This window comes from Micromonospora sp. L5 (assembly GCF_000177655.2).
Lineage (GTDB): Bacteria > Actinomycetota > Actinomycetes > Mycobacteriales > Micromonosporaceae > Micromonospora > Micromonospora aurantiaca.
This window is the reverse complement of record NC_014815.1, coordinates 5,183,383-5,238,953: the sequence shown is the minus strand read 5'-3', so window position 1 is coordinate 5,238,953 and position 55,571 is coordinate 5,183,383. Positions and strand designations below refer to the sequence as shown.

Sequence of the window (55,571 nt, the reverse complement as noted above, 5' to 3'; positions counted from 1 at the left end):
GCGCTGCTCACGGATGGTCATGGACTCCTCGATGACGAAGCCCACGCCGATCATGCGGGCCAACACAGCGTCCTTCTGGGCACGGAGCACATCGTCGACCTTCTCGTCGATCGTGGCGAGATAGTCGGTGATCTCCTTCATGCTCTGTTGCATCGCAAGCTGCGCCATGAGCCCCGCCGCACCGGCCAGCAACGCCGGGTTGCCTGCGACCGCCCCGGGCCCCTTCGAGATCTGAAGCCATTTCTGGATCGAGCCTGGATCTCCCACCATCGCGTGGCTGACCCCTGGGGTCTTGGTCGGCATCAGACCGAATTTGTGGACGAGCTGCGCTGACTCCTGGGTCAGCTGCACCCAACGACCGGAGTTGGCGGCGATCTCGGAACCAGCCTGAGTCGCTGCCGCCTCGACCTTGAGAACAGACCCGAGCCGAGGCAGCCCGAGGTTCTTCGACGGCAAGCCCTCGGAGACCAGGAAGCGTTCGACAGCCGTCGGATCTCCGATGACCGCCAGCCCGTCGCCGTCGCTGATCAGCTGAATCTCGTTACCCATTGTCGGCTCCTGACGGGTGGGAGGATGGAGAGCGACGCTGTCTACTCTGTTCGCTGTGTGGCCTTAAGAGGGCGCCATCAGATCAGCGGCTCGCACCTTCTTGACCGACTCGAGGGGCGCCTCCGGTCGATCACGCGAAGACTCTAGCCGTCCCGTCGACGGGACGGGTGTACCCGTAAGTACCGATCTCCGCGACAGGCCGCTACCGAAGGCTCCCGCTTTCAGGTTCCGGACGCCGGCTCATGCCGGCGCGTCGAGGAAGACGGCCACGGCCCGACGGAAGTCGTGTGGATTCTCGACCCACGGCAGGTGGCCGGATCCGGGGAGGCTGACCCGCTCACAATTGGGCAGCGCCTTCTCCAGCGAGTCGACGCCCCAGCGGGGACGGATGTCCTCGGGGCCGTCGATGATCAGCACGGGCAGGTCGAGCGTCCGGCACCGCGCCGCGATCCCGGAGGTACGGAGTTCCCGCTTGACCTCGGCGTTGACGGCCCGGTTGCAGTCGTGGTTGATGCCCAGCCACGGCGCGGCCATGTCCTCGGCGTGCGCCATGGCGGAGTCCGGATCGGCGAAGTCGGCCGACCACTGCAGAACCGCCCGTTCCCGTTCCTCCGCCGGGTTGAGCGCTCGTGCCCCAAGCGCCTCCCACCGGTGCAGATGGGGCCCGAGCCGCCGCCGGAGATTCCGTTCGTAATGCGGATGCCAGCCGCGTTCGGGGTCGATGCCGGTGCCGGAGACGTAGATCAGGTGACTGACCCGCTCCGGGTGTTCGATCGCGTACCGCAGCGCCAGGTGCGCGCCCCACGAGTGGCCCAGCAGTGCCGTCCGCGGTCCGGCCAGGTGTTCGCGGACCGCGTCGAGGTCGGCGACGAAACGGCCGATCGTGTACGGGCCGCGCCGCTCGGAGCGCCCGCAACCACGCTGGTCCCACCGGATGACACGGGCGTGCCCGTCGAGCAGCCGGGCGACCGGGCCGAGGTAGTCCCAGATGCCCGGACCGCCGTGACAGAGCACCAGCGGCGCCCCGGCGCCGACCTGGTCGGCCCACAGGCGACAACCGTCTTCGGTACGCACGTCCGCAGTCATCGCCGACAGTATGGCGAGTCGGACGACGACCGGTGGGCCTGCTGGACTGACGCCGGTTACGGCTCTCTCATCCAGGTCTTCGGATCGGTCACGAAGACACCCTTGCCCTGCTGCCGCCGGATCACCCGCAACGCTTCGAGACGCGCATACGCCATCTGCACGGTGCCGTGACTCACGCCGTAGCGATCGCGCAGCGCAGCGATCGAGGGCAGCTTGTCCCCGGGCTTCAGCTTCTTTCCTCTGACGTCGGCGATCACATCGTCGGCGATGCGCCAGTAATCCGGCACTTCTCGCATGGCACTCCTCGCGTGGCGACCCGATTCGATCACACCGCGACGCGCCTAACAAGCAGCGTTGACTCATCTGACATGTCTAGATAAGTTGATTCTGGGCCGATCCTCGCGTGGCAACGAGTTCGGCCCATCCCCCGGTCGGGGCGGGTGCGCGTACCCGTCCCGACCCTCCGGACTGCTCCGCCTCCGTACCGCCGATCCGGGCTGCGGTGGCGGAGCGGGCGGGTCGGCCGCGGCCGGCGTGCGGACGGCCCGCCCTTCCACCGCACCTGCCCCCTACTCCTGGAAGGACCGAAGTGACGCTGCATCGATCCGGCCGCCTCTACCTGAGCGGCCTGCCGGCCCGGCTGACCCCGCACGAGGTGCGCACGCACGCCTTCGACGCCCGCAGGCGCGGCGTCGACCCTGATCAGGTACGCGAGTTCCAGGCCCGGGTCGCCGACGAACTGGCCGAACTGCACCGCCGGGTACGCCTGCTCGCGCAGGAGAACGACAGGCTGAAGCGCGCCCTGCGGGACTGGCAGGCCATGCACGCCCGGGAGTGCCGCCCACCGAACGACGGCCACTGGTAGCGGTGCGCCCGCAACCCGGCGACCTGCTACGGGTCGACGGCCGCGCGTCGGTGCAGTTCGGCGGCGGTCGGGCGCTCACGTTCCGGGTCGTATCGGTCGGGCCCGAGGTGACGTACACCGGGTGGATCTGGCTGACCGGGTACGTGGTCACCAGTCGCGGCACCGCCACTGCGAAGCGGGAGATCTTCGTGCAGCTCGCCGGGCTGCGCCGAGCCGGCGAACCGTTGCCGCGCGATCAGTCCTGGGTGCCGGCGAACCGTTGCCGCGCGATCAGTCCTGGGTGCCGGCGAACCGTTGCCGCGCGATCAGTCCTGGGTGCCGGCGAACAGCGTCCAGGCGTCGATCTCGGTCGGCGCCAGCGGCCGCGCCGGCAGATAGGACGCCAGATCGCGGAAGTCCGCCACGGCGTTGTGGACGCACACCGCGAGCGAGAAGTGCAGCAGTTCCCGCACCGCCTGCGCGTCGGGGGCCGTGACGTCGTCGAGCAGCGGGCTGCGGACATCCAGCGCGAACACCACGTGGCAGGCGCTCTGGTCGGCCTTCACGACGCAGTAGTAGCGCCCGGCCTCGGCCAGCCGGTTGCGGATGTTCGCCCAGGCCATCGCCCCGGAGATGTCCGGCACGTCGGCGCCGGCCACGCAGGCCATCCGGAACACCCAGCGGGCCGGATCGTCCGGCGACACCGCGCCGTAGACCAGCACCAGGCCGCCGCGGTGGAACACGGCGAAGCCCTGCACGTCCGGGCTGAGGTGCAGGAAGTCCGGGGTCCAGACCCGGTCGTACTGCCGTTCGGCCAGGGAGCGCAGGAAATTCACGGTCTGGCCGGCGGCCTGACGAGCGTCTACGCCCATGCGTTCTGGTCCTCCCCGAAGGATCGCGGAGCCTCACGCTACGAAGCGCTTCGATCACGGATCAAGGCGCGCCGATCGACTCTGGATGGTCGGTCCCGTGAACGGGACCGAAACAGCCCGAGTCCCACGGATAGGACTACGGGACGACTCGTCCGATCGGTCAGCGCCCGCCCCTGGGCCGGGCGGAACCGCCGCGCGGCTGCGCGCGTACACCGGCCCGGGTTGTTAGCGTGGATCGCGGACCGCCACGGCGGTCCGGCCACCCCTCGCCCGACGGCCCGCGCGCGCCGGTGACGCCGCGGGACGCGGTGCTGCGATCCGGCATGGAGGGGGTGCGATGACCGCGGTGCCGGGAGGGCCCGAGCCGGGCGGCGGCCGGCCGATGCCCGGCGCGCCGGTGGACAGCAGGCGGCGGCGGTGGGCCGGACGGGCGCGGGCGCTGGGCGAGGCGGCGCGCGTGCGGACCCGGCGCTTCTGGGACGGCGCGCAGCCGACGCTGCGGCAGCTCTGGTGGACCGAGGAGCCGGTGACGCCGGTGACCACAGTCGACCGGCGCGTCCCGGAGCCGCTCGCGGTGCCGGCGCAGGGCCAGGTGTACGTGTTCCTGGTCCGCGCCACCTACACCTGGTCGTCGGAGACGGCCCGGCCGGAGCTGTTCGGCTGGTACGTGGACTACTTCCAGCAGCAGGCCACGCAGCGCCTGCACCGGCTCGCGGTCCGGCACGCGGTGGAGGTGCCGCCGCACCGCCCGCGCGACCTGCACGCCGCGTTGACCGCCGCGCTCGCCGACGACGACCCGCCGCCCTGGACGTACGCGCGCGGCGAGGTGACGTTCGCCTGCGAGCCGGACGTCACGGTGCACCTGGACGAGCGGGTGCGCAAGCTGCTCCAGCCGTACTGGGAGCAGCGCATCGCGCTGGAGTGCGAGCGCGACCTGGCCCGCCGCCGCGCCGAGTACGCGGAGGAACGCGACCGCCGTGAACAGCCGACGGCGGCGCGAGCCGGGAAGGACGGCGAGCCGGCCGCCACGGCACCGCCGGCCGACGGGACCGGACCGGCGGGCGCGGCACGGGACGCGCGAGGGATGCCCGGGCCGGGGCGGGCGCGGCGTGGATCGCGGCCGGACGGACCGGTGGAGTCGTTCACCCCGCTGGAGCCGCTGCTCCCCCCGCCCGCGCCGCGCCCGGCCCCGGGACAGCGGCCCCGCCCGGGCGAGCCGGAACCGCCCCAGGTCTGAGCCCGGACGGGCCCCAGGTCTGAGCCGGGACGGTCAGCCCGGGACGGCGGCCTTCTCGGGGGCGGGCGTTTCTGCCCGGGCGGCCTGCGCGGGCTGCTGCACGCCCAGCATCGCCCCGGCGACGACAGCGGTCGTGCGCAGCGCCGGCACGCGCCACCGGGCGGCGGTGGTCACTCTCCTACGCTCAGCCGACCAGGGCGGCGTAGCGGCCGCGCCGGTCCAGCAGCGCGTCGTGGGTGCCGGATTCGACGATCCGGCCGTGGTCGAGCACGGCGATACGGTCGGCGTCGCGAACAGTGGAGAGCCGGTGCGCGATGGTCACCACGGTGCGGCCCCTGGCCAGCTCGTCCAGCGCCCGCTGGACCGCGCGCTCGGTCTCGGTGTCCAGCGCGCTCGTCGCCTCGTCCAGCACCAGGATCCGCGGGTCGCGCAGCAGGGTCCGGGCGATCGCCAGGCGCTGCTGCTCGCCGCCGGAGAACCGGTGGCCGCGCGAGCCGACCATGGTGTCGTACCCGTCGGGCAGCGCGGTGACGAGGTCGTGGATGCGGGCGGCGCGGGCGGCGGCCTCGATCTCGGTGTCGGTGGCGTCCGGGCGGGCGTACCGGAGGTTGTCCCGCACGGTGCCGTGCAGCAGGTACGTCTCCTGGCTGACCACGCCCACGACGGCGGCCAGGTCGGCCGGGCGCAGGTCGCGCAGGTCGATCCCGTCGATCGTGATGCGGCCGGCGTCCGGGTCGTGCAGCCGGCTGATCAGCGCGGCGAGCGTGCTCTTGCCGGAGCCGGTCTCCCCCACCAGGGCGAGGCTGGTGCCGGCCGGGACGTCCAGGCTGACGCCGGCGAGGGCGGCGGTGTCGCTGCCCGGGTAGCTGAAGGTGACGTCCTCGACGCGCAGGTGGCCGCGGGCGGTGGCCGGATCGAGCGGGACCGGGCGGGCCGGCTCGGCGACCTCGACGGGCAGGTCGAGGTATTCGAAGATGCGGGCGAACAGCGCCAGCGACGCGGTGAGCGTGACGCCGACGTTGAGCAGGCCCATCAGCGGCCGGAACAGGTTGCCCTGGAGGGCGGTGAACGCGACGAGCGTGCCGATGGTGAGCGTGCCGGCGGTGCCGGGCAGGCCGGCGCTCAGGTAGATCACCGCGGGGATGGCGGCGAAGACGATGCTCATGGCGGCCATCCGCCAGCGGCCGGCCAGTTCCGAGCGCAGTTCCAGGTCGACCAGGCGGGCCGAGGAGGCGGTGAACCGGTCGACCAGGGCCGGGCCGGTGCCGAGCGTCTTGGCCAGCCGTACGCCGCTCACCGACAGGCCCTCCTCGATGGTCACTGTGAGGTCGGCCAGTTCGCGCTGGCGCTGGGCGGTGATCTCCCGGCGTAGCCGGGCGACCCGGCGGGTGAGCCAGAGCGCGGGCGGAAGCACGACCGCCGAGACGAGGGTGAGGCGCCAGCTCAGCGCCAGCATGGCGATGGTGGTGGCGACCACTGTGGTGAGGTTGGCGGCGATCGAGGTGGCGGTGGAGGTGACCACCGCCTGCATGCCGCCGATGTCGTTGGTGATGCGCGACTGGACCTCGCCGGTGCGGGTGCGCACGAAGAAGCCGATCGACTGGCGCTGGAGGTGGGCGAAGACGTCGGCGCGCAGCCGGTGCATGACCTCCTGGCCGACGCGGGTGGAGATCCAGGTCTGCGCGACGCCGAGCACCGCGGTGACCGCAGCGACCGCGACCATGCCCGCGACCAGCCAGGCCAGCAGGGTCAGGTCACGCTCGGGCAGGGCCCTGTCGATCACGGTACGCAGCAGGAACGGCGTGGCCATCGCGATGATCGAGGACGCCACGATGATCGCCACCACTGTGGCGAGCGGGCCGCGGTGGGCGGTGAACAGGCCGCCGATCCGGCGCAGGGACACCTCGCGGGCCTGGGCCTTCTCGGCGGGGGAAACGGTCCGGCCGTCACGGCGGCCGTCGGGGATGCGATCCAACTGTGCTCCTCGTGCAGGGGACAATGCTGAGGTTACCTCAACATGAGGGAACAACACGAAAGCCTGTTACCGTATTCCCCGTGAACGGCAGCGACGAGAGCCTGGCCGAGACGTTCTGGGCGGTGACCCGCCGCCTGCGGCACCAGACCAAGCGCGCGCTGGAGCCGTGGGAGATCAGCCCTGGGCAGGCGCGGGCGCTGGGCGTGCTCATGCGTCACGGCGCGCTGCGGCCCGGCGCGCTCGCCGAGCACCTGCGCATCGCGCCGCGCTCGGCCACCGAGGTGGTCGACGGGTTGCAGGAGCGGGGCCTGGTCGAGCGACGGCCCGACCCGGGCGACAGGCGGGCCACGCTGGTCGCCCCCACCGCCGAGGGCGAGCGGGTGGGCACCGCGATCCGGCAGGCGCGGGCCACCGAGGCGGAACGGTTCTTCGGCGCGCTCGCACCGGACGACCGGGCCGAACTGACCCGCATCCTGCGCCTGCTGCGCGAGGACTGAGCACCAGGCCGGGCACCTGGACCGGCGCGGAAGACGGCCGTCGGCGCCGAAGTCGGCCGGAAGACCGGCCGCCGGGAGCGTCAGCGCAGGCCGGCGGCGATCGCGTCGACCAGCAGCGCGCCGAGCGTACGGGCCATCACCGCGCGGGCCGCGTCGACGTCGAGCCCCATCGAGTCACGCATCATCGACCACGCCGACCAGGTGCCGGCCACGGTGAGCGCGTCGAGCAACTGCTCCCGGCCCGGCCCGGCGTGTGCCAGTTCCGCGCCGAACACCGACTCGATCTCCTGGCGTACCCGGGCGATGGCCGCCTCCCGGTTGCGCCGCAACTGCGGGGAGAACGGCTCCCGCAGCGCCGACGCACGGGCCGAGGGCGCCAGCACCTCCAGCAGCCGGGCGCGCTGGTCGCAGAACGCGGCGATCCGGGCGGTCAGCGGCAGTTCCGGCGACACGGGCTGCCAGAGCGTGGCCTGCCGCTCGCCGACCCGCCGTCCGGTCGCGGCGAACAGCGTCTCCATGTCCTTGAAGTTGGTCCAGAGCGTGCGCAGCGACACCCCGGCCCGCTCGGCGATCCGTTCCCCGGTGGGCCGCAGGTCACCGGAGTCGATCAGGGCCAGGTGCGCCTCCACGATCGCGGCCCGGGTCCGCTCGGCCCGCGCCGCCCGGCCGTCCACCCGCTCCGGCGGGTCGGTCTCCAGCTCGATCATGGGTACGGGCTCTCCTGTTGCTCGTCTGCCGGCGGCCACTCTACGTGCGTGCCGCCGGGCGACCGGCACCCGGCCGCCCGGCGGCAGCACGGCGGTCAGGACGTCGGAACGGCGTCCGCCGGCGGGTTCGTCGGCGGCTCGGTGAACTCGGTGACCGCGCCGTCGCCGTCGTCGGTGGTGTACGCGGGACCGAAGTACGCCTGCGCGCCGTTGCTCACCTTGGTCAGCCGGACACCGCCGTAGCCGGCGTGCACGCCCTCGGCGTACCGGAAGGGGGTCAGGCCCGGGCCGCGGAAGCCGCCCTTGCGCACGGCCTCGACCAGCTTCTCCCGGGTGGGGTCGGGCCCGGCGGCGAGCATCGCCTGGACGAACGTGTACGCCATCGAGTAGCCGTAGATGGCGTTGCCGTCGACCGGGTTGCCCGCATTGTACTTCTGGTGGATCTTGGTGAACTCCTGGATCCACGGGTTCGCGGTGTCACCCACCATCGGCAGGTAGTTGTCGGCGATCATGCCTTCGAGGATCACCTTCTTGTCGCCGAGCTGGGCCGACAGCGTGGTGTAGTCCGCGCCCACGTTGGAGACCACCCACTGCGCCTTGAAGCCCTGCCCGGCGGCCTGGCCCATGGCGAGCGCGGTGAAGCCGGGGATGGTCGCCGAGATGACCACCTGGCAGCCGGCCGCGCGCAGCGCCCCGATCGCCGGGCCGACCTGCTGGTTGGTGGTGGTGTACGTCTGCTTCGCCGCGACCGGGCCGAGGACCTGCTCGACCCCGGCCAGCGAGTCCCGCCCGAAGTCGTCGTTCTGCCCGAAGTGGCAGACCTTCGCGCCGGGGAACTCCCGCTTGACGTAGCTGGCCAGGATCTTGCCCTCGACCGTGTAGTCGGGCTGCCAGCCGAACGTCGTCGGGTACTTGTCCGGCTGGTTCCAGTTGCGGCTGCCGGAGGAGACGAACAGGTCCGGCACCTTCTGCGTCTTGACGAACTCCAGCACGTTCGTGTGCGTCGGCGTGCCGAGGCCGCCGAGCAGCGCGAAGACCTTGTCGTCGAGCACCAGCTTGCGGACCACGTTCTCGGTGTTGGCGGGGTTGTAGCCGTCGTCCATGACCTTGTAGACGATCTTCCGGCCGTGCACGCCGCCCTTGCTGTTGACGTGCTCGAAGTACGCCTTGGTGGCGGCGGAGATCTTCGAGTAGCCGGGCGCGGCCGGTCCGGTGAGCGGTTGGTGGGTGCCGATGACGACCTCGGAGTCGCTGACGCCGGGGACGTTCTCGGCGGCCTGCTTCTCGTCGTCGGCGCAGGCCGGCAACGCGGCCAGCAGGGCCAGGCCGGCGGCGGCCGCGAGAACGCGGCGGGTGGTGGGGCGCATGGTTCTCCATTCCGGTGCGACGGTGCGAACGGTGGGTGGAACCGGTGAGGTCAGCGGTCCGGCGACCGGCGGGTGGCGGGACGACGGCGGACGGCCCTGCGCAGGCGGGCGCCGACGGCACGCACCCCGCCCTGGAGGCCGCCCGGGGCGGCGAGCATGACGACGATGAGGATCAGGCCGAACACTGCGAGCGCGAGGTTCCCTTCCAGCCGCTGGGCCAGCCCGGCGGAGAGGTTGAGGTGTTCGGTGAGCAGGCCGGGCAGGTCCTGGAGCGCGACCAGCAGCACCGCTCCCCAGACCGCGCCGGCCAGGCTGCCCAGCCCGCCGATCACGATCGCCATGAGCAGGAACAGCGACAGGTCCAGCGGGAACTTGCCGGGTGCGACAGTGGCGGTGAGCATGGCGTACACGCCGCCGCCGAGGCCCGCGCAGGCGGCGCTCACCACGAACGCGAGCACCTGCGTGCGGGCCACCGGGATGCCGGCGAGCCGGGCCGCGACCTCGTCGTCGCGGACCGCCCGCAGCGACCGGCCGAAGCGGCTGCGTACCAGGTTGGCCAGCAGCAGCATGGTGAGCAGCGCGGCGCCCAGCGCGATCCAGGCGAGCCAGCGTTCCGGCTGGAAGTAGGCGCCGAGCGCCGCCGGTGGCGTCTGCGCCGGGAACCGCAGCCCCTGCTCGCCGTTGAACACGCCGGTGAAGATCGTGGTGACCGCCGGGACGAGCGTCGCCACCGCGAGCGTCACGCCGGCCAGGTAGGGGCCGCGCAGCCGGGCCGCCGCCAGCCCGACGACAAGCCCGCCGAGCGCTGTCACCGCGACGGCGACGAGCAGTGACGCGGGCAGCGTCCACCAGCCGCGTACGGCCCGCTCGTCCAGGGCCTGCTGGGTCAGCGCCACGGTGTACGCGCCGGTGGCCATCAGCGCGCCGTGCCCGAGCGAGAGCTGGCCGTTGAGTCCGACCAGGACGGTGTGCCCGGCGGTGACGCAGAGGAACGCGCAGACGCGCGCCACCTGGAGGTTCTGGTACGGCGCGAGCTGGTTGGTCACCAGCACGACGAGCGTGCCGGCGAACACGGCCACGGCCAGGTGGCGCAGCAGCGTGGAGCCGCGCGCCTCACGTCCGGCGGGGGCGCCGGGAAGCAGCCGCCGCAGCGGGGACGGCGCGGCGGGCGCGATCTCGGTGGGGGTGCTCGTCACACGTGCCTCGCTCTCGCCGCGGAGAAGAGCCCGCCGGGGCGGACCAGCAGGACGGACAGCAGCAGCACCAGGACGGCCAGCGGGGTGGTGTCCGGTCCCAGGTAGCCGGTGACGTAGGACAGGATCAGCCCGACCAGCAGGCCGCCCACCACCGCGCCCACAGGGCTGTCCAGGCCGCCGACCACGGCGGCGGTGAACGCGACCACGAAGACCAGGTCCATGGCGTGCGAGTGCAGGCCGAGTCCGGTGGGGACGACGAGCATCCCGGCGAGCGCGCCGACCCCGGCGGCGAGCGCCCAGCCCAGCGTGAGCATCCGGCCGACGCTGACGCCGAGCAGCCGGGACACCTCTGGCGCGAAGGCGGCGGCCCGCATCCGCAGGCCCACGGGGGTACGGGTGAACAGCAGCGCGAGCAGCGCCACCACAGTCAGCGCCGCGCCGAGCACCCACAGGTCGTACGGGGACAGCGCGGCCACCCCGCCGATGGTGAGCGCGTCGGTGTCGAACGGCGCCGGTGCGGGCCGGTAGTCGTTGCCGAAGACCATGCCGAGCACCGCCTGGATGACCAGCACCAGCCCGAGCGCGACGATCACCTGGTTGAGCGGGCCGCCGGGGCCGGCGAACCGCATCAGCACCCGCTCCACGAGCGCGCCCAGGGCTAGCCCGGACAGGATCGCGGCGGCCAGGCCCAGCCAGTACGAGCCGGTGGCGGAGACGACCGCGTACCCGACGTAGGCGGTGGCCACGGCCATCGCACCCTGGGCGAAGTTGACCACCCGGGCGGCCCGCCAGATGAGCACGAGCGCGAGCGCGAACGCCGCGTAGACCGCCCCGGCGGCGAGCCCGTCGAAGGTGAGGAACCAGAACCGCTCCATCCGCGACCCCTTCCTAGAATCCGAGGTACGCGTGCCGGAGCTGGTCGTCGTCGCGCAGCCGGGCGGCCGGCGCGGCCGTCACCACCCGCCCGAGCGACATGACGATGCCCTGGTCGGCGACTGACAGCGCGGTGCGCACGTTCTGCTCGACGAGCAGCACGGTGAGCCCCCGTTCGTCGCGCAGCCGCCGCAGCAGCGCCATGATCTGCGCGGCCACCTTGGGCGCCAGCCCGAGCGACGGCTCGTCGAGCAGCAGCAGCCGGGGCCGGGCGATCAGCGCCCGGCCGATCGCGAGCATCTGCCGTTCCCCGCCGGAGAGCTGGTGCCCGGCGTGGTCGCGGCGGCGGGCCAGGGCGGGGAACAGCTCGTACACCTCGTCGAGCGCGCGACGGGCGTCGGCCCGGTCGCGCCGCCACAACCCGCCCAGGCGCAGGTTCTCCGCCACTGTCAGCTCGGTGACCACGCCGCGCCCCTCCGGCACGTGCGCCAGGCCGCGCCGGACCAGGTGTTCGACCCGGACGCCGCGCAGGTCCTCGCCCGCGTACCGGACGCGGCCGCCGGTGGGCCGCAGCAGACCCGAGAGGGTACGCAGCAGCGTGGTCTTGCCCGCGCCGTTGGCGCCGAGGACGGCGGTTACGGTGCCGGCCGGGACGGTGAACGCGACGTCGCGCAGCACCGGCACGGGTCCGTAGCCGCAGCTGAGCGCCTCCACCTCCAGCACGGCTGTCACGACGCGCTCCCGGTCGGCTCGGCGGGCACGTCCGCGCCCAGGTACGCCTCGGTGACCCGGGGGTCGTCGCGGATGCGATCCGGCGGCCCGGCCGCGATCACCTTGCCGAAGTCGAGCACCACCAGTTCCTGGCAGACGGACATGACCAGGTCCATGTGGTGCTCGACGAGCAGCACGGCACAGCCGTCGTCGCGATCGGGCAGCGCGCGGACCAGGTCGGCCAGCTCGGCCACGTCGTCGGCGCCGAGACCGCCGGCCGGTTCGTCGAGCAGCAGCAGCCGGGGCCGGGCGATCAGCGCGCGGGCCAGCGCGACCCGCTTGCGCACCGGGTACGGCAGGGTGGCCGGCGCCGCGTCGGCGTACTTCTCGATGCCCAGCTCGGTGAGCAGGTCCAGGGCCCGGACGCGCAGCCGCCGCTCGTCCCGGTCGCTGCGGGGCAGGCCGAACAGCGCGGCGGCGAATCCGGCGCGGGCCGTGTGACTGGCGCCTGCGACCACGTTCTCCAGCACGCTCAGCCCGGCGAACAGGCCGACGCCCTGGAGCGTGCGGGCGATGCCGAGCCGGGTGAGGGCGTGCGGGCGGGGCCGGAACGACCGGCCGTCGAGGGTGAGTGAACCCTCGGTCGGCCGGACGAAGCCGCAGACCACGTTGAACAGCGTGGTCTTGCCGGCGCCGTTGGGGCCGATCACGCCGACGATCCGGCCGGGCGGCACCCGCAGCGAGACGTCGTCGAGGGCGACCAGGCCGCCGAAGCGTACGCCGACGTGGTGCAGCGCCAGGCCCGGTTCGACGGCGGCTGTGGCCGGTGGGCTCATCGTCACCTCGTGCCGGTCGACGGAGCACGGAAAAACTAATTACACCGGGAGTGTACTTTTCTCTGCCGCCGCGTCAATGCCCCGACGATCACCGCTCGCTTACGGGGGTTACCGCCCTCCTACGTGCACGGTCGGTGCGATCATCCCGGCATGCGGTCGCGGGCGCGGCGCAGGAACGTCTGCTCCGCCGCGTTGCCGGTGCCGGCGATCGCCGCGTCGTACGCGACCCGTGCCTGCTTCGGACGGTCCAGCCGGCGCAGCAGGTCGGCCCGGATCGCGTGCCACACGTGGTAACCGGCCAGGTCCAGACGCTCCACCTCGGCCAGTCCCGCCGCCGGTCCGCGTACCTCGGCCAGCGCGACCGCCCGGTTCAGCGCCACCACCGGCCCGGGCGCGACGGCGGCGAGCTGGTCGTAGAGCGCGAGGATCTGGGTCCAGTCGGTGACGGCGACGGTGGGCGCGTCCGCGTGCACAGCGCCGATCGCGGCCTGGATCTGGTACGGCCCGGGCCGGTCCCGGCGCAGGCACCGGCGGACCAGGTCCTGTCCCTCCGCGATCAGCTCCCGGTCCCACCTGCCGCGGTCCTGCTCGGACAGCGACACCGGCACCCCGTCCGGGCCGGTCCGGGCGGCGCGGCGCGCCTCGGTGAGCAGCATCAGCGCGAGCAGGCCGAGCGCCTCCGGCTCGTCCGGCATCAGCGTCACCAGCAGGCGGCCCAGCCGGATCGCCTCGGCGCCCAGCTCGGCGCGGCCCAGCCGCTCCCCCGCGCTCGCCGTGTGCCCCTCGTTGAAGATCAGGTACACCACTGCCAGCACCCCGCGCAGCCGGTCCGGCAGGTCCGCGTCGCGCGGCACCCGGTACGGGATACCGGCGTCGCGGATCTTCGCCTTGGCCCGGACCAGGCGCTGCGACATGGTGGGCTCCGGCACCAGGAAGGCCCGCGCGATCTCGGCGGTGCTCAGGCCACCGAGCAGGCGAAGCGTCAACGCCACCCGGGCGGGAGCGGCGAGCGCCGGGTGGCAGCAGGTGAAGATCAGGCGCAGGCGGTCGTCGGGCACGGGCCCCTCCTCGGCGGGCGGGTCGGCGGCGTGCAGCAGGGCGGCCTCGGCGTGCCGGGCCGCCCGGGTCGCCTCGCGCCGCAACCTGTCGACCGCCCGGTTCCGGGCGGTGGTGATGATCCAGCCGGCCGGGCTGGGCGGCGGCCCGTCGGCGGCCCACCGCGACACGGCGACAGTGAACGCCTCCTGGACCGCCTCCTCGGCGAGGTCGATGTCGCCGAGGAGACGGACCAGGACGGCAACCGCACGGCCGTACTCGGCCCGGAAGACGCGTTCGACGTCGGTCATCCCTCGCCCTGGAACGGGCGGACCTCGATCGGCAGCGTGGTGGCGAGGGCGTACCGGCGGCCCCAGTCCAGCGCGGCGTCCAGGTCGGGCGCCCGGATGATGGTGACGCCGCCCAGGTACTCCTTGCCCTCGGCGAACGGCCCGTCGGTGACCAGCACCTCGTCACCGGCCGGGCGCAGCACGGTGGCGGTCTGCGGGTCGTGCAGGCCGTTGCCGAACACCCAGCACCCCGCCTCCCGCAGGTCGCGGCCGATGGCCTCGACCTCGCGCATCACCCCGGCCAGGAACTCCGGGTCCGGGCGGCCCTCGCCGGCCGGCTGGTACATGCTGATCAGGTACTGCTTCATCGGCTTCTCCTCGTCACCGGACGGCCCCGCGCCGCCCTCTCACCCTCCACACGAACGACTGATGCCCGTTTCGACACGCCGGGCCGGGTGAATCCGGCCGGGAGCGGGGTACGCCGTCCCGTGCGCCGCCACCGGGTCGTCGTCGTGGGCGCCGGGTTCTCCGGTCTGGCCTGCGCGCTCGCGCTGGACGCGGCAGGCGCCGAGGTGCGGGTGCTGGAGGCCCGGGACCGGGTGGGCGGCCGGACGCTGAGCCGCCCGCTACCAGGCGGCGGCTGGCTGGACCTCGGCGCGCAGTGGATCGGCCCGACCCAGGACCGGATGTACGCGCTCGTCGCCGCGTACGGCCTGACCACGTTCTCCTCCCCCGCGCACGGCGCGGCGGCGCTGCTGCTCGGCGGACGCCCGGCCACCGGCGAGCCGCCCGGGCTGTCCGCGCTGCTGGGCACGCTCGACGAGATGGCGGGCGGGCTCGACCCGGCCGCGCCGTGGCGGGTGGACGACGCGGCCCGGTGGGACCGGATCACGCTGGGCGGCTGGCTCGACGCGAGCGCTGCCGACCCGGTCACCGCCGGGTACGCGGGCCGGATGCTCGCCGGTGGGCTGCTGGCCGCCTCACCGGACGAGGTCTCGCTGCTGCACATGCTGTTCTACCTGCGCAGCGGCGGCGGCACCGGGTCGCTGCTGCGCATGGCCGGTGGCGCCCAGCAGGACCGGCTGGTCGGTGGTCCGGCCGCGCTGGCCGAGCTGATGGCCGCCGCGCTGCCGCCGGGGAGCCTGTGCCTGCGCGCCCCGGTGGACGGCGTCGCGCAGGACGGCGACGGCGTGCGGGTGCGCGCCGGCCGCGAAGCGTACCGCGGCGACGCGGTGGTGATCGCGCTGGCGCCGACGCTGGCCGGGCGGATCCGGTACGACCCGCCGCTGCCGCCGCTGCGCGACGGGCTGACCCAGCGGATGCCGATGGGTGTGGCGCTCAAGGTGCACGCGCTCTATCCGGAGCCGTTCTGGCGGGCCGACGGCCGCTCCGGCGTGTCCAGCACCGACACCGGGCCGCTCACCGAGACGGTGGACAACTCGCTGCCGGACGCGCCGGGCGGGGTGCTCACCGCGTTCAGCTACGGCGCGCAGGCCCGGGCGCTGCGCCGGCTGCCGCAGGACGCGCGCCGGGACGCGCTGTGCGAGGCGCTCGCCGCGATCTTCGGCCCGGCCGCCGCGCGCCCCGACGACCTCGTCGAGTACGACTGGTCGGCCGACGAGTGGACGCGCGGCTGCTTCTGCGGCGTCCTGCCACCCGGCGCGTGGTGCGCGTACGGCCCGGAACTGCGCACGCCAGTGGGCCGGGTGCACTGGGCCGGCACCGAGACCGCGACCCGGTGGAGCGGATACCTGGAGGGCGCGGTGACCGCGGGCGAGCGCGCCGCCGCCGAGGCGCTCGCCCAGCTCGGCTGAGCACCCTATCCAGTGAGATTCTTCGATGGAGTCTATTGAAAAGTTTCTCCGCCCTGTGCCCTAATGACGACAGTTCCTTTCGTCATACTCCCGCCGCCGGAGCGCGGCAACCCCCAGGGAGGACAGATGCACAGTTCGATCCGATCGGCGCTGCGCGCGGCCGGAGCCGCGCTGCTCGCCACCGTCACCGTCGCCGCCGCGACGCTGTCCGGGGCGGCACCCGCCTCCGCCGCCCCGGCCGGACTGCCCGGCATGGACGTCTCCAGCTACCAGGGCAACGTGAACTGGTCCGGAGCGTGGGCGAACGGCGCCCGGTTCGCGTACGTCAAGGCGACCGAGGGCACGTACTACACCAACCCGTACTTCGCCCAGCAGTACAACGGCTCGTACAACGTCGGGATGATCCGCGGCTCGTACCACTTCGCCCGCCCCGACACCACGAGCGGCGCCACCCAGGCCAACTACTTCGTCGACCACGGCGGCGGCTGGTCGAAGGACGGGCGGACGCTGCCCGGCGCGCTGGACATCGAGTACAACCCGTACGGCGCGACCTGCTACGGCCTGAGCCAGGCGTCGATGCGCAGCTGGATCGCCTCGTTCGTCAACCAGTACTACGCCCGCACCGGCCGGTGGGCCACCATCTACACCACCACCGACTGGTGGAGCACCTGCACCGGCAACACCTCGCAGTTCGCCGCCAACAACCCACTGTGGATCGCCCGGTACGCAAGCAGCGTCGGCACGCTGCCTGCTGGCTGGGGCACGTACTCGTTCTGGCAGTGGTCGTCCTCCGGCGTCTTCCCCGGTGACCAGAACGTCTGGAACGGCTCGCTCGACCGGCTGCGCGTCCTGGCCTGCAACGGACCCTGCTGACCCCGGCCCGGGCGTGGCGGGCGGTGCCGGTCCCGCCACGCCCGGCGTACCGGCCGATCCGGCGCTCCCCTTCCGCGAGGAGGTTGCGATGTCCGTTCCCGTACCCCGGCGGACCGTGCTGCGCGGCGCGGTCCTGCTCGGCGCCGCCGCCGGCGTCGGCGCGCTGACCCAGATCGGCTCCGGCCCCGGCGCCCGGGCCGCCGCCACCCGGGTCGACCAGCCGACCATCGCCAACTGCGCGACCTGGGGCGCCCGCCCGCCCTCGTCGCCGGTGAGCGTGGTGACCAGCCGGCCCAACAAGATCATCGTCCATCACACGGCGTTCCCGAACACCACCGACTACAGCCTCGCCCAGGCGTACCGCAACTCCCGCGACATCCAGAACCTGCACATGGACGGCAACGGCTGGCTCGACTCCGGACAGCACTTCACCAACAGCCGGGGCGGCCACCTGACCGAGGGCAGGCACGGCAGCCTCTACGCGCTGCTGCACGGCCAGACCATGGTGCAGGGCGCGCACTGCGTCGGGCAGAACAGCCAGGCCATCGGCATCGAGAACGACGGCATCTACGTGGACGTGCAGCCGCCGCAGGCGCTCTGGAACAGCCTCGTCACGTTCTGCGCGTTCACCTGCCAGCAGTACGGCATCGCGCCCACCGAGATCTACGGGCACAAGGACTTCAACAACACGCAGTGCCCGGGGCTGCTGCACGACCGCCTGCCGGAGCTGCGCCGTACCGTCGCCGCCCGTCTCGGCGGCTGACCACGGGGGTACGCGGGGCGCCCGGGTGCGACGGGCGCCCCGCGCTGCGCGCGCCCACTGTGTCAGCGCTCGCTTATATAAGCTGGGTCTGATACAAAGGGGTCGTGCACGCCTTCGACGTTCTCGGCGACCCGGTCCGCCGCCGGATCCTGGAACTGCTCGCGGACGGCGAGCAGCCCGCCGGCACGCTCGGCGAGACCGTGCGGCGCGAGTTCGGCATCAGCCAGCCCGCCGTCTCCCAGCACCTCAAGGTGCTGCGCGAGCACGGCTTCGCCACTGTGCGCGCCGAGGGCACCCGCCGCCTCTACGCCGTGGATCCCGGCCCGCTGCGCGAGATAGACGCGTGGCTGGACGGGTTCCGCCGCTTCTGGACGCCGCCGCTGGCGGCGCTCGCCACCGAGCTGGCCCGGGGCCGCCGCGAACGACGGCTGCGCGAGGACACCACCGACGACGAGAGGACCGAACCATGATCGACGTGACCGGACAGATCAGCGCCGTCGAGCGCCGCATCGGCGACCGTACGCTCCCCGCCGGGCACGCGCGGGTGCTCACCATCGCCCAGACGTACGACGCGCCGGTGGCCGACGTCTTCGACGCGTGCACGAACCCGGAACGGATACCCCGCTGGTTCCTGCCGGTCTCCGGCGACCTGAGCCTCGGCGGCCGGTACCAGCTGGAGGGCAACGCGGGCGGCACCGTCGAACGCTGCGACCCGCCGCACGGCTTCGCCGCCACCTGGGAGTTCGGCGGCGAGGTGAGCTGGATCGAGGTACGGCTGCGCGAGGCGGGACCGGGGCGTACCCGCTTCGAGCTGGAACACGTCGCGCACGTCGACGACCAGCGGTGGGCCGAGTACGGTCCGGGCGCGGTCGGCATCGGCTGGGACCTGGCACTGGTCGGTCTGGCCTCCCACTTCGCCACCGACGGCACGGGCGTCGACCCGGCCGCCGCAGCCGACTGGATGGCCTCACCCGAGGGCCTGCGCTTCGTCACCGAGTCCAGCAGAAGCTGGACGACGGCAAGCATCGAGGCCGGCACTCCCACCGAGCAGGCACAAACCGCAGGCACCCGAGTAACCGCGTTCTACACAGGCGCCCCCACTCCCTGACCACCCCGCCCCCTCCCCTCCCCGCCCCCTCTCCCCGTCGATCTTGCACTTTGCGCCCGCAGAATGTCCGATAGGCACGTTATGAGGGGCACCAAAGCGCAAGATCGACGATGAGGGCGGCTCAGGTCTTGGAGATCTTGGTAGGAAATGGCCCTCATGGGGGCCCGTTCGCTCCAAGATCTCTCGGGATCTCGTGATGCGGGACGGCCTTCTCCGCAGTCAAGATGCGCAGTCGGCTCGGGCAGGCGAATGTGGCTCGACGTCGCGAGGCGCGCGTGGTCGGAATGTCGACGTGAGAGGACGAGCCGAGGCAGCGGGCGGGGAGGGCGGGGCCGGACGGAGATGTCCGCGGTGGACGGTGACGTCGGTGTGCCGTCCCCGGGGTGAAATGCGGCGGTGGGATGTCGGTGGGGTGGGGCAGACTGCGGGGCATGCCGATCCGCTCCGTCACCGACCTGACCACTGCGCTCGACGCCGGGCAGACGGTCAAGTACCTGCACTTCTGGGGGCACCGGCCACGGCCTGACGGCAGCGTCGGCGCGAGCTGCCTGAGCCAGTGGTGGCCGGCGGCGTTCACAGTCGACGGCCGGGAGTTCGCCACCGCCGAGCACTGGATGATGTGGCACAAGGCCACGCTCTTCGGGGACCACGCGATCGCCGAGCGGGTGCTGGCCGCCGGGCATCCGCACCGGGCCAAGGCGCTCGGCCGGCAGGTCCGCGACTTCGACGAGGCGACCTGGACGGCCCGCCGCTACGAGATCGTGGTGGCCGGCAGCGTCGCCAAGTTCGGCCGGCACGAGCCGTTGCGGCGGTTCCTGCTCGGCACCGGCGACCGGGTGCTCGTCGAGGCCAGCCCGACCGACCGGATCTGGGGCATCGGCCTGACCGCCGACGATCCACGGGCTGCCGACCCGGCTACCTGGCGGGGCGACAACCTGCTCGGGTTCGCCCTGATGGAGGCGCGCGCCACGCTCGCCGGCCGAGGGGGTGACGCCTGACCTCGGGCCGGGGGTCCGGGTAACGTGCTGCGGCGTGACCGCGTACTCGCACTGCTCGTTCTGCGGCGCGGCCTACCCGGCGGACTCCGGGTGGCCGCGTGTCTGTTCCTCCTGCGGCGAGACGGTGTGGCGCAATCCGCTGCCGGTGGCGGTGGCGGTGCTGCCGGTCCGCACACCGGAGGGGCTCGGCGTGGTGGTGGTACGCCGCGACATCGAACCGGCCCGGGGGCAGCTCGCGCTGCCGGGCGGCTTCATCGAGTACGGCGAGGAGTGGTCCGAGGCGCTCGTGCGTGAGCTGCGCGAGGAGACCGGGCTGCGGGCCGAGGCCGGCGAGGCGCGACTGTTCGCGGTGCACGGCGCTCCGGCGGGCGGCACCATGATGGTCTTCGGCGTGCTGCCCGAGCGGCCGGTCGGTGACCTGCCGCCGTCGGCGCCGACCGAGGAGGCCACCGAGTGGCTGGTGCTCACCGATCCGGTCGAGCTGGCCTTCTCCACGCACACCCGGGTGCTGGCCGACTTCCTCGCCGAGCAACGCCCGATCTGACCGGAACCGGGGGCCGCCCGATCTGGCCGAGGCGACCCCGGGCAGCGCCCGGCCCTGACCGCGACGAATCCGGCAGCGCCGGACGGCCCGGCACGCTCCAGCCCGGAAACGGGCGCGGCGGGGTCAGACGCGGGCCGGGACCGGCTGGGGTGAGAACGGCACGGCGGCCGGCGCCTCGGTCTCCGGCTCGCCGGCCGGGTGCCGCCACAGTCCGCGCCGCCGCAGGATCGGCAGCACGCCCTCGCCGAACCAGTACGCCTCCTCCAGGTGCGGGTGGCCGGAGAGGATGAACTCGTCCAGGCCGAGCGCGTGGTACTCGGCGATCCGGTCGGCGACCTCGGTGTGGCTGCCGACGAGCGCGGTGCCCGCGCCGCCGCGTACCAGGCCGAATCCGGCCCACAGGTTCGGCGAGACCTCCAGCCCGTCGCGGGAGCCGCCGTGCAGGTCGAGCATCCGCCGCTGCCCTTCGGACTCGCTGCGCCGCAGCCCTTCCTGCACGGCGCGCACGTCGGCCTCGGGGATGCCGTCGAGCAGCTTGCGCGCCTGGGCCCACGCCTCCTCGGCGGTGTCCCGGCTGATCACGTGCAGCCGGATGCCGTACCGCAGCTCGCGGCCGGCCTCGGCGGCGAGCCCGCGGATCCAGTCCAGCTTGCCGGCCACCTGCGCGGGCGGCTCGCCCCAGGTCAGGTACACGTCGCTGTGCCGTACCGCCACCGGCCCGGCCGCGCCGGACGAACCGCCGAAGTAGACCGGCGGCACCGGGTCGGGCACCCGGCCGAGCCGGGCTCCCTCGACCCGCACGTGGGCGCCGTCGTGGTCGACCGTCTCGCCGCGCCACAGCGCCCGCACCACGTGCAGGAACTCGTCGGTACGCGCGTAGCGGGCGTCCTTGTCCAGGAAGTCGCCGTACGCGCGCTGCTCGGCGGACTCGCCGCCGGTGACCACGTTGAGCAGCAGCCGCCCGCCGGACAGGCGCTGGAACGTGGACGCCATCTGCGCGGCGAGGGTGGGTGAGAGCAGGCCGGGCCGGAACGCGACGAGGAACTTCAGCCGCTCGGTGACCTCGGTGAGCATGGCGGTGGTCAGCCAGGCGTCCTCGCACCAGGCGCCGGTGGGGGTGAGCGCCCCGGCGAAGCCGAGCTGCTCGGCGGTGCGGGCGATCTGCCCCAGGTACGCGACGCTCGCGGGCCGTGCGCCACCGGCGGTGCCGACCGGTACGCCGTGGCCGCCGCCCACGATGTCCCGGCCGTCGCCGTAGGTCGGCAGGAACCAGTGGAAGGTGAGCGACATGGTGTACCTCCGGTGCGGGATCGGGCGGGTCGCCTCCTGAGTGGTGGGACGACCACGCCGACACACTACCCATAAAACCTATCGGGTTGGTAGGTTGCTGTCGCCCGCCGACGGCCGGGCCCATCCCTCCCCGAGGAGTCGCCATGCGTACCCCCAGATCGCGCCGCCGGCCGGTGGCCGCGCTGCTCACCACCCTCGCGCTGCTCGCCGCGACGGCGCTGACGGCCTGCGGCGGCGAGGCGGCCGACGCCAGTGGCGGCGGCGACGGCCCGCTGCGGATCGGCTATCAGCGCTTCGGCGGGCTCAGCCTGGTCAAGGCGCGCGGCGACGCGAAGAACGTCACCTGGTCGCTGTTCGAGAGCGGCCCGGCCCTGACCGAGGCGCTCAAGGCCGGTTCGATCGACATCGGCCAGGTGGGCGAGGCGCCGCCGGTGTTCGCCGCCGCCGGGAAGATCCCGTTCTCCGTGGTCGGCACCTCCCAGCCGATCCCGCAGGGCGAGGCGGTTCTGGTCAAGGCGGACAGCCCGTATCGTGGATTCGCCGACCTGCGCGGGAAGACGGTAGCGCTGAACAAGGGCTCCAACGTGCACTGGCTGCTGGTGAAGCTGCTGGAGGCGAACCGGATGACGCTCGCCGACATCAAGGTGAAGTACCTCAAGCCCGCCGAGGGGCGGCCCGCGTTCGACAACGGGCAGGTCGACGCGTGGATCATCTGGGATCCCTACTTCGCGCTGGCCGAGCAGCCCGGCGTACGGGTGCTCGCCGACGCGACCGGCCTGGCCGGCAACCGCGAGTACGTGCTGGCCGCGCCGGACGCGGTGAAGAACCGCACCGACGACGTACGGGCGTTCCTGGACACGTACCGGCAGACCACCGACTGGGGCATCGCCCACCCGGCCGAGCGGGCCGCCGTCCTCGCCCCGGAGCTGAAGATCCCGCTCGACGTGACCACCCGGGCGCTGGCCCGCAGCGCCAAGCCGCTCGCCCCGGTCACGCCGGAGATCGGCGCCGAGTTGCAGGCCATCGCGGACAGCTTCGTGGAGCTGAAGCTGGTGCCCGGACCGGTCGACATCGCCGGGCGGGTGGACGGCCGGTTCAACGAGGCGTTCCAGTGAGCAGTCCGGTGCTGGCCGAGGCGAGTCCTGCGGTCGTACCCGATCGGGTGACGCCGCGGCGGTCGCGGGCCCGCGCCTCGCGGCGGTGGCGGCGCACGGTGAGCCCGGTCGTGCTGGTCCTCGCCTGGGAGGCCGCCGCGCGGACCGGGCTGCTCGCGCCGGAGAAGCTGCCCGCGCCCAGCGCGGTGCTGGCCACCGGGTGGCGGCTGGCGAGCGACGGGACGCTCGGCGTGCATCTGCTCGACTCACTCACCCGCGCCGCGCTCGGCCTGCTCATCGGCGGCGGCCTGGCGCTCGTGCTCGGCGCGGCGGCGGGGCTGCTGCGCCTCGGCGATGACCTGGTCGACCCGCCGGTGCAGATGGCCCGGATGCTGCCGCACCTGGGCCTGGTCCCGCTGCTGATCATCTGGGTGGGCATCGGCGAGTCGTTGAAAGTCACGCTCGTGGCGCTCGGCGCGTTCTTCCCGATCTACTTCAACACGTACGCCGGCATCCGCGACATCGACGAGCGGCTGGTGGAGGCGGCGCGCACCTGCGGTCTCGGGGCGGCGGCCCGGCTGCGGCACGTGGTGCTGCCCGGCGCGCTGCCGGCGCTGTTCCTCGGGCTGCGGCTGGCCATCGGCGCGGCCTGGCTCAGCCTGGTCGTCGGCGAGCAGGTGAACGCGCAGACCGGCGTCGGCTTCCTGATGATGGAGGCGCGCGAGTTCAGCCAGACCGACGTGGTGGTGCTCGGCCTGCTCATCTACGCGCTGCTGGGGCTGGCCTCCGACCTGCTCATCCGGTACGCGGAGAGGAGGACGCTGGCGTGGCGACGCGGACTGCGCGCGACCTGACCGGGCCGGTGCTCACCGCACGCGCGGTGACCCGGTCCTTCGGCCCGGCGGTGGTGCTGGCCGGGGTCGACCTGACCATCGGCGACGGCGAGACGGTGGCGCTGCTCGGCGGCAGCGGATCCGGCAAGAGCACGCTGCTGCGCGTGCTCGCCGGGCTCGACGGCGACGCGGGCGGCGAGCACGTGCTGCACGGCACCTCCGCCGTGGTGTTCCAGGAGCACCGGCTGCTGCCGTGGAAGCGGGTGGCGGACAACGTGGCGCTCGGGCTGACCGGACCGGACGTGGGCGACCGGGTCGGCCGCGCGCTGGCCGAGGTGGGTCTCGCCGACCGGGGCCGGGCCTGGCCGGCCGAACTGTCCGGCGGGCAGGCGCAGCGGGTCGCGGTGGCCCGCGCGCTGGTCCGCGAACCGGACCTGCTGCTGCTGGACGAGCCGTTCGGCGCGCTGGACGCGCTGACCCGGCTGCGCATGCAGGGGCTGCTGCGGCGGCTGCGCGCCCAGCACGGCTTCGCCGCGCTGTTGGTCACCCACGACGTGGAGGAGGCGCTGCTGCTGGCCGACCGCGTCCTGCTCCTCGACGACGGCGTGATCGCCGAGGAGGTGCCGGTACGCCTCGGCCCGTCCCCGAGCCCCGACGACCCGGCCCTCGGCGCGCTGCGCCGCCACCTGCTCGACCGCCTCGGCGTACCCGCCGGCTGACCGTGAGGGAGAACCCATGACCCGCTGGACACCCGACCCGACCTTCTATCCCTCCCCCGCGCTCGCCGCCGCCGCGCCGACCGAGAAACTCGCGTACGTCGCCGCGTTCGACCGCGCCGGGCAGCGCCCCGACGCCATCGCGGTGCTCGACACCGACCCGGACTCCGGCTCGTACGGCCGGGTGGTGGGCTGGACCGAGCTGCCGGACACCGGCGACGAGCTGCACCACTTCGGCTGGAACGCGTGCAGCAGCGCGCTCTGCCCGACCGCGCCGCACCCGCACGTGGAGCGCCGCTACCTGATCGTGCCGGGCCTGCGCTCGTCCCGGATCCACGTGCTCGACACCAAGCCCGACCCGCGCCGCCCCGAGCTGGTCAAGGTGATCGGAGCGGAGGAACTCGGCAGGCGTGCCGGGTACTCCCGCCCGCACACGGTGCACTGCGGGCCGGACGGCATCTACGTCTCCGCGCTCGGCGGCGCCGACGGGCAGGAGGGGCCGGGCGGCATCGCCGTGCTCGACCACACCACGTTCGAGGTACGCGGCGCGTGGGAGGCCGACCGGGGGCCGCAGTTCCTGGCGTACGACTTCTGGTGGCACTACACGCAGGACGTGCTGGTCACCAGCGAGTGGGGCACGCCGTCGATGATCGAGGACGGCATCGTCGGTGAGCTGCTGCTGGGCCGCCGGTACGGGCACGCGATCCACTTCTGGGACCTGGCGAGGCGCCGGCACGTGCAGCGCGTCGACCTCGGCGACCAGTACCAGATGCCGCTGGAGCTGCGTCCCGCGCACGACCCGACGAAGTCGTACGGCTTCGTCGGCGTGGTGATCAGCGTCGAGGACCTGTCCGCGTCGATCTGGCTGTGGCACCGCGACGGCGACGCCTGGGCGGTCACCAAGGTGATCGACATCCCCGCCGAGCCGGCCGACCCGGCCGACCTGCCGGAGCTGCTCAAGCCGTTCGGGGCGGTGCCGCCGCTGGTCACCGACATCGACCTGTCCGTTGACGACAGGTTCCTGCACGTCTCCTGCTGGGGCACCGGCGAACTGATCCGCTACGACGTCAGCGACCCGTTCCACCCGGTACGCGTCGGCTCGGTACGCCTCGGCGGCATCGTCAACCGCACCCCGCACCCGGCGTTCCCGGACGAGCCGCTGGCCGGCGGGCCGCAGATGGTCGAGATCAGCCGCGACGGCCGCCGTGTCTACGTCAGCAACTCGCTCTACGGCGCCTGGGACGACCAGTTCTACCCCGACGGGGTGGGCGCCTGGGTGGCGAAGCTCGATGTCGACCCGGAGCACGGCGGCCTCGTGCCGGACCCGCGGTTCTTTCCGCGCGGCGAGGAGTTCCGCGGCCTGCGCGTACACCAGACCCGGTTGCAGGGCGGCGACGCCTCGTCCGACTCGTACTGCTTCCCGTGACCGGCGCGACCTGGGCGGCGCTGGCCGGCCTCGGCGCGTTCCACGGCCTGAACCCGGCGATGGGGTGGCTGTTCGCGGTGGCCCGGGGCCTGCAGGAGCGCCGCCGGGCCGCGCTGCTGGCGGCGCTGCCGCCGATCGCGGCCGGTCACCTGGCGTCGGTGGCGGTGGTCGCCGCGCTGGTCAGCGCCACCCGGTCGGTGACGGCGAGCACGCTGGTCGCGGTGACCGGCGGGGTGCTGCTGGTCGGGTTCGGGCTGTGGCGGCTGCTGTCCGAGCGGCACTTCCGGTGGGCCGGGATGCGGCTGTCGGCGGCGCAGCTCACCGCCTGGTCGTTCCTGATGTCCGCGGCGCACGGCGCGGGCCTGATGCTGCTGCCGGTGCTGCTCGCCGAACCGGCGGCCGGCGCCGGCCCGCACGCCGGGCACCTCGCCGCCGCGCCGGCCGGCGCGCTGACCGGCCTGCTCGCCGCCGCCGTGCACACAGTCGCCATGCTCGCCGTCGCGCTGGTCGTGGCCCTGCTGGTGTACGAGGTGCTCGGCGTCGGTGTGCTCCGCCGGGCCTGGTTCAACGTCGACCGGCTGTGGGCCGGTGTGCTCGTGGCGGCCGGCGTGGTGACGCTGATCGCTGCGGCGTGAGGTCGCCGCCACCTGCGACGGATCGATGAAAAGTCCTACTGATTGAATAGGAAAGGCAGCGTCGCCTACCCCGGAGGTCAGCCGTGAGTCAGTCCCCGTCCCCCGCCGAAGCCGTCCACGACGCCGACCGCAGCCGGCAGTGGCTCGCCGGGCAGGCGCACGGGCCGGGCGTCGACCGCGACCGACTGCTGGAGGTGGGCGCGGCCATGGCCGCGGTGACCGCCGCCGCCGCGGAACGCGAGCCGGTCGCGGTGGCGTCCGCGCCGGTCGGCGTCGACCCCGGCGCGCCGATCGTCAAGCCGCTGCCGGCGGACCTGCTGCGCCCGCTGGACACCAACGCCGAGATGCGCTGGCCGTCGATGGCCGGCCAGGGGTACGTGGTCCCGATCGACCGCTTCTTCGTCCGCAACCACACGGTCACGCCGCACCTGGACGCGGCCACCTGGCGGCTGCGCCTGTTCGGCGACGGTCTGCGCGGCGCGCCCACCCGGGACAACCCGGTCGAGTTCGACCTCGATGAGCTGCGCCGGCTGCCCGCCGAGGAGCACGCGGCGCTGCTGGAGTGCGCCGGCAACGGGCGGCGCTACTTCGCCGAGCAGCAGGACGAGCCGACCCCGGGCGTGGCGTGGGGGCTGGGCAGCGTCGGCGTGGCGCGGTGGCGGGGCGTGCGGCTCGGCACGGTGCTGCGCCTGGCCGGGCTGCGCGACGAGGCGGTCGACGTGATGCCCGAGGGCCTCGACCCGGACTACGTCTCCGGCGGGGTCAACCTCGGCCGGGTACGCCGCCCGATGCCGGTCGCGAAGGCGCTCGACGACGTGCTGCTGGCGTACGAGATGAACGGCGAGCCGCTGCCCCCCGACCACGGCTTCCCGGTGCGGGTCGTGGTGCCCGGCTGGGTCGGCATCTCCTCGATCAAGTGGGTGGGCGCGATCGAGGTCTCCACCACTCCCCTGTTCTCGCCGTGGAACACGCAGTTCTACCGGATGTTCGGCCCCGGCCACCCGGCCGACGGCACAGTGCTCACCGCCCAGCCGGTGCGCAGCGCGTTCGAGCTGCCCTGGGACGCCCGGGTGCCGGCCGGCGAGGAGATGCTGCTGACCGGCCGTTCCTGGTCCGGCAACGGCCCGATCACGCACGTCGAGGCGGACACCGGCGACGGGTGGCGCCCCGCCGACCTGGTCGCCGCCGACCGGGGCGGCGCCTGGCAGCGCTGGACCGTCAGGTGGCGCCCCCCGGCAGCGGGCCGGCACGTCCTGCGCGCCCGCGCCACCGACTGCACGGGCGCCGTCCAGCCCGACCGGGCCGCGCCGAACGACCTCGCGTACCTGTTCGACGCCGTCGTGGCCCACCCGGTGACCGCCTGCTGACCGCCGCTCAGGTGGTGCTGAGGTAGGGCGGCGGCACGGTGTCGGTGAGCCACACCCCGTTGGCCGAGCGGTAGAACAGGTACCCCGCCTCGGCCATCGCCGCCGCGTCCACGGTCAGCACCACCACCGCGCCGCCCCGGCGCGCACCGACGCGCCGGGCCGTCGCCACGTCAGGCGACAGGTGTACGTGGTGCCGCCCGCCCCGGCGCAGCCCCTGCGCCCGGATCGCGTCCAGCACGGCCGCACCGGTGCCGTGGAACAGCCGGGGCGGCGGCGCGGCCGGGGTGAGGCCGAGGTCGACCGGAATCGAGTGCCCCTGGTTGGCGCGGATCCGGTCGGCCCCGTCCGGACCGGCCTCCACGGCGAAGCGCTGCTTGTCGTTGCCCGCGAACACGGCGTCCAGCTGGGCGCGGCTGATCCTCAGCCCGGCGAGCACGTCGGCCACCGGCACCCAGCCCGCCCGGTCGAGGAGAAGCCCGAACGTGTCAGGCCGGTGCCGCAACGCCAGCGACAGCCGCTTGCTCACCCGAACAAGATCCCGATGTTCCACCCGCCCAGTCTGATTCCGCCCTCGCCCCTTGTCGACGAAGTTCCCCTGCCCGCTCTCCCCCTCAGCCCTTCGCCCTCCCGGCCTCGCCTCCCCCGCCGCTCCCGCGTCGCCTGGCCTCGCCCCCGCCTTTCCCGCGTCGCCTCGCCCCGCCTCGCCTCGCCTCGCCCCGCCCCGCCCCGTCGATCTTGCGGTTTCGGCCCCCCGGATGCCCGGTTCGCACCCTTTGCCGGGGCAGGAAGCCCATGATCGACGAGCCGGGGAGCCGAGGGTCGGGACGGAGGCGGGACGGGCGGAAGGGCGGGTGAGCGGGCGGGGACGGAGGCGGGAGGGCGGAGGGCGGGAGGGGCGAGGGTCAGGCTGCGGCCCGCTCCGGGAGGGGGCGGCGGCGGTGGGACGGGTCGGTCAGCGTGGGCGGGGACCAGGCGCCATCGGGCTGGTAGAGGTTCGTACCGGGCGGGACGATCTCGTCGATCCGGTCCAGCACCGCGTCGTCGAGCGTCAGCTCCGCCCCGGCGAGCAGCGCGTCCAGTTGCTCCATCGTGCGCGGTCCGATGATGGTCGAGGTGACCGCCGGGTGCGCGGCGGCGAACGCCACGGCGAGTTGCGGCAGCGTGCAGCCCACCTCGTCGGCGAGCGCGACCAGTTCCTCCACGGCGGCGTACTTGGCGGTGTTGCCCGGCAGCGCCGGGTCGAACCGGGCCGGGGTGAGCGCCGGGCGGCCCGCGCCGAGGTCGACGGGCCGGCCCTGCCGGTACCGGCCGGACAGGAACCCGGAGGCCAGCGGGCTCCACACCAGCACACCCATCCGGTAGCGGCGGCAGACCGGCAGCACCGACGTCTCGATGCCGCGCGCCAGGATCGAGTACGGCGGCTGCTCGGTGCGGAAGCGGCCGAGCGCCCGCCGCTCGGCGACTTGGTGCGCCTCCACGATCTCCTCGGCCGGGAAGGTCGAGCAGCCGAACGCGCGGATCTTCCCGGCCCGGACCAGGTCGGTCAACGCGCCGAGCGTCTCCTCGACGTCGGTGGTGTGGTCGGGACGGTGCACCTGGTAGAGGTCGATCCAGTCGGTGCCGAGCCGGCGCAGGCTGTCCTCGACCGCCCGGACGATCCAGCGTCGCGAGTTGCCGCCCCGGTTGGGCCCCTCCCCCATCGGGAAGTGGACCTTCGTGGCGAGCACCACGTCGTCGCGGCGGCCGCGCAGAGCCTTGCCGACGATCTCCTCCGACTCGCCGGCCGAGTACATGTCGGCGGTGTCCACGAAGTTGATCCCCTGATCGAGTGCCTTGTGGACGATCCGGGCACAGTCGTCGTGGTCGGGGTTGCCGACCGCGCCGAACATCATGGCGCCGAGGCAGTGGACGCTGACCTCGATGCCGGTGCCGCCGAGGACGCGATAGCGCATGTGAACTCCCTGGGTTGCACCGCGCCGGCCGGGTGGCGCGCGGTCCGGTCACGGTAGGAGTTCGAGTGCGCTGGAGGTCAACCGTCGGCGGGTTCCGCGCTGCCGGCGAGATAGCCGGCCGCCTGCAACTCGAACAGCTCTCGGTAGAGCCCGCCCTGGGCCATCAGCGTGTCGTGATCGCCTGACTGCACGAGCCGGCCGTGGTCCATCACGAAGATCCGGTCGGCGTGCCGGACGTTGGCGAGCCGGTGGGTGATCAGCACGACGGCCCGGTCCGGGTGCCGCCGCAGGTGCTGGAAGAGGGCGTGCTCGGCACGCGCGTCAAGCGCCGCGGACGGCTCGTCGCAGATCAGCAGCCGGGCGTCACGGTAGAGGCCGCGTGCGGCCACCAGCCGCTGCCACTGCCCACCGGACAGGTCCTGGCCGTCCTTGAACTGCCGGTCCAGCAGCGTGTCGTACCCGAACGGCAGCTCGCTGATCATGTCGTGGGCGGCGGCGTCGCGGGCGGCGGTCTCCACGCTGGGCCCCTGCGCGCCGGCACGGTCGTGGCGGCCGACGCGGATGTTCTGCCGGGCGGTGAACGGGAACCTCCACCAGTCCTGGCTCATCACCGCGACCTGGGCGGCGGTCTGCCGTGGGTCCAGTTCGGCGGCGTCCACGCCGTCCCAGCGGATCGTGCCGCCGGTGGGCCGGTAGAGGCCGGCGATCAGCTTGGCGAGGGTGGTCTTGCCGGAGCCGTTCTCCCCCACCAGCGCGATCACCTCACCGCGCCGGACCGTGAGGCTGACCTCGTCGACCGCCGCGCTGTCGGTGTCCGGGTAGCGCAGGCTGACCCGTTCGACGTCGATGCGCGTGAACCCGTCGACCGGCAGGTGCCCGCCGGCCGGGATCCGCCGGGTCGCCCGGTCGAGGAAGTCGCGGTAGTCCTGGTAGTAGAGGGCGTCCTCGTAGAGCGAGTTGGTGGCGAAGATCGCCGTGCGCAGGCTCGTACGCGCGGACTGGAGCGCCAGCAGCGCGGTGGCCGCCGCCGCGAGCGCCACCACGCCCCCGACGAGCAACGTCCCCAGAACCGCGTAGAGCCCGAACGTGGCGACGCCCGTGACGGACAGGCCGATCGCCCGGGTGATCGTCTGCGCCCGGGCCAGGCGCAACTCGGCGCGGGTCTCCAGGCGCGTCATGAGGTGGTACTCCGAGAGCAGGAAGTCGCGCATCTGGTACGCGCGGATCTCGGCCGCGGTGTGCCGGTTGGCCATCAGGTCGCCCAGCATCCACTTGCGTCGCCGCCGGGTGATCCGGGCGAGCCAGTCGACGTGCTGGCGGCGGGCCATCCGCACCGCCGTCACCGCCTCCGGCGCGGCGGCGACGACCAGGCAGGGCAGCAGAAGCGGGTGGATGATCGTCACCGCGGTAGCCGTGGCGATCACGCCGACCACACCGGTGACCAGGTTGACCGTGTCGTTGACCAGGGAGCCCGCCTCGACCAGTCCCCGGTCGCGGGCGCGGTCCATCTCCTCGGCGAAACCGGCGTCGTCGAAGGCGGCCAGCTCCACCGCTGAGGTCGTCTCGAACAGCCGCCGCTCCACTGTGAAGTTGATCTGCGGTACGAGCCGGGCCTGCGCCCATCCGGCGGCGATGGTCAGCGCGCCGCGCCCGGCGACGGCGGCCGCCGCCAGCGTCAGGGCGGGCAGCGCCGCCCGGATGCGGTCCGGTGTCGGGCCGGCGGCGAACAGCTGGTGGAGCACTCCGGTGGTGGCGAGCAGGCCCAGCGTGGTGAGCACACCGGCGGCGACGTTGAGACCCAGCGACGCGGCGGTGTCCCGGCGGCTGGTCGCCCAGGCGAGGGTGATCGCCTCGCGGATCAACGCGGGCAGCCGGCGTGCCACCGACCAGAATCCGGTGTGGGCCAGCTCGGTGGCCCGGTGCATCCAGTGCGGATCGACGAGCTCGGGCAGGGTCGTCCCCCCCGCCGGCTCCTCCGGGTCGGACGGTGGACGAGGGTGGATCACCCCGGCCATGGCACCCCCTCGACGCGTTCGGGCAGCAACGCTGGATACTACGTTCCGCTATCGAAATATGTCATTCAGTAACCGGCGTGTCGTACAGGCGTCCCAACGGCGTGTCCCGCGGCGGTGACCGGAAAGACCCGCCCGCACGGTGGTCGCCGCCGGGTCGCGTCGCGCGCGACCGGTCCGGGTGGCAGGCTTGTGGGGTTCGCCGGCGCGCGCCGGCCGACCGCCCGTCGTGAAGGAGAAGATCGACCCGATGGCTGTGGACGTCACCACCACCGACGAATGGCAGGCGCTGCGCAAGCACGCCGAGGCGATGCGCGCCACGCACCTGCGCGACCTGTTCGCCGCCGACGGGCAGCGGGGTGAGCGGCTCACCGGTGAGGTCGCCGACCTGCACGTGGACTACAGCAAGAACCTGGTCACCGACGAGACCATCGCGCTGCTCGGCGCGCTCGCCGAGCGGGTCGGCCTGACCGACCGGATCGCGGCCATGTTCGCCGGCCGGCACATCAACGTCACCGAGGACCGGGCGGTGCTGCACACCGCGCTGCGCCTGCCGGCGGACGCGTCGCTCACCGTGGACGGCCAGGACGTGGTCGCCGACGTGCACGCCGTGCTGGACCGCATGTCGGCGTTCGCCCAGCGGGTGCGCTCCGGCTCGTGGCGGGGCCACACCGGCGAGCGGATCACCACCGTCGTGAACATCGGCATCGGCGGGTCGGACCTCGGGCCGGTGATGGCGTACGAGGCGCTGAAGGCGTACCGCGACGCGGGCATCAGCTGCCGGTTCGTGTCGAACATCGACCCGACCGACATCCACGACAAGACCGCCGACCTGGATCCGGCGAGCACGCTGTTCGTCGTGGTGTCCAAGACGTTCTCCACCCAGGAGACGCTCGCCAACGCCGACCAGGCGCGGCGCTGGCTGCTGGCCGGGCTGGACGCCGACGACGACGCGATCGCCCGGCACTTCGTCGCGGTCAGCACCAACGAGCAGCGGGTCCGCGACTTCGGCATCGACCCGGAGAACATGTTCGGCTTCTGGGACTGGGTGGGCGGGCGCTACTCGCTGCCGTCCGCGGTCGGCCTGTCGGTCATGCTGGCGATCGGGCCGGACCGGTTCCGCGAGATGCTGGCCGGCTACCACGCGGTCGACGAGCACTTCCGGTCCGCCCCGGTGGAGCGCAACGTGCCGGCGCTGCTCGGCCTGCTCAACGTCTGGTACACCGACTTCCTCGGCGCGGAGACCCACGCGGTGCTGCCCTACTCGCAGTACCTGCACCGGTTCCCCGCCTACCTCCAGCAGCTCACCATGGAGAGCAACGGCAAGTCGGTACGCGTCGACGGCTCACCCGTGACGTACCCGACCGGGGAGATCTTCTGGGGCGAGCCGGGCACCAACGGCCAGCACGCGTTCTACCAGCTCATCCACCAGGGCACCCGGCTGATCCCGGCGGACTTCATCGCGTTCAGCCGGCCCAACCACGACCTGGGCGACATGCACGACCTGTTCATGTCGAACTTCTTCGCCCAGACCGCCGCGCTGGCGTTCGGGCGGACCCGGGAGCAGGTGGAGGCCGAGGGCACCGCGCCCGAGGTGGTGGCGCACCGGGTGATGGCGGGCAACCACCCGACCACCTCGATCCTGGCGCCGAAGCTCACCCCGGCGACGCTGGGTCAGCTGATCGCGCTCTACGAGCACATCACGTTCACCGAGGCCGCGATCTGGGACATCAACGCCTTCGACCAGTGGGGTGTGGAGCTGGGCAAGGTGATGGCCAACCAGCTCGCGCCGAAGCTCACCGGGCCGGACCCGGACCTGGCCGACGTGGACACCTCGACCGCCGAGCTGATCCGCCGCTACCGGGCCGAGCGCGGCCGGAGCTGACCGCGCGCCCGTGGCGTCCCGCGTAGACCGGGCGGGACGCCACGGGTCAGCGGCGCAGCAGGTCGGCGTGCGCGGCGCGCAGCCGGGTCAGCGCCGCGTCGCCGGCCGGCGCGCGGCGGTCGAGTTCGGCCCACGCCTCGGCGAGCGCGTCGGCCAGCGCCCGCAGCTCGGCGGCGTGCCGCCGGCTGGACTGCCGGTGCAGCTCCTCCAAGCGGCGGGCCCAGCCGGCGCTGATCGCGGCGACGCGTTCGGCGTCGGCGCGGGCCTGGGCGCCGGTGCGGGCGGCGGACGCGGGCACGATCGCGGCGACCGGCCGGGGGTCGCCGTCGCGGGTGACGACTGTGACGGTGTCGGTCAGCTCGGCCAGGGAGACGAGCTGGGTGAGCCGGGTGCGGACCTCGCGCAGCGGCAGGGCGCGCGGCTGGGGGGACCGGTCGGCCAGTGCGGGGACAGCCATGGACAGATGTTCACGTCCGGGTACGACAATTTCCCGGTCAGGCGGTCCACTCCGGCGCCAGCACGGACCAGACCTCCAGGTCGGCGCGGCCGTCGGGCGTCGGTGCGGCGCCGCGCATGACGCCGTCGCGGCTCATGCCGAGCCGCCGCGCGACGGCGATGCTGCGGTCGTTGCCGGCCTTCGTGACCCACTCGACGCGGTGGATGCCGCGCTCCCGCACCGCCCAGTCGATGACGAAGCGGGCGGCGCGGGTGACCAGGCCCTGCCCCTCGGCGCCGGGTTCCAGCCAGCAGCCGGCCTCGCACACCCCGCGTTCGGTGCTCAGCGACACGAACAGCACGCCGCCGACGAGCGTGCCGCGCTGCCAGATGCCCCAGATGCCGCCGTCGTCGCGGGCCCAGCGGTCCGCGTACGCCTGAAGGACCTTGCGGGCCGACTCGGCGTCGGTGGCGACGAAGGACGCGCCGACCCAGGGCGAGATGTGGTCGCGGCAGCGGTCGAGGTTGGCCAGGAACTCGTCGGCGTGCCAGGGCGACAGTGGACGCAGCTCGGCGTCGTCGGTGAGGGCGTGGGCGAACATCAGGGGAAGCTAGCAGGACCGTCGCGCTTTTGTCGGTCGGTCCCTCTACGGTCTGCGCCGTGAACGCCGTCCAGACGTACCGATATCTTCAGCCGTCCGCGCTGCGCGCCGCCGGTCTCGACCTGCAGACCTGCGGCGGCCCGGCGGCCAACCCGCGCTTCTTCGCCGGCTTCCTCACCGCTCCCGCCGCGGCGGCGGCCGGGCTGCTCGCCGTCGCCGAGGTGGCCCGCACCCGCTACCACCAGCCGGTCAACCCGGCCAGTCTGGACCCGGTGGTGACCGGCAGCCGCGGCCGCCTGCGGTTCGAGTCGTTCTCCGGCTGCTGCGGAGTGTACGCGCGGATGGACGTGCTGCCGGCCGGAATGGACGGGGAGATCAGCGGCCACGGCACCACGAACGTGGACGTGAACCCGCCGCTGCGGGAGGCGCTGGCCCGGGTGGGCGGCATCGAGCCGCTGCACGTGGCGGTCGGCCCGGACGACCTGACCGTCTCCACCATGGACGGCTCGGTGGTCGAGCGGAAGGTGCCGCTGCCCGGCCGCTGGCTGCGCGGCTTCGCCGAGGTGCACGTGCTCACCGCCGGCTTCGAGCCGCGCGCCGAGATCGCGGCGGCGGAGGCGGCGGCGTTCCTGCGCCGGCTGCCCGCCGCCGGTGACCGGAGTGTGCTGTGGGCGGTGCCCGCCGGGCGTACGCTGCGGCTGACCTCCCGCCCGGTGCCGGGCGCTGTCTGCCTGGCCGGCGCGGGCCGGCTCGCGGCGCTGCGCGGCGTGCTGCGGCACACGCGCACCCTGCGGGTGTACGGCCCGGCGGTGCGCACCGGTTCCCCCGCCGTGCCGAGCACGTGGGAGCTGGACACCGGGGCGTTGCGGCTGTCGCTGACGCTGTCCCCCGAGCCGTACCGGGGTTTCTCCGGTGAGGGCGCCGCCCTGGCGGCGCTCGCCGGTGACGACGTGGTCGACGACGCGGAGCTGGTGGGCGCGCTGCTCAACTGGGATCCGACCGTCGACGTCGCCGCGCTGGCCGACGCCGCCGCGCTGCCCGACGAGCGGGTGCGTGCCGCGCTCGCCCAGCTGGGCACCGCCGGGCGGGTCGGGTACGACGTGGCGGACGGCGCGTACTTCCACCGGGTGATGCCCTACGACGCGGGCCGCGCGGAGCGGGACAACCCGCGGCTGGTCGGCGCGCGTGCGCTCGTCGAGCGCGGCGCCGTCGAGCGCGACGGCGAGAACGCGACGGTACGCACCGACGCCGAGACCTACCGGGTACGACGGCACCCGGACGGCGCGTACTCCTGTTCCTGCCGCTGGTGGGCGCGGCACCGCGGGCAGCGGGGGCCGTGCCGGCACGCGCTGGCCGTGTCGATGGTCGCGGCGCCGGTGGGGGCACTGTCGTGACCGGCTTCGCCGAGGCGGCGGTGCGCGGCCGGATGTCCGAGGTCCGGTCGGCGCTGGCCGGGTTGGACGAGCCGGCCCGGCGGGCGCTGGGCGACGAACTGGTCGCCGTCGTCCGTCGCAGGCGGGACGACTGGTGGTGGCGGGGCGAGGCGGCGACGCTGGCGGTGGCCGCGGTGGGCACGCTGAGCACCCCGACCAAGGTGGCCGCGCTGCTCGGCCGCCGCTCGGTCTGGCTGAACGGCGTCGACGCGGCGCCGGTGGTCGACGTCGCCCGGGAACGCGGGGTGACCTGGCTGGCCGACGTGGCGTACAAGCTGGCCGACCGGCTCCCCCGGGACCGGATGGTCGCGGGCTGGCGGTTCGTCGCCGGCCTCCTGACGGCCGAGAAGGCTCCGCCGCCGACCGGGGACGACTTCGTGCGAGGCTGGGCCGCAGCGCAGGGCTGGCCGGACCCGCGCGGGACGCGACCGCCGACCGTGGACCGGCTGCGCGCGGACCCGTTCCTCGACGCGCTGTTGCCGCGCCTGTTCGAGGTGGACGGGGTGGGCACCGAGCTGGCCCGCGGCGACGGTACGGGCACGGAGGCGGTGCCCCGGGCACTGGTGGCGCTGGCCGCGGAGGGCCGGCTCGACCGGGCGGTCCTGCTCAACGGCGTCCTGGGCCGGCTGTTGCGTGGCGACCGGCCGGGCGCGCTGCGCCCGTTCCTGATCCTGCACGACCTGCTGGCGCCGACCCCGGACGAGGTGGCGGTCCGGTCGAGCGCGTACCTGCGGCTGCTCGCCGACGGGCCGGGGCCGGTGGCCCGCACCGCCCAGCGGACGCTGCGGGACGCCGGTGACGCCGCCGAGCCGGAGGCGCTGTGGGAGGCCGCCCGGACGGTGCTGGCCCGGCCGGAGAAGGCGCTGGTCCGGGCGCAGGTGTCGTGGCTCGACCGGCTGGCCCGGCAGCACCCCGACCAGGCCCCGGAGATCGGCGCGGTGCTCGCCGTGGCGGCCGACCACCCGGACGCCGGCCTGCGCGAACGCGCGCTGACGCTGGCGCGGCGGCACGGCCACCGGCCGGTTGCCGTAGCCACGGTGGTCGAGGCTCGCGACGACCTGCCGCCGCCGCTGCCGGCAGCGGCCGCCCCGCCGCCGATCGCCGGGGTGGACGAACTGGTCGAGGAGATCGCGGCGTCGCTCGGCCGGCGCTGGCCCGCGCTGACGACGGAACGCGTCATGGACGGCCTGGTCCGGCTCGGCACCGCCGACCGCGAACGGCTCGCGGCGGCGCTCCTGCCTGTGGTGCGCCGCGAGCGGGTCGGCGCGTACGACCATCCCTGGTCGGTGTTCAACCGCTCGGTCCAGATGCACGGGCTCCTGCTGGCCGTCTGCGGCGAGGCCGAGGCGGCGACCCGCCGCGACCAGTGGAGCACGCTGCTGGCCGAGTCCCGCCCGCGCGCGCCGCTCCCGTTCCGGGGTGGTCCGCCGGTTCCGGCCACACGCCGGCCCGCGCCCGTCCAGCTCGCCTGCACCCGGCTGGCCGAGATCGGGCAGCGGCTGGACGGACGCGACGATCCGGGCCTGCTGTCCGCGCCGACCTCGGTCACCGGGGCGATCGAGCCGGTGGCGCTCTACGAACGGCTGGCGGCGCTGGGTGACCGTCCGGTGTGGCGCTGGGATCTCGCGCAGGCTCTGCTGCGCCTGCGGGCCGGCGTCGACGGGCCGCTTGCCGAACGCGCCGCGGCGCTGCGCACGCCGGCCGGTGACGAGCTGGCCCACTGGCTGCGCGGCGACGCCGTGCCGGCCCCCGCGCAGCAGGTGGTGACGGTGGGCCGGCGGGCGCGGTCGGCCGGGTACGACTGGGGATACGACCAGCTGCCCGAGGGCCGGACGCTCGTCGCGCTCACCCCGCCGGACGGCGTCGAGGACCGGCTCGGCCTGCTCACCCTGACCCCCACGCCGATCGGCCGGTGGACTGACGGCTGGGGTGATGTCTGGCCGGCCGTCCTGCCCGGCCACCGGGGCGTGGTCGCCGCCCACCTGCTGCCCGAGGTGGCCGGCGCGGCGCAGGAGGACACCCTCGGGCACGCCGCGGCCCTGCCGGTGCTGGCCGAGTGCACGGGCGCGGGCGGACCGGCCCTCGATCTCGCGCTGGCCTACGGGTTGTGCGCCCGCCACGAGGCGGACCGGGTGGCCGCGCTCGACGCGGTGCTGATCCTGGCCGCCGCCGGTGACCTGGACGCGCCGGCGACCGGCGGGCACCTCGGCGCGCTGGCGGCCGGCGGGCAGGTGACGCTGACCCGGGCGGTCACGCCGCTGCGCGACGCGGTGGCGGCGGGCGCCCCGCTGAGCGTGTGGCGGCTGCTCGCCTCGGCGTTGCCGCCGCTGCTGGCCGCGCCGACGCCGCCCCGGGGCACGCCGGACCTGCTGGCGCTGGCGGCGGACACGGCGACCGCGACGGGCGTGCGGATCGAGGTACCGGGGCTGGCCGACGTGGTGGCCCGGGGCGGCGGCAGCCGGCTCGTCGCCGAGGCCCGCCGGCTCACCACCGCCCTGGCCGCCTGAGCCGGCACGTCGTCGCGCGGGCTGGCGTCGTCGGGTGTCAACCGCCGGGCAGCGCCCACGGCCACAGCCACAGCGGTCAGATGATCAGGTGGGTCCAGTACGTGAGCCAGACCGCGAACAACGCGCCCTGGAGCAGCGCCAGCGCGGCGGTGAGCCAGCCGTCGAGGCCGGGCCGCCGCGACCAGCGGGCCAGCACGAACGCGACCGGGAAGGCGGCGAGCAGGTAGCGCAGCAGGCTCTTGTACACCGGCGGCCCCATCGACAGCGGCACCAGCACCATGACGAGCGTGTAGACCAAATACGGCCAGTCGGCGCGGCGGCGCAGCCCGACGACCGCCACCGCCAGCGTCGCCACCGCGATCCAGACCCGCAGCGCGTCGGCCGAGTTGTCGCCGGTCAGCGCGGACGCGGCCGTCGCGATCGGGTTCTGCAGCCGGATCCCCCAGCCGGTCTCCTGGGCATGCTGGTAGGCGAACCAGTCGCCGCTCTGCCAGCGGCAGAAGGCCATGAACGTCAGCCAGCCCGCCGGGACCAGCAGCAGCGGCCAGCCCTGCCGCAGCAGCCGCGGCCACGCCCGGGGTCCGGCCCGCCAGCCGTGTTCACGCAGCAGCACCAGCGCCAGCGGCACCACCACGAGGAAGCCGACCGAGCGGCTCATCGCCAGGAAGTAGCCGACGACGCCGACGAGCAGCCAGCGGCTCCGCTCGGCGTACCAGAAGGCGGCCAGCGCGAGGCAGACGAACAGCGACTCGGTCAGCGCCGCCTGGAACAGGAACGCCGTCGGCAGAAGCAGCAGGTACCGGACCGCTCGCCGGCCGTCGGCCGCTCCCGCGCCGCCGAGCAGCCGGCCCCCCAGCCGGTACGCGTAGTAGAGCTGGAACACCAGCGCCACGTTGCTCACGAGCAGCAGCGCCCATGCGGTGTGCCCGCCGAGCAGCGGCGCGAGCGGCCGGGCCAGGAACGGGTACAGCAGCGGGAAGCCGAAGTCGGGCCAGGGCCGGTCCAGCGGCAGCCGGGCCAGGTGCTCGTAGAGGAACGAGTCCCAGGCGAACCAGAGCGAGAACCAACGGTGGGACGAGATCGCGTCCTGCTGGGCCCGCATCGCGGTCTCGTCGGCCGGCGGCGCGCCCGGCACTCCGTCCCAGGCGGTGAGCACCAGCACGCCGATCAGGCTGAGCACGAGCTTCGAGCCGGCGAAGACGGCGAGCACGAATCCCCACGGCTCGGGCAGCCGGCGGGCGACCGAGACTCCCCGCGACCACCACCGGGTACGCCCGGCGCGCGCCCCGCCGCCGGGGTCGACCCGCCGTTCGTCCGCCATCGCGCTCCCACCGTCCGGCCCTCGGGCCGACTCGCCCGGCCGCAAAACCCGGTGCGCGTTCCCCGTCCGGACCGGTCCACACCCGGCGCAGCCGTCGCGGATCGGCGCTGATCGGCAGGTGAGGACGCCGCCAGGGTGGGTATGCGCGCTGCCGCATCGGCAGGCGGGGGGCGCGTACGGCATGGGCGACGGCGACGGGACCGTGATCATCGGGGCGGGGCCGGCCGGGCTGACCGCCGCGTACGAGCTGCTGCGGCACGGCGAGCCGGTCCGGGTCTACGAGGCCGACGACGTGGTGGGCGGGATCAGCCGGACGGTGGAGCGCGACGGCTGGCGCTTCGACATCGGCGGGCACCGCTTCTTCACCAAGGTGTCCCGGGTCGAGGACTTCTGGCACGAGATCCTCCCCGACGAGGACTTCCTGCTCAGGCCACGGATGAGCCGGATCTACTACCGGGGCGCGCTGTTCGACTACCCGCTCAGCGCCGGCAACGCGCTGCGCAACCTCGGCCTGCTGGAGGCGGCGCGCTGTCTGGGCTCGTACGGCCGGGCCCGGCTGCGCCCGCCGAAGGACCAGTCGCACTTCGAGGGGTGGGTGTCGGCGCGGTTCGGCTGGCGGCTCTACTCGATCTTCTTCAAGACGTACACGGAGAAGGTCTGGGGGATGCCGGCGGACCGGTTGCAGGCCGACTGGGCCGCCCAGCGGATCAAGAACCTGTCGCTGGCCACGGCGATGCGCAACGCGCTGCTGCCCCGGCGCAACCGCACCGACGTGACCAGCCTGATCGAGGAGTTCCAGTACCCGAAGCACGGCCCCGGGATGATGTGGGAGCGCTGCGCCGAGGAGGTCGCCAAGCGCGGCGGCACCGTTCGTACCGGCGTCTGGGTGACCGAGGTGCAGCGGGATCCGGCCGCGCGGCGGGCCACCGCCGTGACGGTGGCCGACGCGGGCGGGGCGCGCACCGAGCCGGCTGCGCACGTGATCTCCTCGATGCCGATCTCCGCGCTGGTGGGGGCGATGCGCCCGGAGGCGCCGCCCGAGGTGCGGGCCGCCGCCGACGACCTGCGGTACCGGGACTTCCTGACCGTGGCGCTGGTGGTGCCGGAGGAGTTCTCGTTCCCGGACAACTGGATCTACGTGCACGACCCGGCGGCCCGGGTGGGCCGGATCCAGAACTTCGGCTCCTGGTCGCCGTACCTGGTGAAGGACGGGCGGACCTGCCTGGGGCTGGAGTACTTCGTGTTCGAGGGCGACGAGATGTGGCGGACGCCGGACGCCGAGCTGATCGCGTTCGCCACCGCCGAGCTGGAACGGCTGGGCCTGGTCAAGCCCGGGTGCGTGGAGGCGGGCTACGTGGTCCGGATGCCGAAGGCGTACCCGGTCTACGACGAGCGGTACCAGCGCAACGTCGACGTGATCCGGGACTGGCTCGCAGCGAACGTGCCGAACGTGCACCCGGTCGGCCGCAACGGCATGCACCGGTACAACAACGCCGACCACTCCATGCTGACGGCGATGCTGACCGCGGAGAACATCGCGCACGGCGCGGAGCACGACGTCTGGACCGTCAACGTCGAGCAGGACTACCACGAGCAGCGCAGCCCGTCGCGGCACGGCACCGGCCGGGACGCGCCGGTCGTCCCGGCCCGGCGGTGAGGCCCCGGGCGTGAGGTGGTCGTGACGGGCGGCGTTGTGCCGGTCACCTAGCGTGGACCGGGACCAGCCCCCTTCCGGCGTCGCCACCTCCGGGCCCTGCGAGGACTGATGACCTTCAGCATCGGCATCTTCGACCTCTTCACCTACCTCACCCCCGGGTCGCTCTACCTCACGCTGTCCGCCTACCTCGCGGTCCGGCAGGACTGGGTGCGGCTGGACGACCTGAGCCGGCAGCCCACGCCGCTGCTCCTGCTCCTGGCCCTGCTGCTCGCCTACGTGCTGGGCAACGCCACGTACGGCCTCGGTCGTGTCGTCGACCGGGCACTGCCGTTCTGGAACTGGGGCCGATTCGACGCCCGCCGGGTGTTCGCGGAGCAGGCCCTCGGCGCGGCCGGCTCGCGGATGCTCACCGCGCCCTGGGGGGTGCTGCTCGCAGCGGCCGAGTTGCACAACCGGGAGGTGGCCGCCGAGGCGACACGGATGCGGGCGATCGGGCTGATGATGCGGAACGCCACGGTGCCGCTGCTTCTCGGCGCGGTCCTGGCCGTTGTCGAAGCCGGTCGCGGGTTCGGCGGGACCGCGGCGGTCCTCGCCGGGCCGGCTCTGCTCGCCGTCGCGGGTGGCGCCGCCTGGCGGAGCGTCGTGCTGCGGTTCTGGGCCGAGTTGAAGACGTTGGAGATCTGCTTCGTCATCCCGGACATCGAGGACCGGCTCCGCGGTCCGGCCGGAACGGAACCGGCTGAAGGCCCCGGCGCGTGAGGGTGGTCATAACCGCTGGACGACCGCCGCGGCGGTGCTGCTAGCCTTCTGGGCAGGTCATGAGCGCCAGCGCGAAGCCCCGGCTCGCTGGCCGGCAACCCTCCTCCGCGGTGGGGTGCCCCGGGTGAAGACCAGGCACCGGCAGCCGCCGGTGCAAGCGTGGCCTGGCACCCAGGTCAGCACCAGACCAGGGAGACCGATGTCCGCACCACCCTCCACCCCCTCCGGCGACGTCGCCGCGTACCCGGCCCGCTTCGCGCTGGTCAAGCGCCGCCATGTCGACCTGATGCGGGTGTGCAGCGACGCCTGTCGCCTCGCGCGCTGAGCGAACGCCACCCTCCTTTCCCCGATCCACCCTTCTCCGGCCCGGCCGTCCGTCCGGCGGGCCGGCGCCGACGCGCACCTCGCGCGTCCATCCACTCTGGAGAGACATCGTGCGTTTCCGTACCGTCCTGACCCGTGCCGCCGCCGTCGGCGCGGCCGCCCTGCTCGCCGTCACCGCGCTCACCGCCTGCGGCAACGACGACACCACCGCGGCCGACAACCCGTACGGCCTGCTTCAGCCCGGCGTGATCCGCGCCGGCACGCTCACCGACGCCCCGCCGAACGTCTTCCTGAAGGACGGCAAGTTCACCGGCTTCGACAACGAGCTGCTGCGCGCCGTGGCCGCCAAGATCGACCTGAAGGTGGAGTTCGTCGGCACCGACTTCTCCGGCCTGCTCGCGCAGGTCAACAGCGGCAAGTTCGACGTGGGCAGCTCCTCGATCACGATCACCGAGGCGCGGAAGAAGACAGTGGACTTCGGCAACGGCTACGACTTCGGCTACTTCGGCCTGGACGTGCCGGCCGGCTCCTCGATCACCGGCTTCGACCAGCTCGCCGGCAAGCGCGTGGTGGTGGTCCAGGGCACCGTGCAGGACGACTACGCCACCAAGCAGAACCTCGACCCGGTGCGGGTGCCCGACTACAACAGCGCGATCAACCAGCTCAAGGCCGGTACCGCCGACGCCTGGATCGCCCCGGCCGAGATCGGCGACAAGTCCGCCGCCGACAGCAACGGCAAGATCAAGGTCGCGGCGAAGCAGCTCAGCCCCACCCCGACCGCGTACGCGGTGGCGAAGGGCGACGACAAGCTGCGCGAGGCGCTGAACAAGGGCCTCGACGAGGTCATCGCCGACGGCACGTGGAGCCGCCTGCAGGCCGAGTACTACCCGGGGCGGCCGGTCCCGGCCGACTTCAAGCCGGGCAGCGGGTCGGTGGCGGTGCCGTCGCCGTCGGCCGCCTCCTGAACCGGTAAGCGAGCACGAGCGGGGCGGACGGAGCGGACATGGATCCACTGAGCACGCTGTGGGAGACGTTCTTCGACTGGGACTCGATGCGCGAGGCGCTGCCCGAGATGCTCACCGTCGGGCTGCCGAACACGCTCACCCTGGCGGTCTCCGCCGCCCTGCTCGGCTCGGTGCTGGGCATGCTGCTGGCCGTCGCCGGCATCTCGCGTACCCGATGGTTGCGGTGGCCGGCGCGGGTCTACACCGACGTGTTCCGCGGCCTGCCGGCCGCGGCGACCATCCTGCTCATCGGCGTGGGCCTGGCGCCGCTCGGCATGCAGGTGTGGGGCCCGAACCCCTATCCGCTCGGCGTGCTGGCGCTGTCCCTGATCGCCGCCGCCTACCTCGGTGAGATCTTCCGGGCGGGCATCCTGAGCGTGGAGGCCGCCCAGTTGGAGGGCGCGCGGGCGCTCGGCTTCTCGTGGGGTGAGGCGATGCGCCTGGTGATCATCCCGCAGGGAGTACGCCGGGTGCTGCCCGCCTGGGTCAACCAGCTCATCGCGCTGATCAAGGACTCCAGCCTGGTCTACTTCCTCGGCCTGCTGGCCAGCCAGCGGGAGCTGTTCCGGATCGGGCAGGACTACGCGGCGAACACCGGCAACCAGTCCGCGCTGCTGCTGGCCGGGTTGTTCTACCTGGTGCTGACCGTGCCGCTGACCCACGCGGTCAACTGGCTGGACCGGCGCCTGCGGCAGGGCCGCCCCGCCGCGCCGCCCGAGCCCGACACCGAGCCGGCCGACCTCACCCCGTCCGGAAAGGACCCGCGATGACCACCACGACCTCGGTCAGCCTGGCCGTCCGCGACGTGCACCTGGCCTTCGGCGCGCACCGGGTGCTGCGCGGCGCGGACCTCGACGTGGCCCGAGGCCGCGCGGCCTGCGTCATCGGCCCGTCCGGCTCCGGCAAGTCGACGCTGTTGCGCACCATCAACCGGCTGATCGAGCCGGACCGCGGTGACGTGCTGCTGGACGGGCGCAGCGTGCTGCGCGACGACCCGGACGCGCTGCGTCAGCGCATCGGCATGGTGTTCCAGCAGTTCAACCTGTTCCCGCACCTGAGCGTGCTGCGCAACATCACGCTGGCGCTGCGCAAGCTCAAGAAGCTGAGCGAGGACGAGGCGGTGGCGCTGGCCCGTGCCCAGCTCGACCTGGTCGGCCTGGCCGGCAAGGCGGACGCGCGGCCCGCGCAGCTCTCCGGCGGCCAGCAGCAGCGCGTCGCCATCGCACGGGCGCTCGCGCTGCGCCCGCAGGTGATGCTGTTCGACGAGGCGACCAGCGCGCTGGACCCGGAGCTGGTCAAGGGCGTCCTGGCGGTGATGGCGGACCTGGCCGCCGCCGGGATGACGATGGTCGTGGTCACCCACGAGATGGGGTTCGCGCGCAGCGTCGCCGACACGGTGGCGTTCATGGACGCGGGCGTGGTGCTGGAGGCCGGGCCGCCGGAGGCGGTGTTCGAGGCACCGGAGCACCCGCGGCTGCGGCGCTTCCTGTCCCAGGTGCTCTGACACGCCCGGGCGCGGTGAAGCGCCGCAGTGCCCTCAAGCGCCGCCTCAGCCCTTCACCGCGCCGATCAGCACGCCCTTGACGAAGTGCCGCTGGATGAACGGGTAGACAGCGACGATCGGGGCGACCGTCAGCACCACCACCGCCATCTTGATCGCCTCAGTCGGCGGCATGGTCACGCCGCTGCTCGCGCCGGAGGTGTGCGGGGCCTGCCCGGCCAGCAGGTAGCTCTGGAGCACCCGCTGGATCGGGTACATGTCGTTGCGGTCGATGAACAGCAGCGCGTCGAACCAGACGTTCCAGTAGCTGACCGCGTAGAACAGGCCGACCACGGCGATCACCGCGCGGGACAGCGGCAGCACGATGCGCGCGAGCGTCCGGAAGTCGCTCGCGCCGTCGATGCGGGCGCTGTCCAGCAACTCCGACGGGATGCCCTGGAAGAACCCGCGCACCACGACCAGGTTGAACACGCTGATCGCCGGCGGCAGGACCAGCGCCCAGATGGTGTCCTTCAGGCCCAGCCCGGTGACCACGAGGTAGCGCGGCACCAGCGGCGGATAGACCAGGAACGGGATCAGGAAGTACGCCAGCAGCCAGCGGTGGCCCAGCGAGCCCGGCCGGGACAGCCCGTACGCGGCGAGCACGGTGACCGTCAGCGCGATGGCGGTGCCGATCACGGTGACGAGCGTGCTGATCCACAGCGCCCGGGTGACCGCGCCACCGGCGAAGATCGTCTCGTACGCGGACGTGTCGATCCCCCGGGGCACGACCACCAGGCCGCCGGCCCGGGCGATGGTCTCCCGGGAGGAGAGGCTGGTCACCAGGATCACCCAGAGCGGGAACAGCACGCCCGCCACCAGCAGTGTGAGCGCGACGGCCTTGAGCCCCTGGCCGACCGGGGTGGGCGGTTCCTGCCACACCGGCCGGCGGGATCGGGTGCCGGACGCCCGGCGGATGAGCGTGGTCATGACTTCGAGTAGATCCCTCGTTCGCCGAGCATGTGCGCCACGCGGTTCGCGGCCAGGATCAGCACCAGCCCGATGACGGCCTTGAACAGTCCGGCCGCCGCGCCGTAGCCGTAGTTCCCGGTGGCGATGGAGAAGTGGTAGACGAAGGTGTCGAGCACCTCGGCGGCCTGCCGGCCGACGGCGTCGCGTTGCAGCAGGAACTGCTCGAAGCCGACCGAGAGCGCGTCGCCCAGGCGCAGGATGAGCAGCAGCACGATCACCGGGCGCAGGCCGGGCAGCGTGATGTGCCACAGCCGCCGCCACCGGCCGGCGCCGTCCGCGGCGGCGGCCTCGTAGAGGTTCTGGTCGATGGTGGACAGCGCGGCGAGGAAGACGATGGTGCCCCAGCCGACGTCCTTCCACACCGCCTCGACGGTGACCAGGACGATGAACGTGTCCGGGTTGGTCATCACGTTCCACGGTTGCAGCCCGGCCTCGCGCATGCTCTGGGCGAGCAGCCCGGCACCGCCGAGCATCGCGACGAAGAACGTGACCACCAGCACCCAGCTGAAGAAGTGCGGCAGGTAGACGATCGTCTGGATCAGGCCGCGCAGCCGGCTGGACAGCAGGTTGTGCAGCGCGATGGCCAGCAGGATCGGCAGCGGGAAGAAGAAGACGAGCTGGAACGCGGTGATCGCCAGCGTGTTGCGGAACGCGTCCCAGAACGCCGGGTCGTCGAACAGCAGCTGGAACTGCCCGAAGCCGATCCAGTCGCTGTGCAGGAACGCCTGCCACGGGTTGTCGCCCAGGTAGGGGTTGTAGTCCTGGAACGCGATCACGTTGCCGGCGATCGGCAGGTAACTGAAGATCAGCAGGACGAGGAAGCCGGGCACCACCATGGCGAGCAGTTGCCAGTCCCGGCGCAGCCGGGTGCGCAGCGGCACCCGGCTGCGGGACGGGCGACGTCGGGGCGGGCGGCCCGGTGGGGCCGGCGCGTCCGGCCGGGCCCGTTCGGGCCCGGCCAGGACGGCCGGCTCGTTCACCGGCCCTCCTTGGGCAGCGAGTCGGCGAGCAGTTTGCGGGCCTCCTCGCCGCCGTTCGCCTTCCACTCCGCGACGATGGCGTCCACGTCGCTCAGCGGTCGGCGGCCGCGCAGCACGTCGGTGAACTTGTCCTCGGTGGGCACCTGGTTGGCCTTGTAGGCCGCGGGCATCTCCAGCTTCACCCCGGCCCAGGGGTTGGGCTCCATGTGCTTGACCATCTCGTTGGAGTACGCGAGCACGTCCGGCACGAAGCGCGGGGTGTCCGGGAACGGCCCGATGGTGGGGTTGCGGCCGCTGATGAAGAAGTACTGGTTGGCGATCTCCTTGAACGCCAGGTCGGTCTTGACGGGACCGTTCGGCGACGGGGTGTGGTGTTTGCCCGCGACGCCGAAGTCCCGTAGCTGGGCCTCCTGGCTGCCCAGCGGCGCGGAGCACCAGTTGATGATCCGCAGCAGTTCCTGGACCCGGTCCTTGCCGAGGCCCTTCTTGACGAAGGTGTAGGAGATCGGCTCGTCGTCGCCCCAGACCAGCGGGTCGCCGCCGGTGGCGGAGAAGATCGGCACCGCCTGGATGTTCAGCCTGGGGTTGGTCTTCTGGTGCTCGGCCTGGGCGCCCTGCCAGAATCCGACGCCGTCCTGGTGGAACACGATCGCGCCGTTCTTGGCGAACAGCTGCTTGGCGTCCGCGCCCTTGCTGGCCACGATGTCCGGGTGGACCAGGCCGTCCGCGTAGATCTTGGCCATGACCTCCAGTGCGCGGCGGAACTCCGGGGTCTCGTACTTGAACTCGGGGGTGCCGTCAGGCTTGACCCGCCACCCGCCCTTGTGGCCCGGCACCTTGTGGAACATCTGGATCATGGCGAAGACGTCGTTGAACGCCCACACCTTGCGCGCCGGGTCGGTGACCTGCTTGGCCACGGCGAGCAGGTCGTCGAGGTTCGCCGGCACGGCCAGGCCACGCGCGTCGAGCAGGTCCTTGCGGGTGAACAGCGCCCAGGGGAACGGCCCGTCCGTGGGGTTCGGCACGGACATGATCCGCTCGTTCCAGACCGCGCGCCGCCAGGCCCCGGTGGGGAAGCTCGCCAGCATCGGGTACGCGCCGGCGGCGTCGCCCTTGAGGTGGTCGGTCAGGTCCTCGAAGAGCACCTTGATCGCCTCGGCGAAGCGCGGGATCTTCTCCACCTCCCACCCCGGCACGCACAGCAGGTCCGGTACGTCCCGCGCGCCGAGCATCGCGTTGAGCTTGTCGGCGTACGTGGCGCCGTCCTGGATGGTGAAGTTGACGGGCACGCCCAGCTCGGCGTTCACGGCCTGGAGGTAGGCGCTCTGCGCGACTCCGGGCGGCGCCGGCCCCCAGGCGGGGGTCATCGCGGTGACCTGCTTGCCGCTGGTGCCGGGCTTGTCGGTGATGGCGTCGACGAGGTTCGCCGGATAGCGGGTGTAGCCGTCGGGCACCGGACGGGTGCCCACGATGTCGGGCTTGACGGCGCCGGGCAGGTCCTTGCGGGTGGGCAGCAGGCCGGAGACGGCGTCGAGGTCCTGGGCGGTGCCGGAGCCGGCCGGCTTCTCCGAGCAGCCGGCGAGCAGCGGGCCGGTGGCGGTGGCGGCCACGCCGAGGCCGACCAGGCCGAGGAAGCGGCGGCGGGAGGAGCCCGGGTCGGGGTGGTGCGCGGTCATCGGTCCCCCTTCGGGAAGGGAAGCGCAGTGGATTAGTTCGTATGGATGGTCAACAAACTAATCACGTCGATGAGCTTGCACAAGGGCGGACCGGATCGACACGGCGGTCAGGCCGGGCAGCGGTCGGACAACGCGTAGCGGGTGAGGACCACATCGCCGATCTGGCGCACCTCGACCACGCGCGCGCGGCGCCCCGGGTGCCACGGGAAGTGGCCGTCCCCGACGAAGCGCGGCGCCCGCCCGTCCCCCACGAAGAACGGCGCCACGACCAGGTGCAACTCGTCGGCCAGGCCGGCGGTCAGGAACTGGCGGTGCACCGAGCCGCCGCCCTCCACCATCAGGCGCGCCACCCCGCGCCCGGCCAGGTCGGCCACCACCGCCTCCGGAGTGGCCGGATCACCGGCGTCGACCACCGTGGACACCCCGCCCACCTGCTCGCGGGCCTTGTCCACCACGCCGCTCGGGCAGTACACCAGCTTGAGCCCGTCACCGGCGGTGAAGAACCGGGCCTGCGGATCGAGGTCGCCGCTGCCGGTGACAGTCACCTTCACCGGCGACGGCGGCAACCCGCGCGCCACCCGCTCGGCGCGCCGGCGCTCGCTGCGCACCAGCAGGCGAGGGTCGTCGCGGCGGACGGTGGCCGCGCCCACCATGATCGCGTCGCACCCGGCCCGGGTCGCGTCGACCCGGTCCAGGTCGTCGTCGTTCGACAGCAGCAGCCGCTCGGTCGTCGCGTCGTCGATGTAGCCGTCGATCGACATCGCGCAGCTGAGCAGCACGTACGGGCGGGTCGTCACGGCACGAACGGCAGGTCGAGGGCATGGTCGGCGCGGGTCACCTTGGCCGCCAGATAGCCCGCGTTCGCCGGTGACAGGTGCACGCCGGTGGACACCCGGTCGGCCACCGTCACGCCCAGCCGTTCGAGCTGCGCCGCCTTGTCCGGGTTGTTGCTGAGCAGGGCCACCCGGTCCACGCCCAGCGCGGCGAGCATCTGCGCGGCCACCGTGTAGTCGCGCTCGTCCGCACCGCGCCCGAGCGCCAGGTTCGCCTCGTACGTGTCGAGGCCGCCGTCCTGGAGGGCGTACGCGTCGAGCTTGGCGTACAGGCCGATGCCGCGCCCCTCCTGCCGCAGGTAGAGCAGGTAGCCACCGGCCTCGGCGATCCGCTCGACCGCCTCGCGCAACTGCGGGCCGCAGTCGCAGCGCTGGCTGCCGAACACGTCCCCGGTGAGGCACTCGCTGTGCGGGCGGACCAGCGGCGGGTCGCCTTCGGCGTGCTCACCGAGCCCGAACGCCAGGTGCTCGCGGCCGTCGACGAGACCGTGGAAGGTGTGCACGCGGGCCGTGGTCACGTAGCCGTCGGGGAACCGGAGCGGAACCGTCACGCGGGTCCGGACCGTCGCGGTGGGCAGCGTTTCGTCCATGGTTCTCCTGTCCTCCGGTCGCCGGGCGGACCCGGCGACGCACACCTCGCTCCCCCACCGTAGGCGGGATCACCGACAGTTGCCGGGGTCGCGCCGAGGCATCCGCCGTGCCAGCAGCACCGCGGCGCCGGGAAGGCTGGCCACGAGGACCAGCGCGCCGTACACCGTGCCGGTCGCCACACCCTGCGCGGCGGTCAGCCCGGCCGAGGCGAACGCCCACGCGGCCACTCCCTCGCGCGGCCCGAAACCACCGACGTTCAACGGCACCGCCATGGCCAGCAGGGCCAGCAGCGTCAGCGGCAGCAGGTGCGACAGCGGTGCCTCCGCGCCGGCCGTGCGGGCCGCCACCACGAACGTGGCCAGGTGACCGGCGAACACCACGGTCGAGGCGACCACCACGCCGGCCCAGGTCCGGCGGCCGAGCACCCCGGAGCGGACGTCGGCGACAGCCGTCCGGGCGGCCCGGGCGAGCCGGGACGCCCCGGAGCGGGGCACCGCGCGGGCGGCGAGCACCAGCGCCAGCGCGACCACGGCGAGCACGGCCGCGAGGGCCGGCAAATGCCGGCGCACCGGCGACGGGAACGCGGCGAGCAGCGCCACCGCGATGACCACCTGCACCACCTGCCCGGCGGTGCGCTCCCACACCACCGCCCGGACGCCGCGGGCCACGTCCCCGGCGTCGCGGCCGTGCCGTACCGCCCGGTGCACGTCGCCGAGCACGCCGCCGGGGAGCGTGGAGTTGAGGAAGACCGCCCGGTAGCAGTGCGCCACCGCGGCGCGCATCGGCAGCCGTACGCCCAGCCCACCGGCGACCAGCGACCAGCGCCAGGCGCAGCAGACGGTGGTGATCACGCCGATGCCGAGCGCGGCGGCCAGCGTCGGCGCGTCGATCAGCCGCAGCCCGGCCAGGAACGGGCCGGTGCCCACCGAGGCGACGAGCGCGGCGAGCACCGCCAGCCCGAGCAGCGGGCGTACCCAGGCTCCGTTCAGCCGGGCCCGGCGTGGCCGGATCGGTACGGATGCGACGGCCGGTACGGGTCCGGCGACGGCGACGTGTGACAAACGGTCCTCCCTTGTTCCCACCGGTTGTCACGTGCCAGCAGCCGGTACGGTTCAGCCGGCGAGCAGGTCGGCGTGGTGCAGCACCACCTCGAGCCGGCCGGCGGCGGCCTCGGTGAGCCGCCACTTCTGATACGTCGCGGCGGGCCCGGACAGATGCGGTCGTTCCTCGACCGCCGCGTCGACCCAGCCGGTGAGCCACTCCGCGGCCAGTTCCGCCTGCTCCGGGCCGAGCCGCCACGGGGTCGGCCGCACGAGCGTCTCGACGCCGTGACGGCGGAACGCGGCCACCGTGACGTCCACCGCGTCCGGTCCGAGCAGGACCCGGCCGTCGACGGTACGACGCTGGTGGGCGTTGAACGCGGCGGTCAGCTCGGCGTCCAGCGGGTCCGGCGGGGTGAACTCGGCCCGTCCGGTCACAGTGAGCGCGAACAGCGTCGGGTGGCCGGCGCAGGCCGCCGCCATCCGCTCGACCTCCTCGGCGGTGAGCATGTCCAGCAGCGCGGACGCGGTGATCAGGTGGGCGTCGGCCAGGTCGGCGGCGGTCAGCCGGGTGACGTCGGAGCCGCGCGTGGTCACCGAGACCTCGGTGCCGTCGGCGGCGGTGAGCCGTCCGGCCCGGGCCAGCGCCAGCAGGTCCGCGTCGCGTTCGTGCAGCACCCAGCGCTGCGGGCCGGGCAGCCGGGGCGCGAGCCAGCGGGCCATCGAGCCGGTGCCGCTGCCCAGGTCGTGCACGACGATCGGCCGGCCGGCGGGCAGCCGGTCGCGGACCGCGTCGGCCAGCTCGGCGCTGCGGGCCGCCGCGTCGGCGGGCTCGCGCAGTCGTAGCCAGTCCGCGAAGCCGGGCGGGAGTGAGGTGGTCATGCCGCGGTCGCCTCCTTGAGTGCCGTCGCCAGCCGGTCCGCGGTGACCGGCCAGCCGGTGAGGGTGTGCCGCCGCTGCCGGGCGGCGCGGCGCAGCCGGTCCCGCAGGCCCGGGTCGGTGAGCCAGCGGCGCAGCGCCGCGGCGGTCGCGCCCGGGTCACCCGGCGGCACCAGCAGGCCGGGCCGGTCGCCGCCGGGGGCGTGCCCGAGCGTGTCCGGCAGGCCACCGGTGTCGCTCGCCAGCACCGGTACGCCCCGGGCCAGCGCCTCGGTGACCACCATCCCGTACGTCTCCCGCCGCGACGGCTGAACCAGCAGATCGGCTGCCGCGTACGTGGCGGCCAGGTCGGGTCCGGTGCGCGGACCGGTGAGCCGGACCCGGCCGGCGAGACCGGTAGCGGTGAGCCGTCCGCGCAGCCGGTCGGCGAACGCGCGGTCCCGGTCCGTCGGACCGACCCAGTCGCAGGTCCAGTCCAGGTCGGCCACCTCGGTGAGCGCGGCGGCGAGCACGTCGTGGCCCTTCAGCGGGGTTACCGCCGCGACGCAGAGCAGCCGTCCCCCGCCGGGCGTGCCGTCGGCGACGGGCGCCGGGTCGACGCCCGGTGGCGCGACGGTCACCCGTTCGGGGCGCAGCCGGTAGCGGTCGAGCAGCCGTTCGCGGGTCCACGCGCTGGTGGCGACCACTGCGGTGGCCGCCGCCAGTGACCGTGCCTCCGTCTCGCCCTCGATCGGCAGGTGCACCAGGATCACCAGGCGCAGCCTCGCGGCGTGCGGGGCGAGCACGTCCGGCACGGTCGAGGCCACCAGGCCGTCGAGCAGCACCGGGACGCCGTCGGGCAGCCCGCCGAGCAGCCCGGCCAGGTCGGCGCGTTCCCGTGGCCCCGGGTGTGGCCAGCCGCCGGGGACCATGTGTTCGCGTACCGTCCAGCCACGCGCGGCCAGGCCCCGGCAGGCGTGCCGGTCGTAGGCGTTGCCGCCGCTGGGGTCCGCCGGGTCGTCGATGTCGCCCGGCAGCACCACGTGGACGACTGTCATCCGGTCAGAGCGACCGCTCGTAGCTCGCCCACGCGATGTGCGACTCGTGCAGGGTGACGGTGATCCCGGCGAGCCCGCGCGCGCCCTCCCCCAGCCGGCCGGCGTGCACCGCGTCGGCGAGCCGGTCGGCGATCGTCCGCGCGAGCACCTCGGTGGTGGTGTTCACCCCGGCGAAGGCGGGCTCGTCGTCGAGGTTGCGGTAGTTCAGCTCGGCGAGCACGGCCTTGAGCTGCTCGGTGGCCAGCCCGATGTCGACAACGATCCCGTCGTCGTCCAGCTCGGCGCGGCGGAACGTGGCGTCGACGACGAACGTCGCCCCGTGCAGCCGCTGCGCCGGGCCGAAGACCTCGCCGCGGAAGCTGTGGGCGACCATCATGTGGTCCCGGACGGTCACGCTGAACACGATCACTCCTCGCCGTAGGTGATGAGATGACACAGCGCCGGCAGCTCGCCCGAGGCGAGCCGGTCCAGCACGTCGGGCAGGTCGTCGAAGCGGGACCGGCCGGTGAGCAGCGCGTCGAACGCCGGGTCGGCCAGCAGGTCGAGGGCGAGCGCGAGCCGGTCGGCGTAGCTGCGGTCGGCCCGCCGGGGCGACACGGTGCCGACCTGGCTGCTGCGGATGCCCAGCCGTCGGGAGTGGAACGCGCCGCCCAGCGCCAGCGTGACCAGCCGGTCGCCGTACCAGCTCAACTCCAGCACGGTGCCCTCGGGGCGCAGCAGCTCCAGGCCGCGTTGCAGCCCGTCGGCGGTGGCGCTGGCGTGCACCACCAGGTCACGCTCGCCGGTGGCGTCGGCGGGCGTGGCGAAGCCGGCGCCGAGCGCGGCGGCCACCGCGGCGCGGGCCGGGTCGGCGTCGACGAGTTCGACGCGTACGCCGGGGAAGCGGGCCAGCAGCGCGGTCACCGCGCAGCCGACCATCCCGCCGCCGATCACGGTGACCCGGTCGCCGACCAGCGGGGCGGCGTCCCAGAGCGCGTTCACAGCGGTCTCCACGGTGCCGGCCAGCACGGCGCGCTCGGCCGGTACGCCGTCCGGCACGACGGTCACGGCGTCGGCCGGGACCACGTACGCGCTCTGGTGCGGGTAGAGGCAGAAGACGGTACGGCCGAGCAGCCGCTCGTCGCCCGCCTCGACGGTGCCGACGCTGAGGTAGCCGTACTTGACCGGGGCCGGGAAGTCGCCCTCCTGGAACGGCGCGCGCATGGCGTCGTGCTGGTCGGCCGGGACGCGGCCGGTGAACACCAGCGTCTCGGTGCCGCGGCTGACGCCGGAGAAGCGGGTCCGGACCAGCACCTCGCCGGGGCCGGGCGCGGCGAGCCGGACCGGCCGGATCTCGCCCTCGCCGGGGGCGCGGAGCCAGAACGCGTGGGCGTCGACCGTCACGAACTCTCCTCTTCCCCGCATTCCGACCGAGTTGTCGATCATAGACACGGAAGCGGGGCGTCCGCGGTTCGAACCGCCCGCGACCCGATGCTCAGGCAGCGCGCCGGCGCTGCTCCGTACGCCAGGTCTCCGGATCGGCCCGGTCGGCGTGGCGGTCCCCGGCCAGTTCCATCGCGCGGTGGGCAGCGGTCAGCGCGTCACACGGCGCGACCTGACCGTCACACAGCAGGCTCTCGCACCGGCCGGCCTCGTCGGGCCGGTGGGCGACTGCAACGTCGTACGCGGCCCGCCAGAGCAACGGGTCGGTGACTCCCCGTGGCAGGTCGGCGTCCAGACTGGACCTGTTGCGGATCGTGTCGGGCACCGTGTCCCCCTTTGCGTCGTCGCTACCGTCCCAGTGACCGGTTGAGCGCAGATCAAACCTCTCACCTGCGGACACGTCGCGACCAGCGGTGTTTGTCACGCCGGATAGGCGCGTGTCTCGGCTGCCTTCACCGCCGCCCAGACCGCGCGGCCGGGGATCAGTCCGAGATGGGCCGCGGCGGCGGGCGTGACGTCGGCGGCGACCTCGACCGGCCCGGCCAGCTGCACGCGCAGGTTGTCGCCGTGGCGTTGGACGCCGGTGACGGTGGCGGCCCACACGTTGCGCGGGCTGCCCTCCGGCCGGGACGGGTGCAGCGCGACGGCGGCCGGCGGGTACGCGACGAACGCCTCACCGTGGACGGTGTCGGCGGTGGTGAGCGTCAGCTCACCGACGGTCACGGTGTGTCCGTCGGCGCGGCCGCGGTGCAGGTTGAGGCCGACCAGCCGGGCCACGTAGTCGGTGCGCGGCCGGGCCGTGACGGTTGCGGCGTCGCCCTCCTGCACCACCCGGCCGTGCTCCACGATGACCAGTCGGTCGGCGAGCACCAGGGCGTCGAGGGGGTCGTGGGTGACGAGCAGCGTCGCGCCGGGGTGCGCGCCGAGGTGGCGCTGGAGTTCGGCGCGGGTGTCCAGCCGGGTCCGGGCGTCGAGCGCGGCGAGCGGCTCGTCGAGCAGCAGCAGCGCCGGGTCGACGGCGAGCGCGCGGGCCAGCGCGACCCGCTGCGCCTGCCCGCCGGAGAGCTGCCGGGGCCGGCGCCGGGCCTGGTCGCCGAGGCCGACCCGGTCCAGCCACTCCTGGGCCCGGGTGCGGGCGGCGCGCTTGTCGGCGCCCCGGCGGCGCGGCCCGAAC

General features: G+C 73.7%; 58 protein-coding genes and 1 riboswitch (2 of these 59 only partly in view). Of the genes, 25 read left to right on the top strand and 33 right to left on the bottom strand.

Features of this window, described 5'->3' with window-relative positions; all coding sequences use genetic code 11:
• The 3 genes from ML5_RS24080 to ML5_RS24070 all read right to left on the bottom strand — a co-directional run.
• Positions 1-549: the start of a hypothetical protein gene (locus ML5_RS24080; protein WP_013476515.1), read on the bottom strand. It extends 711 nt beyond the left edge of the window; only the first 549 of its 1,260 coding nucleotides appear in the window; it begins with the start codon at positions 547-549; the stop codon falls past the left edge of the window.
• A gap of 240 nt (positions 550-789) precedes the next feature.
• Positions 790-1,635, bottom strand: a complete 846-nt coding sequence (locus tag ML5_RS24075; protein ID WP_013476514.1) for an alpha/beta fold hydrolase — start codon at positions 1,633-1,635, stop codon at positions 790-792.
• 56 nt (positions 1,636-1,691) lie between these two features.
• Positions 1,692-1,931, bottom strand: coding sequence for a winged helix-turn-helix domain-containing protein (locus tag ML5_RS24070; RefSeq protein ID WP_013286712.1), 240 nt, complete (start codon positions 1,929-1,931; stop codon positions 1,692-1,694).
• Positions 1,932-2,224: 293 nt separating this feature from the next.
• Here ML5_RS24070 and ML5_RS24065 point away from each other — a divergent pair, with 293 nt between their 5' ends.
• Positions 2,225-2,500 (top strand): DivIVA domain-containing protein, encoded by a 276-nt coding sequence (locus ML5_RS24065; RefSeq protein WP_013476513.1) that lies wholly within the window; start codon positions 2,225-2,227, stop codon positions 2,498-2,500.
• 305 nt (positions 2,501-2,805) lie between these two features.
• Here the strand turns inward: ML5_RS24065 and ML5_RS24060 are convergent, their stop codons facing one another.
• Complete coding sequence (locus ML5_RS24060; RefSeq protein ID WP_013286715.1) at positions 2,806-3,351, bottom strand: hypothetical protein; 546 nt, start codon at positions 3,349-3,351, stop codon at positions 2,806-2,808.
• Between the two features lie 337 nt (positions 3,352-3,688).
• Between ML5_RS24060 and ML5_RS24055 the strand changes: the two genes are divergently transcribed.
• On the top strand, positions 3,689-4,588 hold the full coding sequence (locus ML5_RS24055) for a hypothetical protein (protein ID WP_013476512.1): 900 nt from the start codon (positions 3,689-3,691) through the stop codon (positions 4,586-4,588).
• 33 nt (positions 4,589-4,621) lie between these two features.
• On the opposite strand, the gene ML5_RS32430 is transcribed toward ML5_RS24055, so the two are convergent.
• Together ML5_RS32430 and ML5_RS24050 are read right to left on the bottom strand one after the other, a co-directional pair.
• Positions 4,622-4,762 (bottom strand): hypothetical protein, encoded by a 141-nt coding sequence (locus tag ML5_RS32430; protein ID WP_168168223.1) that lies wholly within the window; start codon positions 4,760-4,762, stop codon positions 4,622-4,624.
• Between the two features lie 10 nt (positions 4,763-4,772).
• On the bottom strand, positions 4,773-6,554 hold the full coding sequence (locus ML5_RS24050; RefSeq protein WP_369752312.1) for an ABC transporter ATP-binding protein: 1,782 nt from the start codon (positions 6,552-6,554) through the stop codon (positions 4,773-4,775).
• Between the two features lie 89 nt (positions 6,555-6,643).
• On the opposite strand from ML5_RS24050, the gene ML5_RS24045 reads away from it, so the two are divergent.
• Positions 6,644-7,060, top strand: a complete 417-nt coding sequence (locus tag ML5_RS24045; protein ID WP_013286718.1) for a MarR family winged helix-turn-helix transcriptional regulator — start codon at positions 6,644-6,646, stop codon at positions 7,058-7,060.
• Between the two features lie 80 nt (positions 7,061-7,140).
• On the opposite strand, the gene ML5_RS24040 is transcribed toward ML5_RS24045, so the two are convergent.
• The 8 genes from ML5_RS24040 to ML5_RS24005 all read right to left on the bottom strand — a co-directional run bounded on the left by ML5_RS24040 (position 7,141) and on the right by ML5_RS24005 (position 14,443).
• Positions 7,141-7,767, bottom strand: a complete 627-nt coding sequence (locus ML5_RS24040; RefSeq protein WP_013286719.1) for a TetR/AcrR family transcriptional regulator — start codon at positions 7,765-7,767, stop codon at positions 7,141-7,143.
• A gap of 95 nt (positions 7,768-7,862) precedes the next feature.
• On the bottom strand, positions 7,863-9,134 hold the full coding sequence (locus ML5_RS24035; RefSeq protein WP_013286720.1) for an ABC transporter substrate-binding protein: 1,272 nt from the start codon (positions 9,132-9,134) through the stop codon (positions 7,863-7,865).
• Positions 9,135-9,184: 50 nt separating this feature from the next.
• Positions 9,185-10,330, bottom strand: a complete 1,146-nt coding sequence (locus ML5_RS24030) for a branched-chain amino acid ABC transporter permease (protein ID WP_013476511.1) — start codon at positions 10,328-10,330, stop codon at positions 9,185-9,187.
• Entirely contained in the window at positions 10,327-11,205 is an 879-nt protein-coding gene (locus ML5_RS24025) for a branched-chain amino acid ABC transporter permease (RefSeq protein ID WP_013286722.1), read from the bottom strand. Before ML5_RS24025 ends, ML5_RS24030 begins: the two co-directional genes overlap by 4 nt.
• 13 nt (positions 11,206-11,218) lie before the next feature.
• Positions 11,219-11,935 (bottom strand): ABC transporter ATP-binding protein, encoded by a 717-nt coding sequence (locus tag ML5_RS24020; RefSeq protein WP_013286723.1) that lies wholly within the window; start codon positions 11,933-11,935, stop codon positions 11,219-11,221.
• Positions 11,932-12,750, bottom strand: a complete 819-nt coding sequence (locus tag ML5_RS24015; RefSeq protein ID WP_013476510.1) for an ABC transporter ATP-binding protein — start codon at positions 12,748-12,750, stop codon at positions 11,932-11,934. The genes ML5_RS24020 and ML5_RS24015 overlap by 4 nt, the downstream gene beginning before the upstream one ends.
• 140 nt (positions 12,751-12,890) lie before the next feature.
• Positions 12,891-14,096 (bottom strand): RNA polymerase sigma factor, encoded by a 1,206-nt coding sequence (locus ML5_RS24010; protein WP_013476509.1) that lies wholly within the window; start codon positions 14,094-14,096, stop codon positions 12,891-12,893.
• On the bottom strand, positions 14,093-14,443 hold the full coding sequence (locus ML5_RS24005) for a YciI family protein (RefSeq protein WP_013286726.1): 351 nt from the start codon (positions 14,441-14,443) through the stop codon (positions 14,093-14,095). The genes ML5_RS24010 and ML5_RS24005 overlap by 4 nt, the downstream gene beginning before the upstream one ends.
• Here ML5_RS24005 and ML5_RS24000 point away from each other — a divergent pair.
• From ML5_RS24000 to ML5_RS23970, 7 genes are all read left to right on the top strand, one after another.
• Positions 14,414-15,889: a flavin monoamine oxidase family protein gene (locus ML5_RS24000; protein WP_369752310.1), complete on the top strand. Its 1,476-nt coding sequence runs from the start codon at positions 14,414-14,416 to the stop codon at positions 15,887-15,889. The two genes, ML5_RS24005 and ML5_RS24000, sit on opposite strands and share 30 nt — an antisense overlap.
• A 126-nt stretch (positions 15,890-16,015) precedes the next feature.
• Entirely contained in the window at positions 16,016-16,762 is a 747-nt protein-coding gene (locus ML5_RS23995; protein ID WP_013476507.1) for a lysozyme, read from the top strand.
• An 88-nt stretch (positions 16,763-16,850) separates the two neighbouring features.
• A complete protein-coding gene (locus ML5_RS23990) occupies positions 16,851-17,525 on the top strand; it encodes a peptidoglycan recognition family protein (RefSeq protein WP_013476506.1) in 675 nt (224 codons plus the stop codon).
• A 104-nt stretch (positions 17,526-17,629) separates the two neighbouring features.
• Positions 17,630-17,995, top strand: coding sequence for a helix-turn-helix transcriptional regulator (locus tag ML5_RS23985; protein WP_013286730.1), 366 nt, complete (start codon positions 17,630-17,632; stop codon positions 17,993-17,995).
• Positions 17,992-18,633 carry an SRPBCC family protein gene (locus tag ML5_RS23980; RefSeq protein WP_013476505.1) on the top strand — a complete coding sequence of 214 codons (642 nt, stop codon included), beginning with the start codon at positions 17,992-17,994 and terminating at the stop codon, positions 18,631-18,633. The genes ML5_RS23985 and ML5_RS23980 overlap by 4 nt, the downstream gene beginning before the upstream one ends.
• A 401-nt stretch (positions 18,634-19,034) precedes the next feature.
• Positions 19,035-19,631 (top strand): NADAR family protein, encoded by a 597-nt coding sequence (locus tag ML5_RS23975; protein ID WP_013286732.1) that lies wholly within the window; start codon positions 19,035-19,037, stop codon positions 19,629-19,631.
• A 34-nt stretch (positions 19,632-19,665) separates the two neighbouring features.
• Positions 19,666-20,175 carry an NUDIX domain-containing protein gene (locus ML5_RS23970; RefSeq protein WP_013476504.1) on the top strand — a complete coding sequence of 170 codons (510 nt, stop codon included), beginning with the start codon at positions 19,666-19,668 and terminating at the stop codon, positions 20,173-20,175.
• A gap of 123 nt (positions 20,176-20,298) precedes the next feature.
• Here the strand turns inward: ML5_RS23970 and ML5_RS23965 are convergent, their stop codons facing one another.
• A complete protein-coding gene (locus ML5_RS23965; protein ID WP_013476503.1) occupies positions 20,299-21,465 on the bottom strand; it encodes an LLM class flavin-dependent oxidoreductase in 1,167 nt (388 codons plus the stop codon).
• 143 nt (positions 21,466-21,608) lie between these two features.
• Between ML5_RS23965 and ML5_RS23960 the strand changes: the two genes are divergently transcribed.
• The 6 genes from ML5_RS23960 (at position 21,609) to ML5_RS23935 (ending at position 27,536) form a co-directional block, all read left to right on the top strand.
• Positions 21,609-22,580, top strand: coding sequence for a sulfonate ABC transporter substrate-binding protein (locus tag ML5_RS23960; protein ID WP_013286735.1), 972 nt, complete (start codon positions 21,609-21,611; stop codon positions 22,578-22,580).
• Positions 22,577-23,413 carry an ABC transporter permease gene (locus tag ML5_RS23955; protein WP_013476502.1) on the top strand — a complete coding sequence of 279 codons (837 nt, stop codon included), beginning with the start codon at positions 22,577-22,579 and terminating at the stop codon, positions 23,411-23,413. Before ML5_RS23960 ends, ML5_RS23955 begins: the two co-directional genes overlap by 4 nt.
• Complete coding sequence (locus ML5_RS23950) at positions 23,386-24,111, top strand: ABC transporter ATP-binding protein (protein WP_013476501.1); 726 nt, start codon at positions 23,386-23,388, stop codon at positions 24,109-24,111. The genes ML5_RS23955 and ML5_RS23950 overlap by 28 nt, the downstream gene beginning before the upstream one ends.
• A gap of 16 nt (positions 24,112-24,127) precedes the next feature.
• Positions 24,128-25,534: a selenium-binding protein SBP56-related protein gene (locus ML5_RS23945; protein WP_013476500.1), complete on the top strand. Its 1,407-nt coding sequence runs from the start codon at positions 24,128-24,130 to the stop codon at positions 25,532-25,534.
• Positions 25,531-26,169: a hypothetical protein gene (locus tag ML5_RS23940; RefSeq protein WP_013476499.1), complete on the top strand. Its 639-nt coding sequence runs from the start codon at positions 25,531-25,533 to the stop codon at positions 26,167-26,169. The genes ML5_RS23945 and ML5_RS23940 overlap by 4 nt, the downstream gene beginning before the upstream one ends.
• A gap of 83 nt (positions 26,170-26,252) precedes the next feature.
• Positions 26,253-27,536: a sulfite oxidase gene (locus ML5_RS23935; RefSeq protein ID WP_013476498.1), complete on the top strand. Its 1,284-nt coding sequence runs from the start codon at positions 26,253-26,255 to the stop codon at positions 27,534-27,536.
• 7 nt (positions 27,537-27,543) lie between these two features.
• Here the strand turns inward: ML5_RS23935 and ML5_RS23930 are convergent, their stop codons facing one another.
• From ML5_RS23930 to ML5_RS23920, 3 genes are all read right to left on the bottom strand, one after another.
• Positions 27,544-28,086, bottom strand: a complete 543-nt coding sequence (locus tag ML5_RS23930; protein WP_013476497.1) for an RNA 2'-phosphotransferase — start codon at positions 28,084-28,086, stop codon at positions 27,544-27,546.
• A 352-nt stretch (positions 28,087-28,438) separates the two neighbouring features.
• Positions 28,439-29,488 (bottom strand): aldo/keto reductase, encoded by a 1,050-nt coding sequence (locus ML5_RS23925; protein ID WP_013476496.1) that lies wholly within the window; start codon positions 29,486-29,488, stop codon positions 28,439-28,441.
• Positions 29,489-29,565: 77 nt separating this feature from the next.
• On the bottom strand, positions 29,566-31,503 hold the full coding sequence (locus ML5_RS23920; protein WP_013476495.1) for an ABC transporter ATP-binding protein: 1,938 nt from the start codon (positions 31,501-31,503) through the stop codon (positions 29,566-29,568).
• A gap of 247 nt (positions 31,504-31,750) precedes the next feature.
• Here ML5_RS23920 and pgi point away from each other — a divergent pair, with 247 nt between their 5' ends.
• A complete protein-coding gene (pgi, locus tag ML5_RS23915; RefSeq protein WP_013476494.1) occupies positions 31,751-33,385 on the top strand; it encodes a glucose-6-phosphate isomerase in 1,635 nt (544 codons plus the stop codon).
• Between the two features lie 46 nt (positions 33,386-33,431).
• Here pgi and ML5_RS23910 read toward each other — a convergent pair whose 3' ends face one another.
• Positions 33,432-33,842, bottom strand: a complete 411-nt coding sequence (locus tag ML5_RS23910; RefSeq protein WP_013286745.1) for a hypothetical protein — start codon at positions 33,840-33,842, stop codon at positions 33,432-33,434.
• A 37-nt stretch (positions 33,843-33,879) separates the two neighbouring features.
• On the bottom strand, positions 33,880-34,422 hold the full coding sequence (locus tag ML5_RS23905) for a GNAT family N-acetyltransferase (protein WP_013286746.1): 543 nt from the start codon (positions 34,420-34,422) through the stop codon (positions 33,880-33,882).
• Positions 34,423-34,481: 59 nt separating this feature from the next.
• Between ML5_RS23905 and ML5_RS23900 the strand changes: the two genes are divergently transcribed.
• Complete coding sequence (locus tag ML5_RS23900; RefSeq protein ID WP_013476493.1) at positions 34,482-35,816, top strand: SWIM zinc finger family protein; 1,335 nt, start codon at positions 34,482-34,484, stop codon at positions 35,814-35,816.
• Positions 35,813-38,362, top strand: a complete 2,550-nt coding sequence (locus ML5_RS23895; protein ID WP_013476492.1) for a hypothetical protein — start codon at positions 35,813-35,815, stop codon at positions 38,360-38,362. Before ML5_RS23900 ends, ML5_RS23895 begins: the two co-directional genes overlap by 4 nt.
• 76 nt (positions 38,363-38,438) lie before the next feature.
• On the opposite strand, the gene ML5_RS23890 is transcribed toward ML5_RS23895, so the two are convergent.
• Entirely contained in the window at positions 38,439-39,683 is a 1,245-nt protein-coding gene (locus tag ML5_RS23890; protein WP_013476491.1) for a hypothetical protein, read from the bottom strand.
• Positions 39,684-39,864: 181 nt separating this feature from the next.
• Here ML5_RS23890 and ML5_RS23885 point away from each other — a divergent pair, with 181 nt between their 5' ends.
• The 6 genes from ML5_RS23885 (at position 39,865) to ML5_RS23865 (ending at position 44,931) form a co-directional block, all read left to right on the top strand.
• A complete protein-coding gene (locus tag ML5_RS23885) occupies positions 39,865-41,340 on the top strand; it encodes an NAD(P)/FAD-dependent oxidoreductase (protein WP_013476490.1) in 1,476 nt (491 codons plus the stop codon).
• Positions 41,341-41,448: 108 nt separating this feature from the next.
• A complete protein-coding gene (locus tag ML5_RS23880) occupies positions 41,449-42,099 on the top strand; it encodes a hypothetical protein (RefSeq protein WP_013286751.1) in 651 nt (216 codons plus the stop codon).
• A 55-nt stretch (positions 42,100-42,154) separates the two neighbouring features.
• Positions 42,155-42,265, top strand: a riboswitch (SAM riboswitch).
• Between the two features lie 33 nt (positions 42,266-42,298).
• The gene (locus ML5_RS33120; RefSeq protein ID WP_013286752.1) at positions 42,299-42,424 is read left to right on the top strand and encodes a hypothetical protein; all 126 of its coding nucleotides are present in this window, start codon (positions 42,299-42,301) and stop codon (positions 42,422-42,424) included.
• 109 nt (positions 42,425-42,533) lie between these two features.
• Positions 42,534-43,388: an ABC transporter substrate-binding protein gene (locus ML5_RS23875; protein ID WP_013476489.1), complete on the top strand. Its 855-nt coding sequence runs from the start codon at positions 42,534-42,536 to the stop codon at positions 43,386-43,388.
• Between the two features lie 38 nt (positions 43,389-43,426).
• Positions 43,427-44,197, top strand: coding sequence for an amino acid ABC transporter permease (locus ML5_RS23870; protein WP_013286754.1), 771 nt, complete (start codon positions 43,427-43,429; stop codon positions 44,195-44,197).
• Complete coding sequence (locus ML5_RS23865) at positions 44,194-44,931, top strand: amino acid ABC transporter ATP-binding protein (RefSeq protein WP_013476488.1); 738 nt, start codon at positions 44,194-44,196, stop codon at positions 44,929-44,931. The genes ML5_RS23870 and ML5_RS23865 overlap by 4 nt, the downstream gene beginning before the upstream one ends.
• Positions 44,932-44,976: 45 nt before the next feature.
• On the opposite strand, the gene ML5_RS23860 is transcribed toward ML5_RS23865, so the two are convergent.
• From ML5_RS23860 to ML5_RS23805, 12 genes are all read right to left on the bottom strand, one after another.
• Positions 44,977-45,897: a carbohydrate ABC transporter permease gene (locus tag ML5_RS23860; RefSeq protein WP_013286756.1), complete on the bottom strand. Its 921-nt coding sequence runs from the start codon at positions 45,895-45,897 to the stop codon at positions 44,977-44,979.
• A complete protein-coding gene (locus ML5_RS23855; protein ID WP_013476487.1) occupies positions 45,894-46,919 on the bottom strand; it encodes a sugar ABC transporter permease in 1,026 nt (341 codons plus the stop codon). The genes ML5_RS23860 and ML5_RS23855 overlap by 4 nt, the downstream gene beginning before the upstream one ends.
• Positions 46,916-48,595 carry an extracellular solute-binding protein gene (locus ML5_RS23850; protein ID WP_013476486.1) on the bottom strand — a complete coding sequence of 560 codons (1,680 nt, stop codon included), beginning with the start codon at positions 48,593-48,595 and terminating at the stop codon, positions 46,916-46,918. The genes ML5_RS23855 and ML5_RS23850 overlap by 4 nt, the downstream gene beginning before the upstream one ends.
• A 107-nt stretch (positions 48,596-48,702) precedes the next feature.
• Positions 48,703-49,392: a RibD family protein gene (locus ML5_RS23845; RefSeq protein WP_013476485.1), complete on the bottom strand. Its 690-nt coding sequence runs from the start codon at positions 49,390-49,392 to the stop codon at positions 48,703-48,705.
• Complete coding sequence (gene ribA, locus ML5_RS23840; protein WP_013476484.1) at positions 49,389-50,018, bottom strand: GTP cyclohydrolase II; 630 nt, start codon at positions 50,016-50,018, stop codon at positions 49,389-49,391. Before ribA ends, ML5_RS23845 begins: the two co-directional genes overlap by 4 nt.
• Positions 50,019-50,087: 69 nt before the next feature.
• Positions 50,088-51,029 (bottom strand): lysylphosphatidylglycerol synthase transmembrane domain-containing protein, encoded by a 942-nt coding sequence (locus ML5_RS23835; RefSeq protein ID WP_201766752.1) that lies wholly within the window; start codon positions 51,027-51,029, stop codon positions 50,088-50,090.
• A gap of 102 nt (positions 51,030-51,131) precedes the next feature.
• A complete protein-coding gene (locus ML5_RS23830) occupies positions 51,132-51,941 on the bottom strand; it encodes a class I SAM-dependent methyltransferase (RefSeq protein ID WP_013476482.1) in 810 nt (269 codons plus the stop codon).
• Complete coding sequence (locus tag ML5_RS23825; protein ID WP_013476481.1) at positions 51,938-52,975, bottom strand: glycosyltransferase family 4 protein; 1,038 nt, start codon at positions 52,973-52,975, stop codon at positions 51,938-51,940. Before ML5_RS23825 ends, ML5_RS23830 begins: the two co-directional genes overlap by 4 nt.
• Positions 52,976-52,979: 4 nt before the next feature.
• On the bottom strand, positions 52,980-53,378 hold the full coding sequence (locus ML5_RS23820; RefSeq protein ID WP_013286764.1) for a 6-carboxytetrahydropterin synthase: 399 nt from the start codon (positions 53,376-53,378) through the stop codon (positions 52,980-52,982).
• 2 nt (positions 53,379-53,380) lie between these two features.
• Positions 53,381-54,400 (bottom strand): zinc-binding alcohol dehydrogenase, encoded by a 1,020-nt coding sequence (locus tag ML5_RS23815; RefSeq protein ID WP_369752307.1) that lies wholly within the window; start codon positions 54,398-54,400, stop codon positions 53,381-53,383.
• 49 nt (positions 54,401-54,449) lie between these two features.
• Positions 54,450-54,722 (bottom strand): hypothetical protein, encoded by a 273-nt coding sequence (locus ML5_RS23810; protein WP_013286766.1) that lies wholly within the window; start codon positions 54,720-54,722, stop codon positions 54,450-54,452.
• A gap of 95 nt (positions 54,723-54,817) precedes the next feature.
• A protein-coding gene (locus tag ML5_RS23805) for an ABC transporter ATP-binding protein (RefSeq protein WP_013476479.1) crosses the window boundary here: on the bottom strand, positions 54,818-55,571 show its 3' portion. Its footprint extends 299 nt past the window's final position; only the last 754 of its 1,053 coding nucleotides appear in the window; its start codon lies beyond the right edge, outside the window; it ends in the stop codon at positions 54,818-54,820.

What these genes read in the sequence shown, in the direction of transcription:
- ML5_RS24075 (WP_013476514.1), bottom strand. Translation starts at nt 1,635, where the DNA reads ATGACTGCGGACGTGCGTACCGAAGACGGTTGTCGCCTGTGGGCCGAC.
- ML5_RS24070 (WP_013286712.1), bottom strand. Translation starts at nt 1,931, where the DNA reads ATGCGAGAAGTGCCGGATTACTGGCGCATCGCCGACGATGTGATCGCC.
- ML5_RS24060 (WP_013286715.1), bottom strand. Translation starts at nt 3,351, where the DNA reads ATGGGCGTAGACGCTCGTCAGGCCGCCGGCCAGACCGTGAATTTCCTG.
- ML5_RS24055 (WP_013476512.1), top strand. Translation starts at nt 3,689, where the DNA reads ATGACCGCGGTGCCGGGAGGGCCCGAGCCGGGCGGCGGCCGGCCGATG.
- ML5_RS24040 (WP_013286719.1), bottom strand. Translation starts at nt 7,767, where the DNA reads ATGATCGAGCTGGAGACCGACCCGCCGGAGCGGGTGGACGGCCGGGCG.
- ML5_RS24035 (WP_013286720.1), bottom strand. Translation starts at nt 9,134, where the DNA reads ATGCGCCCCACCACCCGCCGCGTTCTCGCGGCCGCCGCCGGCCTGGCC.
- ML5_RS24025 (WP_013286722.1), bottom strand. Translation starts at nt 11,205, where the DNA reads ATGGAGCGGTTCTGGTTCCTCACCTTCGACGGGCTCGCCGCCGGGGCG.
- ML5_RS24015 (WP_013476510.1), bottom strand. Translation starts at nt 12,750, where the DNA reads ATGAGCCCACCGGCCACAGCCGCCGTCGAACCGGGCCTGGCGCTGCAC.
- ML5_RS24010 (WP_013476509.1), bottom strand. Translation starts at nt 14,096, where the DNA reads ATGACCGACGTCGAACGCGTCTTCCGGGCCGAGTACGGCCGTGCGGTT.
- ML5_RS24005 (WP_013286726.1), bottom strand. Translation starts at nt 14,443, where the DNA reads ATGAAGCAGTACCTGATCAGCATGTACCAGCCGGCCGGCGAGGGCCGC.
- ML5_RS23995 (WP_013476507.1), top strand. Translation starts at nt 16,016, where the DNA reads ATGCACAGTTCGATCCGATCGGCGCTGCGCGCGGCCGGAGCCGCGCTG.
- ML5_RS23990 (WP_013476506.1), top strand. Translation starts at nt 16,851, where the DNA reads ATGTCCGTTCCCGTACCCCGGCGGACCGTGCTGCGCGGCGCGGTCCTG.
- ML5_RS23980 (WP_013476505.1), top strand. Translation starts at nt 17,992, where the DNA reads ATGATCGACGTGACCGGACAGATCAGCGCCGTCGAGCGCCGCATCGGC.
- ML5_RS23975 (WP_013286732.1), top strand. Translation starts at nt 19,035, where the DNA reads ATGTCGGTGGGGTGGGGCAGACTGCGGGGCATGCCGATCCGCTCCGTC.
- ML5_RS23965 (WP_013476503.1), bottom strand. Translation starts at nt 21,465, where the DNA reads ATGTCGCTCACCTTCCACTGGTTCCTGCCGACCTACGGCGACGGCCGG.
- ML5_RS23960 (WP_013286735.1), top strand. Translation starts at nt 21,609, where the DNA reads ATGCGTACCCCCAGATCGCGCCGCCGGCCGGTGGCCGCGCTGCTCACC.
- ML5_RS23945 (WP_013476500.1), top strand. Translation starts at nt 24,128, where the DNA reads ATGACCCGCTGGACACCCGACCCGACCTTCTATCCCTCCCCCGCGCTC.
- ML5_RS23925 (WP_013476496.1), bottom strand. Translation starts at nt 29,488, where the DNA reads ATGCGCTATCGCGTCCTCGGCGGCACCGGCATCGAGGTCAGCGTCCAC.
- ML5_RS23920 (WP_013476495.1), bottom strand. Translation starts at nt 31,503, where the DNA reads ATGGCCGGGGTGATCCACCCTCGTCCACCGTCCGACCCGGAGGAGCCG.
- pgi (WP_013476494.1), top strand. Translation starts at nt 31,751, where the DNA reads ATGGCTGTGGACGTCACCACCACCGACGAATGGCAGGCGCTGCGCAAG.
- ML5_RS23910 (WP_013286745.1), bottom strand. Translation starts at nt 33,842, where the DNA reads ATGGCTGTCCCCGCACTGGCCGACCGGTCCCCCCAGCCGCGCGCCCTG.
- ML5_RS23905 (WP_013286746.1), bottom strand. Translation starts at nt 34,422, where the DNA reads ATGTTCGCCCACGCCCTCACCGACGACGCCGAGCTGCGTCCACTGTCG.
- ML5_RS23890 (WP_013476491.1), bottom strand. Translation starts at nt 39,683, where the DNA reads ATGGCGGACGAACGGCGGGTCGACCCCGGCGGCGGGGCGCGCGCCGGG.
- ML5_RS23885 (WP_013476490.1), top strand. Translation starts at nt 39,865, where the DNA reads ATGGGCGACGGCGACGGGACCGTGATCATCGGGGCGGGGCCGGCCGGG.
- ML5_RS23880 (WP_013286751.1), top strand. Translation starts at nt 41,449, where the DNA reads ATGACCTTCAGCATCGGCATCTTCGACCTCTTCACCTACCTCACCCCC.
- ML5_RS33120 (WP_013286752.1), top strand. Translation starts at nt 42,299, where the DNA reads ATGTCCGCACCACCCTCCACCCCCTCCGGCGACGTCGCCGCGTACCCG.
- ML5_RS23870 (WP_013286754.1), top strand. Translation starts at nt 43,427, where the DNA reads ATGGATCCACTGAGCACGCTGTGGGAGACGTTCTTCGACTGGGACTCG.
- ML5_RS23865 (WP_013476488.1), top strand. Translation starts at nt 44,194, where the DNA reads ATGACCACCACGACCTCGGTCAGCCTGGCCGTCCGCGACGTGCACCTG.
- ML5_RS23860 (WP_013286756.1), bottom strand. Translation starts at nt 45,897, where the DNA reads ATGACCACGCTCATCCGCCGGGCGTCCGGCACCCGATCCCGCCGGCCG.
- ML5_RS23850 (WP_013476486.1), bottom strand. Translation starts at nt 48,595, where the DNA reads ATGACCGCGCACCACCCCGACCCGGGCTCCTCCCGCCGCCGCTTCCTC.
- ribA (WP_013476484.1), bottom strand. Translation starts at nt 50,018, where the DNA reads ATGGACGAAACGCTGCCCACCGCGACGGTCCGGACCCGCGTGACGGTT.
- ML5_RS23830 (WP_013476482.1), bottom strand. Translation starts at nt 51,941, where the DNA reads ATGACCACCTCACTCCCGCCCGGCTTCGCGGACTGGCTACGACTGCGC.
- ML5_RS23825 (WP_013476481.1), bottom strand. Translation starts at nt 52,975, where the DNA reads ATGACAGTCGTCCACGTGGTGCTGCCGGGCGACATCGACGACCCGGCG.
- ML5_RS23815 (WP_369752307.1), bottom strand. Translation starts at nt 54,400, where the DNA reads ATGATCGACAACTCGGTCGGAATGCGGGGAAGAGGAGAGTTCGTGACG.